The sequence below is a fragment of the Nonomuraea mesophila genome (assembly GCF_004352805.1).
Classification (GTDB): Bacteria; Actinomycetota; Actinomycetes; order Streptosporangiales; family Streptosporangiaceae; genus Nonomuraea; species Nonomuraea longispora.
This window is the reverse complement of sequence record NZ_SMLD01000045.1, coordinates 1-54,499: the sequence shown is the minus strand read 5'-3', so window position 1 is coordinate 54,499 and position 54,499 is coordinate 1. Positions and strand designations below refer to the sequence as shown.

51 protein-coding genes are annotated in these 54,499 nt (G+C 70.8%); 32 read left to right on the top strand and 19 right to left on the bottom strand.

Annotated features, from left to right (window positions below; translation table 11 throughout):
• Positions 1-166 precede the first annotated feature (166 nt).
• Entirely contained in the window at positions 167-1,537 is a 1,371-nt protein-coding gene (locus E1295_RS19055) for an MFS transporter (RefSeq protein ID WP_246080133.1), read from the bottom strand.
• Between the two features lie 232 nt (positions 1,538-1,769).
• On the opposite strand from E1295_RS19055, the gene E1295_RS19050 reads away from it, so the two are divergent.
• From E1295_RS19050 to E1295_RS19010, 9 genes are all read left to right on the top strand, one after another.
• Entirely contained in the window at positions 1,770-2,603 is an 834-nt protein-coding gene (locus E1295_RS19050; protein WP_246080132.1) for an ArsR/SmtB family transcription factor, read from the top strand.
• A gap of 191 nt (positions 2,604-2,794) precedes the next feature.
• Positions 2,795-2,992: a hypothetical protein gene (locus E1295_RS52470; RefSeq protein WP_166427299.1), complete on the top strand. Its 198-nt coding sequence runs from the start codon at positions 2,795-2,797 to the stop codon at positions 2,990-2,992.
• Between the two features lie 171 nt (positions 2,993-3,163).
• Positions 3,164-4,291, top strand: a complete 1,128-nt coding sequence (locus E1295_RS19040) for a sensor histidine kinase (protein ID WP_132631678.1) — start codon at positions 3,164-3,166, stop codon at positions 4,289-4,291.
• Positions 4,255-4,908: a response regulator transcription factor gene (locus tag E1295_RS19035; protein ID WP_132631669.1), complete on the top strand. Its 654-nt coding sequence runs from the start codon at positions 4,255-4,257 to the stop codon at positions 4,906-4,908. Before E1295_RS19040 ends, E1295_RS19035 begins: the two co-directional genes overlap by 37 nt.
• 231 nt (positions 4,909-5,139) lie before the next feature.
• Positions 5,140-6,099: a 30S ribosomal protein S2 gene (gene rpsB, locus E1295_RS19030; protein WP_132631668.1), complete on the top strand. Its 960-nt coding sequence runs from the start codon at positions 5,140-5,142 to the stop codon at positions 6,097-6,099.
• A 258-nt stretch (positions 6,100-6,357) separates the two neighbouring features.
• Positions 6,358-7,191: a translation elongation factor Ts gene (tsf, locus tag E1295_RS19025; protein ID WP_132631667.1), complete on the top strand. Its 834-nt coding sequence runs from the start codon at positions 6,358-6,360 to the stop codon at positions 7,189-7,191.
• A gap of 145 nt (positions 7,192-7,336) precedes the next feature.
• Positions 7,337-8,035 carry a UMP kinase gene (gene pyrH, locus E1295_RS19020; RefSeq protein WP_220448788.1) on the top strand — a complete coding sequence of 233 codons (699 nt, stop codon included), beginning with the start codon at positions 7,337-7,339 and terminating at the stop codon, positions 8,033-8,035.
• A 43-nt stretch (positions 8,036-8,078) separates the two neighbouring features.
• Positions 8,079-8,636: a ribosome recycling factor gene (gene frr / locus E1295_RS19015; RefSeq protein ID WP_132631665.1), complete on the top strand. Its 558-nt coding sequence runs from the start codon at positions 8,079-8,081 to the stop codon at positions 8,634-8,636.
• Positions 8,637-8,754: 118 nt separating this feature from the next.
• On the top strand, positions 8,755-9,594 hold the full coding sequence (locus E1295_RS19010; RefSeq protein ID WP_246080131.1) for a phosphatidate cytidylyltransferase: 840 nt from the start codon (positions 8,755-8,757) through the stop codon (positions 9,592-9,594).
• A 12-nt stretch (positions 9,595-9,606) separates the two neighbouring features.
• Here E1295_RS19010 and E1295_RS19005 read toward each other — a convergent pair whose 3' ends face one another.
• Positions 9,607-10,626, bottom strand: coding sequence for a suppressor of fused domain protein (locus tag E1295_RS19005; protein ID WP_132631664.1), 1,020 nt, complete (start codon positions 10,624-10,626; stop codon positions 9,607-9,609).
• 119 nt (positions 10,627-10,745) lie between these two features.
• Here E1295_RS19005 and rlmN point away from each other — a divergent pair, with 119 nt between their 5' ends.
• Positions 10,746-11,846, top strand: a complete 1,101-nt coding sequence (gene rlmN / locus E1295_RS19000) for a dual-specificity RNA methyltransferase RlmN (RefSeq protein ID WP_132631663.1) — start codon at positions 10,746-10,748, stop codon at positions 11,844-11,846.
• A 10-nt stretch (positions 11,847-11,856) separates the two neighbouring features.
• Here rlmN and E1295_RS18995 read toward each other — a convergent pair whose 3' ends face one another.
• Positions 11,857-12,528, bottom strand: coding sequence for a hypothetical protein (locus tag E1295_RS18995; protein WP_132631662.1), 672 nt, complete (start codon positions 12,526-12,528; stop codon positions 11,857-11,859).
• Positions 12,525-13,301: an ABC transporter ATP-binding protein gene (locus E1295_RS18990; protein ID WP_132631661.1), complete on the bottom strand. Its 777-nt coding sequence runs from the start codon at positions 13,299-13,301 to the stop codon at positions 12,525-12,527. Before E1295_RS18990 ends, E1295_RS18995 begins: the two co-directional genes overlap by 4 nt.
• A 113-nt stretch (positions 13,302-13,414) precedes the next feature.
• Between E1295_RS18990 and E1295_RS18985 the strand changes: the two genes are divergently transcribed.
• Positions 13,415-13,963: a DivIVA domain-containing protein gene (locus E1295_RS18985; RefSeq protein WP_132631660.1), complete on the top strand. Its 549-nt coding sequence runs from the start codon at positions 13,415-13,417 to the stop codon at positions 13,961-13,963.
• A 32-nt stretch (positions 13,964-13,995) separates the two neighbouring features.
• Entirely contained in the window at positions 13,996-14,478 is a 483-nt protein-coding gene (locus E1295_RS18980; protein ID WP_132631659.1) for a GNAT family N-acetyltransferase, read from the top strand.
• 18 nt (positions 14,479-14,496) lie between these two features.
• On the opposite strand, the gene E1295_RS18975 is transcribed toward E1295_RS18980, so the two are convergent.
• From E1295_RS18975 to iolC, 5 genes are all read right to left on the bottom strand, one after another.
• On the bottom strand, positions 14,497-15,537 hold the full coding sequence (locus tag E1295_RS18975; RefSeq protein WP_246080135.1) for an AI-2E family transporter: 1,041 nt from the start codon (positions 15,535-15,537) through the stop codon (positions 14,497-14,499).
• Positions 15,538-15,600: 63 nt separating this feature from the next.
• Positions 15,601-17,451: a 3D-(3,5/4)-trihydroxycyclohexane-1,2-dione acylhydrolase (decyclizing) gene (gene iolD / locus E1295_RS18970; RefSeq protein WP_132631658.1), complete on the bottom strand. Its 1,851-nt coding sequence runs from the start codon at positions 17,449-17,451 to the stop codon at positions 15,601-15,603.
• Positions 17,452-17,506: 55 nt separating this feature from the next.
• Entirely contained in the window at positions 17,507-18,385 is an 879-nt protein-coding gene (iolB, locus tag E1295_RS18965; RefSeq protein ID WP_132631657.1) for a 5-deoxy-glucuronate isomerase, read from the bottom strand.
• The gene (locus E1295_RS18960) at positions 18,382-19,287 is read right to left on the bottom strand and encodes a Cgl0159 family (beta/alpha)8-fold protein (protein WP_425465351.1); all 906 of its coding nucleotides are present in this window, start codon (positions 19,285-19,287) and stop codon (positions 18,382-18,384) included. Before E1295_RS18960 ends, iolB begins: the two co-directional genes overlap by 4 nt.
• On the bottom strand, positions 19,284-20,279 hold the full coding sequence (gene iolC / locus E1295_RS18955) for a 5-dehydro-2-deoxygluconokinase (protein WP_246080130.1): 996 nt from the start codon (positions 20,277-20,279) through the stop codon (positions 19,284-19,286). Before iolC ends, E1295_RS18960 begins: the two co-directional genes overlap by 4 nt.
• Positions 20,280-20,528: 249 nt before the next feature.
• On the opposite strand from iolC, the gene E1295_RS18950 reads away from it, so the two are divergent.
• The 10 genes from E1295_RS18950 (at position 20,529) to E1295_RS18905 (ending at position 31,919) form a co-directional block, all read left to right on the top strand.
• On the top strand, positions 20,529-21,920 hold the full coding sequence (locus E1295_RS18950; RefSeq protein WP_166427298.1) for an extracellular solute-binding protein: 1,392 nt from the start codon (positions 20,529-20,531) through the stop codon (positions 21,918-21,920).
• On the top strand, positions 21,895-22,827 hold the full coding sequence (locus E1295_RS18945; RefSeq protein ID WP_132631656.1) for a carbohydrate ABC transporter permease: 933 nt from the start codon (positions 21,895-21,897) through the stop codon (positions 22,825-22,827). Before E1295_RS18950 ends, E1295_RS18945 begins: the two co-directional genes overlap by 26 nt.
• Complete coding sequence (locus E1295_RS18940; protein WP_132631655.1) at positions 22,824-23,642, top strand: carbohydrate ABC transporter permease; 819 nt, start codon at positions 22,824-22,826, stop codon at positions 23,640-23,642. The genes E1295_RS18945 and E1295_RS18940 overlap by 4 nt, the downstream gene beginning before the upstream one ends.
• On the top strand, positions 23,642-24,706 hold the full coding sequence (locus E1295_RS18935) for an ABC transporter ATP-binding protein (RefSeq protein ID WP_132631654.1): 1,065 nt from the start codon (positions 23,642-23,644) through the stop codon (positions 24,704-24,706). Before E1295_RS18940 ends, E1295_RS18935 begins: the two co-directional genes overlap by 1 nt.
• Positions 24,703-25,887 (top strand): CehA/McbA family metallohydrolase, encoded by a 1,185-nt coding sequence (locus tag E1295_RS18930; protein WP_246080129.1) that lies wholly within the window; start codon positions 24,703-24,705, stop codon positions 25,885-25,887. Before E1295_RS18935 ends, E1295_RS18930 begins: the two co-directional genes overlap by 4 nt.
• Positions 25,888-25,906: 19 nt before the next feature.
• Positions 25,907-26,806 (top strand): TIM barrel protein, encoded by a 900-nt coding sequence (locus E1295_RS18925; RefSeq protein WP_132631653.1) that lies wholly within the window; start codon positions 25,907-25,909, stop codon positions 26,804-26,806.
• Positions 26,807-26,811: 5 nt separating this feature from the next.
• Positions 26,812-27,900, top strand: a complete 1,089-nt coding sequence (locus E1295_RS18920; RefSeq protein ID WP_132631652.1) for a Gfo/Idh/MocA family protein — start codon at positions 26,812-26,814, stop codon at positions 27,898-27,900.
• Positions 27,897-30,638: a glycoside hydrolase family 38 N-terminal domain-containing protein gene (locus tag E1295_RS18915; protein ID WP_132631651.1), complete on the top strand. Its 2,742-nt coding sequence runs from the start codon at positions 27,897-27,899 to the stop codon at positions 30,636-30,638. The genes E1295_RS18920 and E1295_RS18915 overlap by 4 nt, the downstream gene beginning before the upstream one ends.
• A 25-nt stretch (positions 30,639-30,663) precedes the next feature.
• Positions 30,664-31,572, top strand: coding sequence for an RpnC/YadD family protein (locus E1295_RS18910; RefSeq protein WP_132631650.1), 909 nt, complete (start codon positions 30,664-30,666; stop codon positions 31,570-31,572).
• A 107-nt stretch (positions 31,573-31,679) separates the two neighbouring features.
• Positions 31,680-31,919, top strand: a complete 240-nt coding sequence (locus E1295_RS18905) for a hypothetical protein (protein ID WP_132631649.1) — start codon at positions 31,680-31,682, stop codon at positions 31,917-31,919.
• Positions 31,920-31,947: 28 nt separating this feature from the next.
• Here the strand turns inward: E1295_RS18905 and E1295_RS18900 are convergent, their stop codons facing one another.
• Complete coding sequence (locus E1295_RS18900) at positions 31,948-32,439, bottom strand: Lrp/AsnC family transcriptional regulator (RefSeq protein ID WP_132631648.1); 492 nt, start codon at positions 32,437-32,439, stop codon at positions 31,948-31,950.
• Positions 32,440-32,713: 274 nt separating this feature from the next.
• Between E1295_RS18900 and E1295_RS18895 the strand changes: the two genes are divergently transcribed.
• The 8 genes from E1295_RS18895 (at position 32,714) to E1295_RS18860 (ending at position 41,457) form a co-directional block, all read left to right on the top strand.
• A complete protein-coding gene (locus E1295_RS18895; protein ID WP_132631647.1) occupies positions 32,714-34,147 on the top strand; it encodes a gamma-aminobutyraldehyde dehydrogenase in 1,434 nt (477 codons plus the stop codon).
• 21 nt (positions 34,148-34,168) lie between these two features.
• Complete coding sequence (locus tag E1295_RS18890) at positions 34,169-35,236, top strand: ABC transporter ATP-binding protein (protein ID WP_132631646.1); 1,068 nt, start codon at positions 34,169-34,171, stop codon at positions 35,234-35,236.
• A gap of 9 nt (positions 35,237-35,245) precedes the next feature.
• Positions 35,246-36,460: an ABC transporter substrate-binding protein gene (locus tag E1295_RS18885; RefSeq protein ID WP_181958010.1), complete on the top strand. Its 1,215-nt coding sequence runs from the start codon at positions 35,246-35,248 to the stop codon at positions 36,458-36,460.
• Between the two features lie 9 nt (positions 36,461-36,469).
• A complete protein-coding gene (locus tag E1295_RS18880; RefSeq protein ID WP_132631645.1) occupies positions 36,470-37,321 on the top strand; it encodes an ABC transporter permease in 852 nt (283 codons plus the stop codon).
• The gene (locus E1295_RS18875; RefSeq protein WP_132631644.1) at positions 37,318-38,103 is read left to right on the top strand and encodes an ABC transporter permease; all 786 of its coding nucleotides are present in this window, start codon (positions 37,318-37,320) and stop codon (positions 38,101-38,103) included. The genes E1295_RS18880 and E1295_RS18875 overlap by 4 nt, the downstream gene beginning before the upstream one ends.
• A 44-nt stretch (positions 38,104-38,147) precedes the next feature.
• A complete protein-coding gene (locus tag E1295_RS18870) occupies positions 38,148-39,542 on the top strand; it encodes an NAD(P)/FAD-dependent oxidoreductase (protein WP_132631643.1) in 1,395 nt (464 codons plus the stop codon).
• Between the two features lie 15 nt (positions 39,543-39,557).
• Complete coding sequence (locus tag E1295_RS18865; protein WP_132631642.1) at positions 39,558-40,430, top strand: alpha/beta hydrolase; 873 nt, start codon at positions 39,558-39,560, stop codon at positions 40,428-40,430.
• Between the two features lie 115 nt (positions 40,431-40,545).
• Positions 40,546-41,457 carry a serine hydrolase gene (locus tag E1295_RS18860; RefSeq protein WP_132631641.1) on the top strand — a complete coding sequence of 304 codons (912 nt, stop codon included), beginning with the start codon at positions 40,546-40,548 and terminating at the stop codon, positions 41,455-41,457.
• A 9-nt stretch (positions 41,458-41,466) separates the two neighbouring features.
• Here the strand turns inward: E1295_RS18860 and E1295_RS18855 are convergent, their stop codons facing one another.
• From E1295_RS18855 to E1295_RS18825, 7 genes are all read right to left on the bottom strand, one after another.
• Positions 41,467-42,975 (bottom strand): MFS transporter, encoded by a 1,509-nt coding sequence (locus E1295_RS18855; protein WP_132631640.1) that lies wholly within the window; start codon positions 42,973-42,975, stop codon positions 41,467-41,469.
• A 35-nt stretch (positions 42,976-43,010) separates the two neighbouring features.
• A complete protein-coding gene (locus E1295_RS18850; RefSeq protein WP_132631639.1) occupies positions 43,011-45,830 on the bottom strand; it encodes an AfsR/SARP family transcriptional regulator in 2,820 nt (939 codons plus the stop codon).
• A 7-nt stretch (positions 45,831-45,837) separates the two neighbouring features.
• Complete coding sequence (locus E1295_RS18845) at positions 45,838-46,620, bottom strand: cytochrome P450 (protein WP_181958009.1); 783 nt, start codon at positions 46,618-46,620, stop codon at positions 45,838-45,840.
• Positions 46,621-46,715: 95 nt separating this feature from the next.
• Positions 46,716-47,393 (bottom strand): DUF998 domain-containing protein, encoded by a 678-nt coding sequence (locus E1295_RS18840; protein ID WP_132631638.1) that lies wholly within the window; start codon positions 47,391-47,393, stop codon positions 46,716-46,718.
• Complete coding sequence (locus tag E1295_RS18835) at positions 47,390-48,604, bottom strand: glycosyltransferase (protein WP_132631637.1); 1,215 nt, start codon at positions 48,602-48,604, stop codon at positions 47,390-47,392. The genes E1295_RS18840 and E1295_RS18835 overlap by 4 nt, the downstream gene beginning before the upstream one ends.
• A gap of 57 nt (positions 48,605-48,661) precedes the next feature.
• A complete protein-coding gene (locus tag E1295_RS18830; protein ID WP_132631636.1) occupies positions 48,662-49,474 on the bottom strand; it encodes a DMT family transporter in 813 nt (270 codons plus the stop codon).
• A gap of 36 nt (positions 49,475-49,510) precedes the next feature.
• Positions 49,511-50,128: a DedA family protein gene (locus tag E1295_RS18825; RefSeq protein WP_132631635.1), complete on the bottom strand. Its 618-nt coding sequence runs from the start codon at positions 50,126-50,128 to the stop codon at positions 49,511-49,513.
• A 399-nt stretch (positions 50,129-50,527) separates the two neighbouring features.
• Between E1295_RS18825 and E1295_RS18820 the strand changes: the two genes are divergently transcribed.
• Entirely contained in the window at positions 50,528-51,727 is a 1,200-nt protein-coding gene (locus E1295_RS18820; RefSeq protein ID WP_246080134.1) for a sensor histidine kinase, read from the top strand.
• A gap of 4 nt (positions 51,728-51,731) precedes the next feature.
• Complete coding sequence (locus tag E1295_RS18815) at positions 51,732-52,709, top strand: hypothetical protein (protein ID WP_132631633.1); 978 nt, start codon at positions 51,732-51,734, stop codon at positions 52,707-52,709.
• Here E1295_RS18815 and E1295_RS18810 read toward each other — a convergent pair.
• Together E1295_RS18810 and leuE are read right to left on the bottom strand one after the other, a co-directional pair.
• Positions 52,617-53,258 carry a VC0807 family protein gene (locus tag E1295_RS18810; RefSeq protein ID WP_132631632.1) on the bottom strand — a complete coding sequence of 214 codons (642 nt, stop codon included), beginning with the start codon at positions 53,256-53,258 and terminating at the stop codon, positions 52,617-52,619. The genes E1295_RS18815 and E1295_RS18810 overlap by 93 nt on opposite strands.
• Positions 53,259-53,471: 213 nt before the next feature.
• The gene (leuE, locus tag E1295_RS18805; protein ID WP_132631631.1) at positions 53,472-54,128 is read right to left on the bottom strand and encodes a leucine efflux protein LeuE; all 657 of its coding nucleotides are present in this window, start codon (positions 54,126-54,128) and stop codon (positions 53,472-53,474) included.
• Between the last annotated feature and the right edge of the window lie 371 nt (positions 54,129-54,499).

The following is a 54,499-nucleotide window of genomic DNA, read 5'->3' as shown; positions in this document are numbered from 1 at the left end:
AGGCGGGATGGCGGGTGGGCGTTCATGGCGCGAGTTTTGGGGATGGCGCCGTGGCGATGGGGTGGTGAACGTCGTTCTGTGGACGGCGTCGGGTTGTCCACAGGGGCGGGGTTGGCTTCGGGCGATGTCACCGGGAAGTGGGAGTGTGGTCGCGGCGAGGACGGCGTCAGGACTGAGGTTTGGAGTTGGACAGGTCGTTCAGTGACGGGGTGAGGGCCGGGTCGGCGCCTGGATCTCCTGCGGCTCTGAACCTGGTATGGCGGGGGCGCAGTGGAGACGTCCAGATCCAGAGGGTGCTCAGGGCGATCCCCGCGGCGCAGACGAGGATGACAGCACGCAGCCCGATCATCTCCGCGAGCAGGCCGCCGACGAGACCCCCGAGTGCGAGCACGCCCTGCACCGCGAACGTCATGGTGGCGTTGACCCGGCCGCGCAGCTCGGCCGGGGTGTCGCGCAGGGTGATCGCGCCCATGCAGGTGGCGAAGGCCACCACGATGGCACCGGTGAGCGTGCCGGTCACGGCGAGGACCGACACTTTCCACCACAGCGGGCCGGAAAGCAGGCCCACCGCGAGGATCTCCGAAGGGAAGAAGAGGACGGCGGCGAGCAGGATGCGGTTCTCGCCGTAACGCCTGGACAGGCGAGCCGAGAGCCAGGCGCCGAGCAGCCCGCCCGCTCCGCTCAGCGCGATGAGGACACCGATCAGGCCCTTGGGGATGCCGAGGGTGTTCACCATGTACAACATGTAGACGGCCGTGAACGCCATGGCGAAGAAGTTGATCGTGACGCCCGCCCCGAGCAGCGCCCGCAGTACGGGATGGGTGACGCTGACCTTCAACCCTTCCATGACGTCGCGCCACATGCCCCGGGAGGCGGCCGGTTCGTTCCGCTCCGGGGTGCGGATGGAACGCAGCAGCAGGGCGGAGGCCAGGAACGACAGCGCCTCAGCCAGTACGGCCAGCGGCGCCGTGAGCAGCTGCACCAGGAGCCCCGCCAGCCCTGGCCCGCTCACGGAGGCCACCGAGTACGACGCCTGCAGCCCGGCCATCGCCTCGGTGCGCTGCTCGGGCGGTACGACGGCCGCTAGGTGAGGAAAGTTCGCGGCTCTGAACAACACTCCAGCCGTACCGATCATGAGAGCCACGAGGATCAGCCAGACAACGTTCAGCAGACCGAGCAGCCAGGCCACGGGCACGGTGACCGCCGCCGCGCAGGAGACGAGCTCACAGACGATCATCAAAGGGCGGTGCCGCGTGAGCCGGTCGGCGATCGCCCCCGACTGGAGGCCGAAGAGCAGGGCGGGTACGAAGGCGGCCGAGGTCAGCAGTCCCATCTGTGAGGGCGATGCGGCCAGCAGGGTCACCGCGGTCAGGGGGATGGCCAGCTTGGACACCTCGGACCCGGTGATCGAGATTGTTCTGGCGGTCCAGAGCAGGCGGTAGTCGCGTTGCCCGCGCAAAGGGACGTCGTCGCGAGGGGGAGGGGGCTCGGGTGACTGCCCGGAGAGTGCCTCGGGCAGGGCGGCCGGATTCGTCAAGGGCGAACCGCTGGGCTCGCCGATAGCAGGTGATCCACCGGGCTCACCCCTAGCTGGTGCCTCGCTGGGCTTACCCATGGCAGGTGATGCGCTGGGACCGCCCTTGGCAGGTGATCCGTCGGCCGCCCTTGTGGTGGGTGGTTCGGCGGTGTGATTCGTGGGTGGTGGATCAACGGCTCGGCGGGCGTCGGTGCGACGACTCCGCCAAGTATGAAAGCAATCCTTCATAGATGTGAAGGTAACCCTTCAGAGTTCTGAAGGCAACCTTTCATACATTCCGGCGTATCGTGAACGCATGATGCGGGAGACTGGCTGGGTCAGCGATCCGAAGGCGATGCGGGCGCTGGCCCATTCGGCGCGGCTGACGATCCTCGCGCACCTGGGAGACCAGGGCAGTGCCACCGCCACCGAGGTGGCCGAGAGCGCGGGCATCACGCCCAGCGCCGCCAGCTATCACCTGCGCATGCTCGCCAAATACGGCTTCGTCGAGGACGCGCCTCACCGGGGCGACGGCAGGGAGCGGTTGTGGAAGGTCGTGGACGCGCCGATCGGCGTGGGCATCAATCCCAGCGACCCGCCGGAGCTTCGTGAGGCGAAGAAGTCCCTGATCACGGCGCTCAACAACAAGGCCCAGGAAGAGGCGGAGCGCGCTTGGGCACACCTTGACGGCGACACCGACGAGTGGCGCTTCGCAAGTGGTTTCAGCCGCACCAGGATCAGGGTCGACGCCGAGGAACTCGCTCGGCTCAACCGGGAGATCATGAAGCTGATCGAGCCGTACCTCGCCCGCTTCCGCAGTCAGGACGAAGCCCCGAGCGGGGCCAGAATCGCCGAGGCGCAGGTCAGCCTGTTCCCGGTCGCGAAGCGCGTGGTCCCCGGCCTGCCGACCGAGGACCATGACGCAAGCGCCCCGGCTGATGACCGGGACGCGGGGCCATCGGCCGAGGACTTGAGCTCTCCGGCCGAGGACGGTGACGCAAGCCCTCCGGTCGAGGACCGCGGCGCGCGTTCTCCGGCCGAGGACCGGGACGCGGGGTCTTCGGCCGAGCGTCGCGACGGGTCCTGACCGCTCAGCCGGCAGCCGACGAGGGCGCGGCGCCGGCGAACGCCGCATGTCTACGATCGGGCAGGAGGCGACCCTCCGCGCACCGCGCCCGCGTCCAGCAGCGCGCCGACCTCGCGCATGGGGCGGCGGAAGGAGACGTACGGCCGTCCGCCCACGAGGCCGATCCCGCGTCGAGCGTCTCAAGGCTGAGGATGACCCTCATCGTGGTGGACTCGCCCGCGCCGTTCGGGGCGAGGAAGCCGATCGCCAGGCTGAGGATGACCCTCATCGTGGCGGACTCGCCCGCGCCGTTCGGGCCAAGAAGGCCGGCCACCAGGCCGGCCGGCTCGGTCACCAGGCCGGGCCGCACCTCGAAGGTCAGGTCGCCGACCGCGGGCGCGTCGCCGTAACCGCATCGCCAGGCCGGTCACGGTGATCATGGTCACCCGGACTCCGGGCACGGGGCCGCGTCCTCCATCGCCCTGCCTCCCCTCGGGCGGTGGGATTTCGCCACCCGTGATGGTGGTGCCACGTCTACCGCGCCGGTCGCGCGGAGGGGACAGACTGCTCGGGTGAGCTTGATGCGCCGCATGGGCGAGCCCGTGGCAGGGCTGCTGCTGAACGCCGCCGCCGGCGTGGCGGCATGGGTGCTGCTGGCACTGCTCGCCGGGTGCGCGGCGCTGGTCCCGGCCGGCGGGCTCGGCCTACGCCCGCTGGCCAGGGTGCGCTGGTGGACTCACCGGCTGGCGACGTTCCAGCTGGCCAGGGCGGCCCGCGTGCTCGGCCACGCGCCCGCGGAGCCGGAGTGCGATCACGGCCGCGAGACGGCCTGGCTGGCGGTGCAGGCCGTGACCGGTCCCGGCGGCGCGCTGCTCGTCGGCTGGGTGTTGTCGGCCGACGCCGTCCTGTGGAGGGTGCAGGTGGAGCGGTCGACCGGTCTGCTCGTGGTGGCGCTGTCGGTGGCGCTCACCGCCATCGTCGTCGTGGCGGCAGTCGTGGTCGTCCTGCTCGACAGGCTGCATGCGCGGCTGGCCGGGCTGATCCTGCGGCCGTACGACACCGACCGGGTCAGGCAGCTCACCGAGTCGAGGGCGGCGGCGGTGAGCACGCAGGCGGCCGAGCTGCGCAGGATCGAACGCGACCTGCACGACGGCGCGCAGGCCAGGCTGGTCTCGGTCCGCATGAACCTCGGCCTGGCCCGGCGCGCGAGCGACCCCGACCAGGTCCGCGCGTTGCTCGGCGAGGCGTGGGAGTCGGCAGGGCAGGCCCTGGCGGATCTGCGCGACCTGGTCAACGGCATCCACCCTCCTGTGCTGGCGGACCGGGGGCTGGCCGGCGCCGTCGAGGCCGCCGCGCTGCACGTCCCCCTCACGGTGGACGTCGACATCGACCTGCCTGCCCGGCCTGAGGCGCCCGTCGAGTCCGCGGTCTACTTCGCCGCCGCCGAGGCCCTGACGAACGCGGCCAAGCACAGCTGCGCCCAGCGCGCGTGGGTGCGGTTGCGCCACTCGGAAGGCGTACTTCGGCTGGTGGTGGGCGACGACGGGCGGGGCGGCGCCGACCCCCGGGGCACCGGCATCGACGGCATCAGGCGCCGGTTGTCGGTGTTCGACGGGACGCTCGACGTCCGCAGCCCGGCCGGCGGGCCGACCGAATTCATCGTGGAGATACCGTGCGCGTTGTCATCGCAGAAGATCTCGCCCTCCTGAGGGACGGGCTCGTCCGCCTGCTGTCGGCCTCCGGGTTCGAGGTGGTCGAGGCGGTCGGCAACGGGCCGATGCTGCTCGGCGCGCTGACCCGGCACCAGCCGGACGTCGCGGTGATCGACGTACGGCTGCCGCCGACCCTGACCGACGAGGGGCTGCGCGTCGCGCTGGAGGCCCGCAGGCGCCGGCCGGGGCTGCCGGTGCTGATCCTGTCGCAGTACGTCGAGCAGCTCTACGCCCGCGAGCTGCTGTCCGACCAGGCGGGTGCGGTCGGCTACCTGCTGAAGGACCGGATCGGCGACGTCGACCAGTTCGTCGAGGCGGTGCGCAGGGTGGCGGCCGGCGGCACCGCGATGGACTCCGAGGTGATCGGTCAGCTGCTCACCCGCAGGAAGCGCGACGAACCGTTGAGCCGCCTGACACCAAGGGAACGCGAGGTGCTCGCGCTCATGGCCGAGGGCCTGTCGAACGCCGCGATCGCCGCCCGCCTGCTCGTCACGGACAAGGCGATCGCCAAGCACACCAACAACATCTTCGCCAAGCTCGGCCTGCCGCCGAGCGACGACCACAACCGCCGGGTCATGGCGGTGCTGGCCTATCTGGAGGCGGAACCGGGCTGACCCGTGCCGTTTGACCACATGCGGTCAGCCTGAGGCGGCGTGGGAGGTAGACTTTCCGGTGGCCTGTGACACAGGCCGACTTCGCATGCCCCATAGCGGACCGCGCCATCGGTCCGGGCCAGGCGCCCGGCTGGAGCGGTTTCGGGGCATCAGGGCGGCAGACACGCGCTGCCGCGGCACAACCGAGAACCGCGTCCATCCACTGGGCGCCCAGACCTGGAGGACCAGCACATGGCCCCCGTCGTCACCATGCGACAGCTGCTCGAGAGCGGCGTTCACTTCGGTCACCAGACCCGGCGCTGGAACCCGAAGATGAAGCGCTTCATCTTCACCGAGCGCAACGGCATCTACATCATCGACCTGCAGAAGTCGCTGTCCTACATCGACCGCGCCTACGACTTCGTGAAGGAGACCGTCGCCCACGGCGGCACGATCCTGTTCATCGGCACGAAGAAGCAGGCTCAGGAGGCCATCTCCGAGCAGGCGGCCAGGGTCGGCATGCCCTACGTCAACCAGCGCTGGCTGGGCGGCATGCTCACCAACTTCTCGACCGTGCACAAGAGGCTGCAGCGCCTGAAGGAGCTCGAGGAGCTCGACTTCGACAACGTCGCCGCCTCGGGGCTCACCAAGAAGGAGCTCCTCATGCGCCGGCGCGAGAAGGACAAGCTGGAGCGCACACTCGGCGGCATCCGTGACATGGGCCGCGTGCCCAGCGCGGTGTGGGTCGTCGACACCAAGAAGGAGCACATCGCGATCAGCGAGGCCAAGAAGCTCGGCATCCCTGTGGTCGCGATCCTCGACACCAACTGCGACCCCGACGAGGTCGACTACCCGATCCCGGGCAACGACGATGCCATCCGCGCCGTCGGCCTGCTGACCCGGGTCGTCGCCGACGGTGTCGCCGCCGGTCTCATGGCCCGCTCCGGCGCCGCCCGTGGTGACGAGAAGCCGGCCGCCGCCGAGCCGCTGGCCGAGTGGGAGCGCGAGCTCATCGAGCAGGGCACCGGCGAGACCGCCGCCGCTCCCGCGGCCGCGCCCGCCGAGGCCGCTCCTGAGGCCGCCGCCGAGGCTGCTCCGGCCGAGGCCGCTCCTGAGGCCGCTCCTGAGGCTGCTCCGGTCGAGGCTGCTCCGGCCGAGGCTGCTGCGCCGGCCGAGCCCACCGCTGAGGACAAGCCCGAGCAGCAGTCCTGACGGCTGGTCGACGGACGCGCCCCCGGTCGACGGGGGCGCGTCCAGGCCCGGCGAAGCCGGGCCCGCACAGGTGATAGGCCGCGGCGAGGCTGGGCAGCATACCGGGCGAGGCAGCAGTAGGGGCCGGGCCCGGTGCGCGCCCCCGAGCAAGGCAGAGTTCCTGTACGGCACGGGCCCGCCCTGCCGACCCCGGGGTGGGCCGCCGATCACGGCGCCCACCCGATCCACGACGACGAACTTTCACAAGGAATAAGAGCAATGGCTTCCGTGAACATGGCCGACGTCAAGCGGCTTCGCGAGATCACCGCTGCCGGCATGATGGCCTGCAAGAAGGCGCTGGAGGAGTCCGAAGGCGACATCGACCGCGCCATCGAGCTGCTGCGCCTCAAGGGCGCCAAGGACGTGGGCAAGCGCGAGGCCCGCACCGCCTCCAACGGCCTCGTCGCGCTCAAGCAGGACGGCGACTCCTCCGCCGCGCTCCTCGAGCTCAACTGCGAGACCGACTTCGTGGCGAAGGGCGAGCGTTTCCAGGAGCTGGCCGCCCAGGTCGTGGAGCACATCCTCGCGACCAGGCCCGCCGACGTGCCGGCGCTGCTCGAGTCCTCCTTCGACGGCAAGACCGTCAAGGAGCACCTCGACATCGCCAACGCCGCGCTCGGCGAGAAGATCGAGGTCCGCAGGTTCTCGGTGCTGGAGGGCGGCTACGTCGGCGCCTACATGCACCGCACCGACCCGGCACTGCCGCCCGCGGTCGGCGTGCTGGTCCAGCTCGACAAGCCCAACGCCGAGGTCGCCAAGGACATCGCGCAGCACGCGGCGGCGATGGCCCCGCAATACCTCAAGCCGGCCGCCGTGCCCGCCGAGATCGTCGAGAAAGAGCGCAAGCTCTTCGAGGAGATGACCCGCGAGGAGGGCAAGCCCGAGGCCGCGGTCGGCAAGATCGTTGAGGGCCGCGTCAACGGCTGGTACAAAGACTTCACCCTCCTCCAGCAGACCTTCGTCAAGGACGGCAAGAAGAGCGTGGGCAAGTTCGCCGAGGAGAACGGCGTCGAGGTCCTCGGCTTTGTCCGTTTCAAGGTCGGTCAGGCTTAGGCTTAGGCAAGCCGCCAGCTCAACGAACCGCCGAACGAAGGAGGCCGCCGCCGTGCAGGACCACCGGGAGCCAGCCCACGAATCCACACGGACGGCGGCTTCCTCGTCTCCACACCCGTCAAGCCCGCTGCGGTGGAAACGGGTGATGCTGAAGCTGTCGGGCGAGGCGTTCGCCGGCAGCGAGCCGCTGGGCATCGACCCGGTCATCGTCGACCACCTGGCCGACTCGATCACCGAGGCGGTCCAGGAGGGCGTGCAGGTCGCGGTCGTGGTCGGCGGCGGCAACATGTTCCGCGGCGCCACCCTCTCGGAGGGCGGCATGGACCGGGCCAGGGCCGACTACATGGGCATGCTCGGCACGGTCATCAACTGCCTGGCGCTGCAGGACTTCCTCGAACGGCGGGGCGTGGAGACGCGCGTGCAGACGGCCATCACCATGCAGCAGGTGGCCGAGCCGTTCCTGCCGCGCCGCGCCATCAGGCACCTCGAGAAGGGGCGCGTGGTCATCTTCGGCGCCGGGCTCGGATCGCCCTTCTTCTCCACCGACACCGCGGCGTCCCAGCGAGCCCTCGAGATCGGCGCGGAGGCGCTGCTCAAGGGCACACAGGTGGACGGGATCTACGATTCCGACCCCCGCAAGAATCCGGACGCGGTCAGGTTCGACCACCTTGACTACGGAGAGGTGCTGCTCCGCGACCTCGCGGTCATGGACGCCACCGCGATCAGCCTGTGCAAGGACAACGATCTGCCCATCGTGGTCTTCGACCTCATGGGCGAGGGCAACATCCTGCGCGCCGTCCGCGGTGAGAAAATCGGCACGCTGGTCAGTCCCGCAGGCAAATGAGCGAGCGAGCCCGACACCGCCAGCTAGAAGACAGGGAGCCGCTGTGATCGACGAAACCCTCCTCGAAGCCGAGGACAAAATGGACAAGGCCGTGTCCGTCGCGAAGGAGGACTTCGCGAGCATCCGTACGGGCCGGGTCACCCCCGCGATGTTCAGCAAGATCAACGCCGAATATTACGGCACGCCGACGCCCATCCAGCAGCTGGCGTCGTTCCACGTGCCCGAGGCGCGCATGGTGCTCATCCAGCCTTATGACAAGAGCTCCATGTCGGCGATCGAGCGGGCCATCCGCGACTCCGACCTCGGCGTCAACCCGACCGACGACGGTCAGGTGATCCGCGTGACGTTCCCGGAGCTGTCCGAGGAGCGCCGCAAGGAATACATCAAGGTCGCCAGGAACAAGGGCGAGCAGGCCAAGGTGTCGGTGCGCAACATCCGCCGGTCCGCCAAGGAGATCCTCGACAAGATGATGAAGGACGGCGACGCCGGCGAGGACGAGGTCAGGCGGGCCGAGAAGGAGCTCGACGACCTCACCCAGAAGCACGTCGCGAAGATCGACGAGCTGCTCAAGGTCAAGGAAGCCGAACTGCTCGAAGTGTGAGCGGCGCGCCCGGCGGTGGGCCGCCTCCGGCGGGTTCCTGCCACCCGGGGCGAAGGCAGCGGGCATGCACTCTGCGGCCCTCGCCCAGGCGGCGGGGGCCGCGGCTATGGAGAACTCTGTGGACAGTAGTACGGCTGGCACCAGCTCGAGCGGCGGCAGCCGTACCGGCAGGAACCTGCCCGCCGCGATCGCGGTGGGCGTCGTGCTGGGCGCGCTGGTGCTCGGCACCCTCTACACGGTCAAGGAGCTGTTCCTGGTCGTGGTCGTCGGCGCCGTGGGCGTCGGCACGGTGGAGCTGACCAGGGCGTTCGCGACCCGTGACATCAAGGTGCCGGTGGCGCCCGTGCTCGCCGGGCTGGTGGCGATGCAGGTGGCGGCCTACTGGGGCGGTGCGGTCTGGTTACTGGCCGCGTTCGCCGGGTTCGCGCTCGTCCTGCTGATCTGGCGGATGTTCGGCGACGGCACCGACGGCTACGTACGCGACGCGTCCGCGTCGGTCTTCACGCTCTTCTACCCCTGCATGCTGGCCTCGTTCGTGCCGTTGCTGCTCAAGCCCGACGACGGCGACCACCGGGTGCTGATCTTCATCGCGGTGACCATCGCCAGCGACATCGGCGGCTACGTCGCCGGCGTGTTGTTCGGCCGCCACCAGATGACGGTGATCAGCCCGAAGAAGACCTGGGAGGGCCTGGCCGGGTCGGTCGTGGCGTGCGTGGCGGTCGGCGGCTGGCTGGTGACGTGGCTGCTCGGCGGCGAGCTGTGGCAGGGCGCGCTGATCGGCGGGCTCGCGGCGGCGCTGGCGACCGCGGGCGACCTGATCGAGTCGATGATCAAGCGTGATCTCGGCATCAAGGACCTGGGCACGATCCTGCCCGGCCACGGCGGCCTGATGGACCGGCTCGACTCGCTGGTGACGGTGCTCGTGCCGGCCTGGCTGCTGATGACGGTGTTCTTCTAGCTCCCGGTTCCGCTAACGGTGTGCTTCCAGCGCCTGCGCTGTGACGGGGGTCAGCCAGAGCCACCGTACGGCCTCGCCCCCGAACGCGAACCCCGACATGTCGGGCATGTGGGGCGGGCTGTTCGCCAGCAGCACCCCCGAATACTGCGGCCCGAGCGGGAACGTCGCCGGCTTGTGATACCACTTCGCGGTGTGCCCGTGGCCGAGCCACGTGACCGAGTGCCACGGATACTGCGACAACCACACCAGCAGCAGCGCCGCGTCCTTCGGGTCCTCGCGGGTGGCCACGGCCAGCTCGACCCTGGCGTACGCGCCGGGTTCGTCGATCCACTGCTCGACCGTGGGCATGCGCTGGCAGCTCATCCCGACCGTCGACAACACGGTGAAGTCGCGATCCTGGTGCGGCGGGCGTTCGGTGATGCCGACGGTCGGCAGCCGCTCGCCGCCGGCGTCCCAGTAACGGCCCGCCGGGCCGAGCGCGCGGTCCAGATGGCCCATCACGAACTGCTGGAACGACGGCCAGGCGCCCTCGCCGTGCCGCCAGCGCCAGTAGGACTCGGCGTTGGCGATGCGCGGGCTCAGCCCTTCGAGCGCCTCCGACAGCGCCCAGGCGAACGGCGACTCGCCCACCGCGTCACGCGCGTAGCCGGGCATGCTCCGGTTCATGTCGGCCCAGCCGGGGACGACCGCCAGCAGGTCGTCGTCCTCGTAGAGCGCCACGCCGTCGCCCTCCTCGAACCACAGCGTGCTGAGCTGCCCGAGCGGCCGGCGGCCCTCGGGGTGCAGCGTGCCGGCCCTCGGCATCAGGGGCGGCAGGCCGGCGTTGATCCTGGCCAGGTCGACCACGGGCGGGGCGGGGCGGTGGTTGGCCAGCCACACGGCGCCGTGCACCGTGCCGTCGGGCGAGCACAGGTAAGCTACCGAGGAGTCCTCATCACGCTCGACCACGAGCGTCCGGCTGCCGTACGGGTTGCCCGCGGCGAGGACGACCTCGGTGCCACCCTCGCCAGATGCCGACCGGAAAATCGCCATACGAGATGACTGTAGATCGGGCGGCAACCGCGACGCGAGCCCAACCAGCACCAGGAATGCCACCTCCGATCCGAACGTTCACTACCCAGGCCGACAACCCCTCAAGCAAAGGCGTCACCGTGTCCCAGCCTCCAGGCCAGCTCACCTTCGTCGCGCCCCGGCGGGCCAAGCCCGCACGGCACCTGGCCGACCTGTCGATGGCCGATCGCCGGGCCGCGGTCACCGAGCTGGGCGAGAAGGCGTTCCGCGCCGACCAGCTCTCGCGCCACTACTTCGAGCGCCTGACCACCGACGTCGGGTCGATGACCGATCTGCCCGCCGCCTCCCGCGAGAAGCTGTCCGCGCTGCTGCCCGAGCTGCTCACGCCGGTCAGGGAGCTGACCTCCGACGGCGGCACGACCCGCAAGACGTTGTGGCGGCTGTTCGACGGCGCGCTCGTCGAGTCGGTGCTGATGCGCTATCCCGACCGGGTGACGATGTGCGTGTCGTCGCAGGCCGGCTGCGGCATGAACTGCCCGTTCTGCGCCACCGGCCAGGCGGGCCTGACCCGCAACATGTCCACCGCCGAGATCGTCGAGCAGGTGGTCTCGGGCGCTCGCGCGCTGGCCGCCGGCGAGGTGCCGGGCGGTCCCGGCCGGGTGAGCAACGTCGTGTTCATGGGCATGGGCGAGCCGCTGGCCAACTACAAGCAGGTCATCGGTGCGGTGCGGCGGCTGGTGGAGCCGGCGCCGCACGGGCTCGGCATCTCCGCGCGCGGCGTCACCGTCTCCACGGTGGGGCTGGTGCCCGCCATCGGCAAGCTCGCCGACGAGGGGCTGCCGGTCACGCTGGCGCTGTCGCTGCACGCGCCCGACGACGAGTTGCGCGACACGCTCGTGCCGATCAACACGCGGTGGAAGGTGGCGGAGGTCCTCGACGCCGCGTGGGCGTACGCGGCCAGGACCAAGCGGCGGGTCTCCATCGAATACGCCCTGATCAAGGACATCAACGACCATGAGTGGCGGGCCGACCTGCTCGGCAAGCTGGTGAAGAACAAACTGGTGCACGTCAACCTCATCCCGCTCAACCCCACGCCGGGCTCCAAGTGGACGGCGTCACGGCCCGAGGACGAGCGGGCGTTCGTACGCCGGCTGCAGTTCCACGGCGTCCCCGTGACGGTCCGCGACACCCGCGGGCGCGAGATCGACGGCGCGTGCGGGCAGCTGGCCGCCGCCGAGTAGGGATCGGGCGCTAGTTCGTCCTGAGGCGGCGCAGGACATAGCCGGTCAGGCCGATCAGGCACCAGAGCAGGGAGAGGGCCGCCAGCTCGGGAAAACGGCCGAGCAGGTCGCCGGCGCTCGCGGCCCGCATCCAGGGGATCAGCGGCACGGTCAGCCAGTAGAGGGGTGAGGTGCTGAGCAGCAGCGTCGCCAGGAACCCGAGCAGCAGGGTCATGATGGAGACGGCGGGGGAGCGTAGGATCGCGCGGCTGGTGAGGGCGCCCAGCGCGGTTCCCGCCAGCGCGGCCAGGGCATACAGGGCGACCACGGCGAGCAGCACGCCGGCCGGCGGGGAGGCGCTCACGCCGAGCAGCAGGGCCCAGCCCAGGGCGATCGCGGCGAGCCCGGCGCACGCCGTGAACGCCGCGACCAGTCCCGCGGCCACCTCCCTGCCCCGGCCGCCCGCCTGGATCGCCGACATCTCGCGCTGCCGGTCCGGCTCGGTGTCGAGCAGGCTCCTGGCGGCCCAGGCCAGCACCGGGACGATCAGCACGGCGCCGTCCGTGAGCACGGACGTCTCCTCGCCCTTCGGGGCGCGGCTGCCGTAGAGGATCGCGAGCAGGGCCAGGGCGAGCAGGAGCGCCTGGTAGACGCGGTGGGAGCGGACGTAGGCGGCCATCCGGAAGCCGGCCAGGGGGATCAATTGCTCTCCTCGATCTCGCGGGCCCGGTAACCTTCGCCGCGCATCCTGGCCAGAAACCGCTGGACGTCGGCGGCGGGCAGCGTCACGGCCACGGTCGCGTGCCGGCGCTCGGGCGGCCCGCCCTCCACGGAGCGCCGTACGGTCTCGCCGGGAGACTCGTCCGCGGCGTGCGGGTCCGGGGCGTTCTCCTTCAGGTGGCCGCTGCTCAGCGTCCAGTGGCGGACACCGGGCAGGGAACGCAGGCCGCCCTGGTGGTCGCCGGCGATGACGATGCCGCCCCTGGCCGCCACCTCGCCCGCGATCGCTGGCAGCGCCTCGCGCGTGTCGGCGTCGAGCCCGGCGAACGGCTCGTCGAGGATCAGCAGCTGCGGCTCGGCCATCAGTGCCTGCGCCAGCCCCACCTTGTGCGCGCTGCCCTTCGACAGCTCACCCAGCGGGGAGTCGAGCAGGTGGCCCATGTCCAGGCGCTCCGCCCACGGCTCCCAGCGAGCGCCCCCGCGCACCCGGGACATGTGCCGCAGATAGCGCGTCACCGTGAACGGCTGGGCGGTGGGGAACCGGTCGGGAGCGAAGCCGACGATCGACGGGCGGCCGGTGATCGTGCCCGCGGACGGCCGGGCGAGGCCCGCGAGGAGGCGGAGCAGGGTCGACTTGCCGGCTCCGTTCACCCCGGTCAGCTCGATCACGTCGCCGGGGGTGAGCTCGGCGTCGGCGTCTGCGATGACCAGGGGATCGCGCCGCCGGTAGCGGAAGGACACATGGGAGAGACGCATGGTGCTGTAACGGTATAAGCGGCGCCGCATCGTCGTGATAAAGAACCGCATCGGCGAGCACGGTGGGAATGTCAAAATAGGGAGGTCGGGGTACTTCTCAAGAGGAGTGAAGCTTGAACCGCTTTCCGCGGGTCATGGGCATGCGTTCAGGCTATGACCCCGCCGAGGTCGACGCGCTGATCGAGCGGATCGAGTCGACGCTCGGCAGGGGCTCGCACGCCATGGAACCCGTCACCGCCGACGAGGTGCGCGGCGCGACGTTCCGTGCCAGACGCGGTGGCTACCTGGAGACCGCCGTCGACTTCGCGCTCGAGGCGTTCGTGGTGGCGCTGGAGACGCAGGCCAAGCGGCCCGTACGCCTGGCGATGGCCGAGCCCACCGGCGAGATGTTGCGGGAGGAGTGGTTCGAGACCCAGGCCGCCCGCGTCGAGCGAGTGGCCTTCCGCGCCGGGCGCATGAGCTCGGGCTACAACGAGGACGAGGTCGACGCCTTCCTCGACCGGATCGTGGCCACGCTGCGCGGCACGACCGACTACCCGCTCACGGCGAAGGAGGTGCGCGAGGCCACGTTCTCCACCGTGCTGTTCCGCTCCGGCTACCTGACCGCGGACGTCGACGCCTTCCTGGCCGACATCGCCGAGGTCCTCGACCAGCGCCATTAGGCGATCTCCAGCGGGCCCCCATAATGAGGGTCATGCCGGTATCAGTACGCCCCATCGCACCTGACGACACCCCGGTGGTGACCCGCGTGCTCAGCGGGAGCTGGGGAGGCACCACCGTGATCGCGCTGAACCGCGGCGAGCTGGTGGACGCGGCCGAGCTGCCCGGCTTCGTCGCCGAGAGCGGCGGCGAGGTGGCCGGCGTGCTCACCTATCTTGACCACGACGGGTCCGTGGAGATCGTCACGATCGACGCGGTGCTGCCCGGACAGGGCGTCGGCCGTGCCCTGCTCGACGCCGTACGCGCGCTCGCGTCCGCACGCGGGATGACGCGGCTCACGCTCACCACCACGAACGACAACACCCATGCCCTGCGCTTCTACCAGCGGTACGGCTTCGACCTCGTCGCCCTGCACCGCGACGCGGCGGACGAGGCGCGCAAGCTCAAGCCCGCGATCCCGGCCGAGTCCGACGGCATCGCGATCAGGCACTACCTGGAGCTCGAACTGGCCCTGTGATCCCTCTGCCGCGGCAGGTCAGCCGGTGGCGGGCGCGGCCGGGGCGGGAGGCGGTGTCCCGGGCGCGGGTCGTTCGTCGGGCCTTCTCCTGTTCTGCAGCAGCGCCACGATCACCGAGGTCGCCGGAGCGGCCAGGAACGCGCCGGTGATGCCGGCGATCACGCTGCCCACGGTGATGGCGACCAGGATGACCGCGCCGGGCAGGTCGAGGGCCTTGCCGTAGATCTGCGGCGCGAGCACGTGCCCCTCCAGCTGCTGCACGGCCACGGTCACCGCGACCACGATCAGCGCCACCAGCCAGCCCTTGGCCACGAGCGCCACCACCGCGGCCAGCAACCCCGCCGCGAACGCCCCCACCACCGGCAGGAACGCCCCCACGAACGTCAGCACCGCCAGCGGCAGGGCGAGCGGCACCCCGAGGATCCACAGCGCGAGCCCGATGAAGAACCCGTCGACCGCTCCCACGATCGCCACCCCGCGGATGTAGCGGCCGACCACGGAGAAGATCAGCTCGCCGGTCCCGGTCAGGCGGGCCCTGGCCGAGGCCGGGGCGAGGTCCACGAGCCAGCGGAAGAGCCGGTCGCCGCCGTGCACGAAGTAGACCGACAGGATGACGGCCAGCACGGCTCCGACGACGATCTCGCCGACCGTCCTGACCCCGGCCAGCGCCCCTGTGGTGATCTGCCTGCCCTGCCCCGACAGGTAGTCCCTGGCCTGGCCGAGGAGCTGCCGGTCGTCGAGCCCGACGGCGGCGACCAGGCGGTGCAGGTCACGCAGCACCTGGTCGACGCTGGTGCGCAGCTCCGTCACGCTGGCGACGGTGGGCGGCACCAGCAGCGCGATCAGGGCGCCCGCCAGCACCAGCCCGCCGACGAACGTGACGGCGGTGGCCGCCGCCCTGCTGAGCCCGCGTGACCTGAGCCAGCGGGCCGGGGGCAGCAGCAGCGCCGTCAGGAACACGCCGATGATGATCGAGATGGCCACCGTACGCACGTGGTGCAGGCAGAACAGGGCCACCGCGATGACCGCGAACCATCCGAGCAACCGCCACGGCCCCATGCCCAACCCCCGATCGCACCTGGTCAGAGGCGTTCCCCCAGGAGATCGCGGGCAACCCCCAGGTCAGGCGGGTGGGGCGAGGTGGGGGCGCTGGGAACGTTTGTTGGACTCGTACGCCTCCCGCGCGGCGTAGGTGGCGCTCGTCGTTCCCACCTGCGCCACGGGCACGTCCCACCAGGCCTCCGACGAGGGGACGTCGTCGGCCAGCCGGTCGGTGCGTACGTAGATCACCGTGGTCTCCGTCGCTGACCGGGCCGCGTCGAGCGCCTTGCGCAGGTCGGCGACCGACTCGGGGCGCAGCACGGAGGCGCCGAGGCTGGCCGCGTTGGCGGCCAGGTCGACGGGGAGCGGGCCGCCGTCGCGGCCGGAATAGGCGGTGCCGAGCCGTTCGGCGCCGACGCTCTCGGACAGGCGGCCGATGGAGGCGAAGCCGGAGTTGTCGACCAGCACGACGATCAGCTTGATGCCCTCGGCGACGGCGGTGATCAGCTCCTGCGCCATCATCAGGTAGGAGCCGTCGCCCACGAGCACGAACACCTCGCGCTCGGGCGCCGCCATCTTGACGCCGAGGCCGCCCGCGATCTCGTAGCCCATGCAGGAGTAGCCGTACTCGACGTGGTAGCTGCCGGGACCGCTGGGCCGCCAGAGCTTGTGCAGGTCGCCGGGCATCGACCCGGCCGCGCACACCACCACGCCGTCGTCGCCGGCTGCCGCGTTGACCGCGCCGATCACCGCCGACTGCGGCAGCGGCGAGCCCTCCAGGCCGTACGCCGCGTCGACGGCCGCGTCCCACGCCCGGGTGAGCTCGGCGGCCTGGGCGCGGTAGACGGTCGGCGTGTTCCAGCCCGCGCACGCCTGGCCCAGGTCGGCCAGCGCCTCGCGGGCGTCGGCGACCAGTTGCAGGCCGGACAGCTTGGCGGCGTCGAAGCCGGTGATGTTGACGTTCACGAACCGCGCGCCGGGGGCGAAGATCGTGCGCGAGGCGGTGGTGAAGTCGCTGTAGCGGGTGCCCACGCCGATGATCACATCGGCCTCGCGGGCCAGCGCGTTGGCGGCGGTGGTGCCCGTGGCGCCGATGGCGCCCATCGCGAGGGGATGGCCGTGGGGGAGGGCGCCCTTGCCCGCCTGGGTCTCGGCCACCGGGATGCCGTGCGCCTCGGCGAAGGCACGGAGTTCGTCGGTGGCCTGGCTGTAGATGGCTCCGCCGCCCGCGACGATCAGCGGGCGTTCGGCCGAGGTGATCAGCTCGGTGGCCCTGGCCAGGGCGGCGCGCTCGGGGCGGGTTCTGGGGATGTGCCACACGCGGCGGGCGAACAGCTCGTCGGGCCAGTCGAACGCCTCCGCCTGCACGTCCTGCGGCAGCGCCAGCGTCACCGCGCCGGTCTCGGCGGGGTCGGTGAGCACCCGCATGGCGGCCAGCAGCGCGGACGGGAGCTGCTCGGGGCGGTTGATCCGGTCCCAGAAACGGGAGACCGGCTTGAAGCAGTCGTTGACCGAGACGTCGTAGGAGCGGGTGTCCTCCAGCTCCTGCAACACCGGGCTGGCCACGCGGGTGGAGAAGATGTCGCCGGGCAGCAGCAGCACCGGCAGCCGGTTGATCGTCGCCGCGGCCGCACCGGTGACCATGTTGGTCGCGCCGGGGCCGATCGAGGTGGTGCAGGCCAGGGTCGCCAGCCGGTCGGCGGCGCGGGCGTAGGCGGCGGCGGTGTGCACCATCGCCTGCTCGTTGCGGGTTAGGTGGTAGGGCAGGTCGCCGGCCGCGGTGGCCAGCGCCTGGCCGAGGCCGGCGACGTTGCCGTGGCCGAAGATGCCGGCGCAGCCGCCGAAGAAGCGCCGCTCCTCGCCGTCGCGCTCGCTCCACTGCTGGGCCAGGAACCGCACCACGGCCTGTGCGACGGTCAGGCGGGTCGTCATGAGACCTCCTCCGTCAGCCGGCGCGCCGGGCTCGGGGACCTGTCGGCAAGCTCGCTCATGATTCACTCCCGAACGGCAGTCTCGGGTCGATGGGCTGGGACTCCCACGACGAGCGGATCCAGGCGTGGCCGGGGTCGTCGCAGAACGCCATCGAACGCTGTTCCGCCGGGCCCGCCAGGACGTTCAGATAGTAGAGGTCGTAGCCGGGCGCGGCCATGGACGGCCCGTGGTAGCCGTACGGCACCAGGACGACGTCGCCGGAGGAGACCTCGGCGAGGGTGTCGATCTGGCCGCGTTCGGAGGAGTAGACGCGCTGGTAGCCGGGGCCCCGGCCGGCGACCTCGAAGTAGTAGATCTCCTCCAGCACGGCCTCGCCCGGGTTGGGGGTGTCGTGCTTGTGCGGAGGGTAGGACGACCAGTTGCCGCCGGGGGTGAGCACTTCGACCGCCATGAGCTTGTCGCAGTCGAAGGCGTCGGGGGAGCAGAAGTTGTTCACCTGGCGGCTGGCCTGGCCCGCGCCCCTGATCTCGACGGCGACGTCGGCGGCGGGCACGTGGCGGGGCTCCAGCGCGCGGGTGGCGCGGGCCGAGGGCAGCGCGAAGCGCCCGTCGCCCCTGAGCGTCACGTGGGCGCCGATCGGGAGGTAGACGAAGTCGGACGGGCCGTCGAACACGGAGGAACGCCCGGCCAGCTCGTACGTCACCGCGCCGGGCCCTTGCGTGCCGGGCGGCGGGGTGGCGGATGGGGTGATGGCGACCGTGCACGAGCCGGACAGGGGGAGCACGAGCATCTCCTCCTCGCCGGTGTCGAAGGAGACCGTGGCGTCGGACAGGTTCGCCACGCGCAGGCCCGAATAGGTCCAGCCGGCCAGGGATGGGGTGATCTCCACGGCCCAGGGACCGTTGGAGGACTTGCCGTACGGAAGGTAGGTCATGCGCGAACCTCTCGGACCAGGGCGGCGGCGCCGTCCACGGCTGTTGCCACGTCGTCGTCCGGAGGGTAGAGCAGAGCGCGCCCGACGACGAGCCCCCGCACGCCCGGCAGCCCGAGCGCGCGGTCCCAGTCGGCGTAGGCGGCGTCGATGTCCGGAGGGTCGCCGCCGAGCAGCAGGGCGGGCAGCGTGGTGGCCGCCATCACCCGCTCCATCTCCGCCACGGCGGGGATCTTGAGCCAGGTGTAGGCCGAGGTGACGCCGAGCGCCTGGGCGACGCTGATCGCGCGGATCACCGCGTCGGGCGACAGGTCGTTGCGTACGGCGCCCGTCTCCGAGCGCAGCGACCAGAACGGCTCCACCATGGCGACCAGGCGCCTGCGGGCCAGGTCGGTGACGGCGCGGGCGCAGGACTCCAGCGTCGCCACGGTCGCGTGGTCGCCGGGGTCGATGCGGCAGAGCATCTTGCCGCCGTCGAGGCGCATGGTGTCGATGGACGCCGCGTCGAAGCCGGTGAAACGGTCGTCCAGCTCGAACACCGAGCCCTGCAGGCCGCCCCTGTTCATGGAGCCGAAGGCCAGCTTGCCCTCCAGCGCCCCCAGCAGGAGCAGGTCCTCCAGCACGTCGGGGGCGGCCAGGATGCCGTCCACGCCCGGCCTGGCGAGCGCGGTCTGGAGCCGGGCGAGCAGGTCCGCGCGGCTGGCCATGGCCAGCGGGCGGTCGCGTACGGCCAGCGCTCCCCTGGCGGGATGGTCGGCGGCGATGATGAGCAGCCGCTCGCCCTCGCCGGGCATGCCGCGTCGCTGCCGCCGGGCCGCCGCCTCGGCGATCTCTTCGGGCTTGGTGGCGCGGATGTGGGTGAGCCGCGCGTATCCGGCGGCCCTGGGCAGCGTGATGTCGCTCAAGAGCGATCCCCGTTCTCGGTGCCGTTCAGCAGGTCCTCCACGTCGGTCGTGGCCGGCATGGCGTCGGCGCAGGCCAGGCGGGCGGCGACGAAGGCGCCCGCGGCGTTGGCGAAGCGGATCGTGCGCTCCAGCGGCCAGCCGCGCAGCAACCCCAGGCAGACGCCGCCTCCGAACGCGTCGCCGGCGCCGATGCCGTTGACCACCTTGACCTCCACGGGCTCCACCAGGGTGCTCTCCTCGGCGGTGCGGGCGAAGACCCCTTCCGGGCCCATCTTCACGATGGCGACCTTCACCCCGGCGTCCAGCAGCGCCTGCGCCGCGGCCTCCGGATCGCGTACGCCGACCGCGGTCTCCACCTCGTCGAGGTTGCCGACGGCGACGTTGACGTGCGGCAGCGCCCGGCGCGCCGCCTCGCGGGCGGCCTCGCGCGACTCCCACAGGCTGGGCCGGTAGTCGAGGTCGAACACCGTCCATCCCGTGGTGCGCGCCGACAGTGCGGCGGTGTGGGCGGCGGCGCTCGGCTCCTTGCTCAGGCCGGTCAGCGAGAACCAGAACAGGCTCGTGGCCGCGATGGCGTCGAGGTCGAGGTGATCGGGAGAGATGCGCAGGTCAGGTGGATGCTCGCCGCGGTAGAAGTAGATGGGGAAGTGGTCGGGAGGAAAGATCTCGCAGAACGTGACGGGCGTGGGCGGGCCCTCGATGGTGCTCACGTAGGCGTCGTCGACGCCGAAGCCGCGGATCGCCTGCCGGACGAAGTCCCCGAAGGGGTCGGCTCCCACGGCGGTGATCACGGCGGGGCGCAGCCCGTGGCGCGCGGCGGCCACGGCGACGTTCGTGGGGCTGCCGCCGAGGAACTTGCCGAAGGTCTCGACCTCGGCCAGGCCGACGCCGGTCTGCAGCGGGTAGACGTCGACACCGCATCGGCCGATCGTGATCAGGTCGTGCACGGCGGGCCCGGGCGGGGGGCCTGCCGCGGGGAGCGGGGTTTGCACCTGACGCACCTCCAGAGTTCAGCTTCTCGACACTATGGCATATTGTCATGACATTCGGATGTCCGCTATGTTGCCTTGTGTGCCCACCTCGAAACGAGCGCGCCACACCTCGCAGTGTCGGACGGCTGACCCCTCCCCTTCGGGCAAAGACACAGCGTACGGGCGATTTGGGCTGGCCTTTACGTCATATGCATGTCATGACATATTGGCCCATGACTTCCTCCCCTAAGGACATGTCGGAGGGTTTGCATGGCAGTGCGGAAACGGTCGCTGGGAGTGGTCGCGGTCCTCACCGCGGCCGGGCTGGGGCTCGCCGCGTGCGGCGGCTCATCCGGCGGTGGCGAGGGTGAGGCCATCGAGCTGACCATCACCCAGAACGCCATCAAGGGCGGCAAGAACGCCGCCGGGGCGACCTTCATCGAGGACTGGGTGATTCCCCAGTTCGAGGCCGCCCAGAAGGCGAAGGGGAAGGACGTCACGGTCAAGTTCGTCCCCAGCGGAGTCGACGACGAACAGTACAAGACCAAGCTCTCCCTCGACCTCAAGTCAGGCAAGGGCGCGGACGTCATGGACATCGACGGGATCTGGGCCGGCGAGTTCGCCGAGGCGGGCTACATCAAACCCCTGTCGGAGCTGGTCGGGCCGGAGGCCGACAACTGGGACGGCTGGTCGCAGATCCCCGAGGCCGTCCAGGGCATGGCCGAGTTCAACGACAAGAAGTACGCCCTGCCGGTCGGCACCGACGGCCGGGTGCTCTACTTCAACAAGACGCTCTTCCAGCAGGCCGGGCTCCCCGCCGACTGGCAGCCGAAGAGCTGGCAGGAGATCCTCGACGCGGGCACGAAGCTGAAGTCCGCGGGCGTGCCCGTGCCGATCCAGATCAACGCCGGCACCGCCATGGGCGAGGCCACCTCGATGCAGGGCGTGCTGCCGCTGCTCGCCGGCGCGGGCGGCGAGGTGCAGCAGGACGGCAAGTGGACCGGCGCCTCCCAGGCGATGAAGGACGCGCTCGGCCTCTACCAGAAAATCTACGGTGGCGGCCTCGGCGACCCCAAGCTCCAGCAGGAGGCCAAGGGCCGCGACAAGTCGTTCCAGCAGTTCGCCGAGGGCAAGGTCGGCATCCTCATGGAGGGCGACTACTTCTGGCGCGGCGTCGTCAACCCCAAGGACGGCGTGGCGAAGATGGACGACCGCGACCAGGTCGTCGGCTACGCCATGATCCCCGCGATGGAGCCCGGCAAGGGCCTGCGCGGCCAGGACTTCGTCAGCATGTCGGGCGGCGCGCTGCGCACGGTCAACCCCAACAGCGAGCACCCGAAGGAGGCCTTCGAGCTGCTCGCCTTCACACTCTCGCCCGAGGCGCTGAAGGAGGAGACCAAGGACGGCAACGTCCGCGTCACCCCGCGCACCGACGTCAACAAGGAGATCCTCGCCGGTGAGCCACTGCTCACCTTCATCTCCGAGAAGGTGCTGCCGGTGACGGCCTACCGGCCGCCCGTCGCCGTCTACCCGCAGGTGTCGGCGGCGCTGCAGGAGGCCACCGCGGCCGTGGTCGGCGGCACCGCGCCCGATCAGGCGGCGGCCGACTACCAGAAGAAACTCGAAGGAATCGTCGGTGGCGCAGGCAACATCGCCTCCTGAGGTCGTCAAGGAAGACGAGCGGACCCGCCGCGGCTACAGCTCCGACGCGGCGGGCCTGGGCAACCTGCGGGCAGGGGCGTTCGTCGCCCCCGCCCTGCTGCTCATTGCCGCCTTCCTCGTGTTCCCCGCGCTCTGGGTGCTCTACCTGGGGCTCACCAACTACCGCCTGACCGGCGCCGCCGCGGCCGAACCGCAGTTCGTCGGGCTGGCCAACCTCCTTGACGCGGTCTCCAACCCCACGTTCTGGAACTCGACCTGGCTGACCCTGCAGTTCGTGCTCGGCTCCGCCGTCATCGGCCAGGTCGTGCTCGGCTTCTCGATCGCCTGGATGCTGCGCGACCGTACGGGACCGCTCAAGCGGCTGGTCGAGGGCCTGGTCATCCTGGCCTGGATCCTGCCGAGCGCCGTCGTGTCGTTCCTGTGGGTGGCGCTGCTCGACCGCGACGGCGGCACGCTCAACGCGCTGCTCGGCATCCCCGGCTTCCCGTGGCTGCTCGACCACCCGATGTTGTCGATCATCGTCTTCAACACCTGGCGCGGCACCGCGTTCTCGATGATGTTGTACGGCGCCGCGCTCGGCAACGTGCCGCCCTCCCACCTGGAGAGCGCCCGCCTGGCCGGAGCCTCCGGCTGGCAGCAGCTCATGGACGTCGTCTTCCCGCACATCCGGGGCCACATCCTGACGAACCTGCTGCTCATCAGCCTGTGGACGTTCAACGACTTCTCTCCGTTCCTCATCACCGCCGGCGGCCCCGACGGCCGGTCCGAGGTGCTGGCCGTGCACGTGTACAAGGTCGCGCTGCAGAGCGGCGAACTGGGTTACGGCGCCGCCGTGTCCACGATCATCCTGCTGATCAACCTGGTCGTCGCGGTGTTCTACCTGCGGCTGCTCCGGAGCAAGAAATGACGCGCTTCGTCCTCGGCCGGATCGGCTTCTGCACGCTCATCGCGGTGCTGCTGGCCTTCTTCACCATCCCGCTGTTGTGGCTGGTGACCGCGCCGTTCACCTCCGACCCGTCGTACGAGGTCAAGGTGCCCGACTTCACCTGGGACAACTTCCAGGCGGTCGTCGAGCACCCGTACGCGCTGCCGTCGCTCTACAACTCCCTCATCCTGTCCGTCGGCACCGCCGTGCTGGTCGTGCTGCTGGCCGCACTGGCCGCGTACGCGCTGAGCCGGGTGCGCCTGCCCGGCAGGGACGCCCTGCTCTACGCGCTGCTGCTGCTGTCGTCGATCATCACGGGCACGGCGGCCATGGTGCCGCTGTTCCAGCTCGCGGTCGAGCTGAACCTGATCGACTCCCAGCTCGGGCTGATCCTCATCCTGACCGGCGGCCTGCTGCCCGCGGCGATCTTCATGCTGAAGGACTTCATGGACTCCACGCCGAAGTCCTACGAGGAGTCGGCGCGGGTCTTCGGGGCCTCGCCGCTGCAGATCGTCCGGCACGTGGTCGTCCCTGTGGTGCGTCCCGGGCTGGCGACGATCGGGGTGTGGTCGCTGGCCAACGTGTGGGGCAACTTCCTGATGCCGTACCTGCTGCTGAGCGACGTCGAGAAGCAGCCGGCGGCGGTGATCACGTACACGCTCTACACCGAGGGCGGCCAGGCCAACCTCAGCATGTTGTCCACGTTCGGCCTGCTCTACTCGATTCCCGTGGTGCTCATGTACCTGTTCGTCAGCAAGAAGTACGGCTTCCGCTTCCACGGAGGGATCAAGCGTTAATGGCCGCCATCGAACTACGCGGGCTGACCAAGGTCTATCCCGGCGGGGTGAAAGCGCTCGACTCGCTCGACCTCGACATCCCCGACGGTGAGTTCTTCGCCCTGCTCGGCCCCTCCGGCTGCGGCAAGACCACCCTGCTGCGCACGATCGCCGGCCTGGAGACCGCCACCGGCGGCGCCGTGGTCATCGGCGACCGCGACGTGACCGGGGTGCAGCCGGGCGGACGCGACGTCGCCATGGTGTTCCAGGACTACGCGCTGTTCCCGCACATGGACGTCACGGACAACATCGCCTACCCGCTGCGGATCAAGAAGGTCGCCAAGGGCGCGCGCCGCGAGAAGGCGGAGGAGGTCGGCGCGCGGCTCGGCCTCGAACACCTCATGGACCGCAGGCCCGGCCAGCTCTCCGGCGGCCAGCAGCAACGGGTCGCCCTGGCCAGGGTGATGGCCACGCAGGCGCAGGCGTTCCTGTTCGACGAGCCGCTGTCCAACCTGGACGCCCGCCTGCGGCTCGAAGCCCGTACGTTCCTCAAGAAGCTCCAGCGCGAACTGGGCGTCACCACCGTCTTCGTCACCCATGACCAGGCCGAGGCGCTGGCCATGGCCGACCGGATGGCCGTCATGGAGGCGGGGCACATCCGGCAGATCGGCACCCCGGCCGAGGTGTTCCAGCGGCCCGCCAACACGTTCGTGGCCGGGTTCATCGGCTCGACCCCGATGAACTTGCTGGACGGCGCCGTACGAGGTGACACGCTGGAGGTCGCCGGCTGCAAGGTGGCGGTCCCGGCCGCCGCCGAGGGACGGCTGACCGGCGGGGAGAAGATCGTTTACGGCGTGCGGCCCGAGTACATGGCCTACTCGGCCGGGCCCGCGGAGGGCGCGCTGAGCGGGAAGGTGGCCATCGTGGAGAACCTGGGCGCGTCCCACCTGGTGACGCTCGACGTCAACGACGTGCTGGTGCAGGCCGTCGTGCCTGAGGGAAGCGAACCCGCCGTCGGCGACGACGGCCACGCGCTGCCGCGCCGCGACCGGGCCCTCGTCTACCGGGACGGTGAGCTGGTGTGATCATCGAAGGCCGCTGGAGCCTGGACGACAGGCTGGAGCAGATCCTGCGCGAGGTGCCCTTCGAGATGCGCGCGGGCACGGCCGCCGTGACCGTGCGGCTGACCTACGACACCTCCCAGGGCGTCATCGACCTCGGATGCGCCTCGCCCACCGGGTTCCGCGGCTGGTCGGGCGGCGCGCGCGACACGTACACGATCAGCGGGGACTGGGCGACCCCCGGTTACCTGCCGGGCGAGCCCGAGGCGGGCACATGGCACGTGTGGCTGCGGCTGCACCGGATCCCGCCGCAGGGCCTCGACTACACGCTGGAGATCACCACCGCGACCGTGGCGCCGCCGGAGCCGGAGGTGGCGGAGCCGCCGCACGGTGAGCGGCCGGCGCGGCGCGACCTCCCCGCCGTCGGCGGCCTGCGGTGGTTCGCGGGCGACTTCCACGCCCACACCCTGCACAGCGACGGCAGCCTCAGCATCCCCGAGCTCGCCGAACTCGCCCACGGCAGGGGCCTCGACTTCCTGGCCGTCACCGACCACAACACCGTCAGCCACCACCCCTGGCTGGCCAAGATCGACCGGGAGATCACGCTCATCCCCGGCCAGGAGGTCACCACCGACCGGGGCCACGCGAACGTGTTCGGCGACGTCGGCTGGGTGGACTTCCGTCAGCCCGCCGACTCCTGGGCCGAGCACGCCGAGCGCGCGGGCGGGCTGATGTCCGTCAACCATCCGCTCGGCGGCGACTGCGCCTGGCTGCTGCCGATCGAACGCCGCCCGGCGATCGCCGAGGTGTGGCACTCCGGCTGGTGGGACCGCCGCTGGGGCGCGCCCCTCGCCTGGGCCGACGCCTGGCGGGCCGACCTGACCGTGATCGGCGGCAGCGACTTCCACCGCCCCGGCTCCGACGGCCTGCCCGGCGCGCCGACGACGTGGGTGCTGGCCGAGGACACGAGCACGGTGCTCGACGGCGTACGCGCAGGGCGCGCCGCCGTCTCCGCGGGCCCCGACGCGCCGCTGCTGCTCAGGCTGGGCGACGAAGTGCTCGCGCTGGACGCCGACGGCCTCGTGCTCGTGGCCCCCGGCGGCCGGCGCCGGGTCGTGCGCGGCGACCGTACGCTCCTGCCCGCGATCGAGGGGCGCCACCGGCTGGAAACGTACGAGAACGAAGTGATCGCCCTGTGCGAGTGAACGTGAACGGAGTGAGGTCATGAGCACGCGAGTGCGGAAGGTCGCCAACGCGCCGGTGAGCTTCGGTGTGTTCGAGCTGAGCGACGCGCCGCCGCCGCTGAGCGCCGACCGGATGGTCGGCGCGCTGTCCGACACCGGCTACGAGGGCATCGACCTCGGCCCGGTCGGTTATCTGGGCACCGGAGCCGACCTGGTCGAACGGCTCGACGGCATGCTCCTCGCCGGCGGCTGGGCCGACCTGCGCTACAACGACGCCGAGGCGTTCCGCCAGGGGCTGACCGCGCTGGACGCGGCGCTCGACGTGTTCGCCGCCGCGCCGCCCGCGCCCGAGCATCTGGCGCCGCGGCCCACGCTGGGCTGCTCCGGCTCGCCCGAGAGGTTCGCCCGCCCGGGTGGGAGCGTTCCAGGGCTGCCGTCCTCCGAATGGCCCGCGTACGCCGGCCGCGTGCAGGAGGCGGTCGGCCGCTGCCGCGAGCGCGGCTTCGAGCCCGCCTTCCACCCTCACCTCGGCACGTACGTCGAGACCCCCGACGACGTCGAGCGGCTGCTGGAGCTGACCGACGTGGAACTCTGCCTCGACACCGGACACCTGCTGCTCGGCGGGGGAGACCCGGTGACGAAGCTGCGCGAGTGGGCCGGCCGGGTCGGCCACGTGCACATCAAGGACGGCGACACCAAGATCCTGGCCCAGGCCCTGGACGACGGCGTGGACCTGCGCGAGCTCATGGGCCGCGGCGGGTTCGCCTCCCTGGGCGAGGGCGAGCTGGACCTGGCCGGCGTGGTCGCGGCGCTCGACGAGATCGACTACGAGGGCTGGGTCATCGTCGAGCAGGACACGCTGCCGGGCCGCCGCACGGTCGCCCAGAACATCGCCGACCAGGCCGCCAACCGCGAGCGACTGAGGGAACTGGGACTTTGACACAGGTGAGAATCGCCCTGGTGGGCTGCGGAGCCGTCACCCAGGCGGTCTACGTGCCGCTGTTGACGAGGCGGCGTGACCTGTTCGAGGTGAGCGCCGTCTGCGACCTGTCGCGGACGCTGGCCGACGCGGTGGGCGACCGGCTGGGAGCCGCCAGGCGGTACACCGCGCTGGAGGAGATGCTGGCCGACGGCGGCTTCGACGCCGTCGTCATGCTGGCGTCCGGCTCGCACGGCGAGGCCGTACGGCAGGCGATGACCGCCGGGTACGCCGTCCTGTGCGAGAAGCCGCTCGCCCTGACCAGGGCCGAGGTGGCGGCGTTGCCCGAGGGGCGGCTGATGGTCGGCTACATGAAGCAGTACGACCCCGCGGTGCGCAGGGCCGAGAAGCTGCTGGCCGAGGTGGGCGGGCCCGAGGCGATCAGATCGGTCGAGGTGGTCGTGCTGCATCCGAGCGGGGAGTCGCAGCTCGCCTTCGCCAACCTGACGCAGGCGCGTGACGTGGACCCGGGGCTGCTGGCCTCGCTGCGGGCGGCCGAGAGTGAGCTGGTCTCGCGGGCGCTGGGGGAGTCGGCGCCGGAGTCGGTACGGAACCTGTATGGGGTGTCGCTCGGCTCGATCTGCCACGATTTGTCGCTCCTCAGGCGCTTTACCGGGTCACCGACCGAAATTTCGTACGTTGACACCTGGGGGCCCGCGCCCGGGTCCATCGAGATCTCCGGGCCCCTGCCCGTCCGCGGCCGGTTCGGCATCCGCTGGCACTACCTGGAGGACTACCCCGCCTACCGCGAGACCGTGGCCGTCCACCACGACCACGGTTCGCTCGAACTCGTGTTCCCCGCCCCCTACCTGATGAACGCCCCCACCACGCTCACCGTCGTCTCCGGAGGCGAGGGCGGCGAGAGCCGCACCCATTGGCGTGATGTGACCGAGGCGTTCGAAGTACAACTGGCCGCCTTCCATGCTTACGTGAACGATGGCGAGCCGCCGCTCACCGACGCGGGCGGCGGGCTCGAGGACATCGTGACGGCTCAGCGGATCGCCGCCCGCTACGCCGTACAGCAGGGACTGCCCGTGGGAGGGGAAGCAGCGTGAGCACGGAGATCGTGGTCGTACCGCACACACACTGGGACCGCGAGTGGTACGAACCGTTCCAGCGTTTCCGGCTGCGCCTGGTGGCGCTGCTCGACGAGGTGCTCGACACGATGGAGCGCGAGCCCGCCTACCACTTCACCCTCGACGGGCAACTCGCCTGCGTGGACGACTACCTGGAGGTGCGCCCGGAGAACCGCGACCGGGTGGCCGCGCTGGTCGAGTCGGGGCGCCTGGCGGTGGGGCCGTGGCAGATCCTGCTCGACGAGTTCCTGTGCTCGGGCGAGAACATCGTCCGCAACCTCGAACTGGGCATGGCCAGGGCCGACAAGCTCGGCGGGGCCATGCCGGTCGGCTACCTGCCCGACATGTTCGGGCACGCGGCGCAGATGCCGCAGATCCTTCGCCGGGCCGGGCTGCTGCACGCCTGTGTCTACCGAGGGGTGCCCTCCTCGGTGACCACCGACGCCTTCGCCTGGATCGCACCTGACGGCACGGCGGTGCGCGCGCAATACCTTCCCGCCGGCGGCTACGGCAACGGGGCCCACCTGTTCCACGATCCGGCGGGGCTGAAGGAGCGGGCGGAGGCGTTCAGCAAGACGATGCGCGAGTGGCACGGGCCCGAGGGCTCGCTGCTGGCGATGTACGGCACGGACCACTCCGCGCCCGTACGAGGATTGCCGGAGATGGTGGCGGCGATCGGCGCCCGCATGGACACCTTGTCCGGATATATCGGGGCTTATTCGGGTGGGGTGGACGGCCTGCCCCAGGTCCGCGGCGAACTGCGCTCGCACGCCCGCGCCAACATCCTCCCCGGCGTCATCTCCGTCCGCGCCCACGTCAAGCAGGCCATGGGCCGCGCCGAGCGGATGGTCGAGCGCTACGCCGAACCGCTTGCCACGCTCTGGGGCGAGGAGTGGCCGGGACGTTTCCTCGACATGGCCTGGTGGCGGCTGGTCGACGCCAGCGGCCACGACTCGGTGACCGGATGCGGCGTCGACGACACCGCCCAGCAGGTCGCCGCGCGCATCGCCGAGGCCGAACACCTCGGCCAGGCCGTACGCGACATGGTGACCGCCCGGCTGACCCCCACGGTGCCGTCCGCCGGCGTGCTCGTCGTCAACCCGACCCCCGCCCCCAGGCGCGGCGTGGTCGTCGTGGACGTGCCCGGACACGACCCCCTGGTGGACGCCTCCGGCACGCCCGTGCCCATCCAGCCGCTCGAGTACGCGGCCACGCTGCTGCTGGACGACGAGATGGACCCGGTCACCGCGCTGAGCCTCGTGCACGGCACCGAGCTGTACGGCCAGCAGATCACGTCCTGGTCGGTCGAGGGCGACACCCTGACGTTCACCGTGGCCCACGAGATGCAGACCGCCTTCGACGTCGACGACCTGCGCGGCGAACTGGACGGCGTGACCCGCGTACGCATCTTCGCCGAACCCCGGCGCACGGTCGCCGCCCTCGTCGAGGTCCCGCCGCTGGGCCACGCGAGCGTCCGGCCCGTGCCGCACGAGCAGGCGTTCGGCACGCCCGCCGCCCAGACTGCCAAGCCCTCGGACCACGACCCGTCCTGCTGGCTCAGGTCCGACTCGGCCGTCCTGCCCGTGCGCGGCGACGAAGAGGTGCTGGACAACGGGCTGCTGCGCGTCACGATCGCCGACGACGGCACGCTCACCCTGGTCGGCCAGGACGGCACCACCGTCAGGGGCGCCGGCCGCATCATCGACGGCGGCGACGTCGGCGACACCTACAACTACGCGCCCCCGCCCGCCGACCTGATCGTGGACGAGCCCGTGTCGGTCGAGACCGAGCTCCTCACCTCGGGGCCCCTGGTGGCCACGGTGGACGTGCGCCGCACGTACCGGTGGCCGGTCGCCGGCAGCGGCATCGACGGGGCACCGGAACTCCCCGCCATCGCCAGGACGAGCGAGGCCGAGGAGACCGTCGTCACCACCCGGGTCGAACTGCGGGCGGGCGAGCCCTTCGTCCGGCTCGACGTCGAGTTCGACAACCGCTGCTCCGACCACCGGGTGCGCCTGCACGTGCCGCTGCCGGAGCGGGCCACGGAGTCGTACGCGGAGGGGCAGTTCGCGGTGACCACCCGAGGGCTGACCTCCGAGGGCGGCTGCGGCGAGACCCCGCTGCCCACCTTCCCCGCCTCCTCCTGGGTGGCCGCGGGCGGCGTGGCGGCGCTGCTGGAACACGTGACGGAATATGAGGTCGTGGACGGCTCCGAGCTGGCCCTCACCCTGCTGCGCTCGGTCGGTTACCTGTCACGCAACCGCAACCCCCTCCGCCCCGAACCGGCCGGGCCCCAGCTCCCGACCCCTGCGGCGCAGTCGCGCGGGGTGCGCAAGGTGAGCCTGGCGCTGATGCCGTACCAGGGGTCGTGGGAGGAGGTCGTGCCCCAGGCGGAGGTCTTCCGCCACGACCTGCTGGCGGTGCCCGGTCAGGGCCCGCGGGACCTCCCCCTGCCCGCACCGGCGGCGGGCCTGACGGTGACGGGCAAGGGCGTGACGATGACCTCCCTGCGCGACCGGGACGGCCGGCACGAACTGCGGGTGGTCGCCCTCACGCCCGGGGACACGGAGGCCGTGATCACCGGCGACTTCACCGAGGCCACGCACGCCGACCTGCGCGGCCGCCCCGGCGACCCCCTCCCGGTCATGGACGGCACCCTCCGCCTGCCACTGAAGCCCTGGGAGATCACCACGATCCATCTCGTCAACTCTCGGTAATCTTTAGAACACATATAGTAATGTCGTGCCCGTGATCACTCCCCAACACGAAGGGCTGACCAAGCTCGTCACCCTCGATCTCGGGCACACCGCGCAGGGGTTGCGCGCGCTGTTCGATCTACGAATACCCGAGACGGGCGAGGCCAGGCTGGCCTCGCCCGACCTGTCCGAAGCCGTTCCTGCGGTCTGCCGGGCTGACGGCGCCCTCCTCTACGGCGAGGATGGCGACAAACTCGGCGTCATCATCGAGACGCAGCGTGGCCAGGACGACGACAAGCACTATTCGTGGCTGGAATACATCGCCAACTTCCGGGCGCGCGAGAAGTGCCAGGTCGTCCTGACCGTCATCTGCCCCGATCGCCAGATCGCACGCTGGGCGGCCAAGCCCATAGAGACCGGCCACCCGGGACTCGTGCTCAATCCACTGGTGATCGGGCCCGACAACACCCCGCTCATCACCGACGTGGCCGAGGCGCTGGGCAACATCGGTCTGGCCGTCATCTCCGCCGTCACCAAGTCCCAGGACCCGTTGATCAAAGAAGTCCTGAGCACGTTGGACGCGGCCCTCAGCAAAATCGATCAGAAGCTGGCCGGGCGATACGGTCAGTACATCTACGTCTCTCTGACTGGCGTCGCCCAGAAGGAATGGGGGAACCTTATGGCTATGCTGACACATCCGTACCAGGGGGAGTTCGCCGAGAGCCTCCTCGCCGAGGGCAAGGCCGAGGGCAGGGCCGAGGGCAGGGCCGAGGGCAAGGCCGAAGGCCAGGCCATAGGCGAGGCGAAGATGCTGCAGATGCTGCTCAAGGCGCGGGGGATCGAGGTGTCTGAGGAGGTGCGGGAGCGGATCGCGTCGTGCATGGATACGGCGGTGCTGGAGGAGTGGTTCCAGCGGGCGCTCACGGCCGACTGTGCGGAGCAGGTCTTTGGGTGATGTGATCCCGTGGAAGGCGCCCGCCGGTTGGTGGGCGCCTCGGAACATTCGAGAGTCCGGTCAGCTGTCGGTGAGGCCGGTCAGGTGTGGACCGGGTGGAGGTCGCCATGGGTGCGGGATCTTCTGCGTACGAAGGGGATTTCGCCGAGAGCCTCCTCGCCGAGGGCAGGGCCGAGGGCAAGGCCATAGGTGAGGCGAAGATGCTGCAGATGCTGCTCAAGGCGCGGGGGATCGAGGTGTCTGAGGAGGTGCGGGAGCGGATCACGTCGTGCATGGATACGGCGGTGCTGGAGGAGTGGTTCCAGCGGGCGCTCACGGCCGACTGTGCGGAGCAGGTCTTCGAGTGAGCTCCGCGGGGGCCCGCCGCCGGGTCGGTCAGCGGGTGCCCCAGGAGTAGGTCTGCTTGCGGAGTTTCAGGTAGACGAACGACTCGGTGGCGCGTACGGCGGGGATGGCGCGGATCTTGCTGAGGATCTCCAGCAGGTGCCCGTCCCCCTCGCACACCACCTCCACGATCACGTCGAACGAACCGGCCGTGAGCACCACGTAGTCGATCTCCTCGATCGCCGCCAGTTCGTCGGCCACCGACTCGAGGTCGCCCTCGCAGGTGACGCCGATCATGGCCTGGCGCGGGAAGCCCAGGGTGAGGGGGTCGGTGACGGCGACGATCTGCATGACGCCGGCGTCCTGCAGCCGCTGGACGCGCTGGCGCACCGCGGCTTCGGAGAGCCCGACCGCCTTCCCGATCGCCGCGTACGGCATGCGCCCGTCGGCCTGCAGCTGCTCGATGATCTGCTTGGACAGGTCGTCGAGCACCACGGGCCCCGAGCGGGAGGCGGAACGGCGTACGCGCGGCGGCGTGGACATCGGCTGTGGTTCCTCCTAGCGAGCGGTCCGGCATGGCGGGGGTGTTCCCGCTGAGATGCCGTCCTGGTGCGACATGTTGTCAGTTCCCGGTCGACTGTCAAGCGATTTCGTAGCAATTTGATATATTCACCACGAAATCCCTTGTTTCGCTGCGACCGCTCTGTAAGAGTCGCGGGCATCTCAGCCACCTCACGAGGAGGTCATTCATGACCGAGCCTGCCGAGGTCATCCATAGCCACAGCACCTGGGTCTGGCGGCCGACGAAGGAGGGCGCATGACGACCCGTCTGCAGAACTATGTCAACGGCGAGTTCGTGGACGCCAAGAGCGGCCGGTTCTCCGACATCATCGACCCGTGCACGGGCGAGGCCTACGTCCAGGCCCCGGTCTCCGGGCAGGACGACGTCGACGCGGCCTTCGCCGCCGCGGCCGCGGCGTTCGAGTCATGGGGGAAGACCACCCCGGGCGATCGGTCCAACCTGCTGCTGAAGGTCGCCGACGCGATCGAGGTGCGGGCCGGCGAGATCAACGAGGCCGAATGCCGCGACACCGGCAAGCCGCGCGCCCGCATGGCCGAGGACGAGACCCCGGTCGCGGCCGACCACTTCCGGTTCTTCGCGGGCGCGGCCCGCACGCTGGAGGGCCCGACGGCGGGTGAGTTCCTCGCCGAGCACACCAGCGTCATCAGGCACGAGCCGATCGGCGTGATCGGCCAGGTCACGCCGTGGAACTACCCGGTGATGATGGCGGTCTGGAAGATCGCTCCCGCGCTCGCGGCCGGCAACACGATCGTGCTCAAGCCGTCCGACACCACGCCGGTCGCCACGCTCAAGCTCGCCGAGATCCTCGGCTCGGTGCTGCCCGCCGGCGTCTTCAACGTCGTCACCGGTGACCGCGAGACGGGCGCCCTCGTGGTGGGCCATCCGACCGCCTCGATGGTCGCCATCACCGGTTCGGTCGGCGCGGGCATGTCGGTGGCGAGGAGCGCCGCCGACGACCTCAAGCGGGTCCACCTGGAGCTCGGCGGCAAGGCGCCGGTCGTGGTCTTCGAGGACGTGAAGGACCTGAGCAAGGCCGCCGCCGGCATCGCCGAGGCCGGCCTGTACAACGCCGGCCAGGACTGCACCGCCGCCTGCCGGGTGCTGGTGCAGGAGAGCGTGCACGACGAGTTCGTGGCCGCGCTGGCCGAAGCCGCCAGCGCCACCGTGACCGGCGACCTCGACACCGAGGACGCGCTGTACGGGCCGCTCAACAACGAGAACCAGCTGGCCAGGGTGCAGGGCTTCATCGACCGGCTGCCCGGGCACGCCACGGTCCTCACCGGCGGCAAGCGGGTCGGCGACAAGGGTTACTTCTTCGCCCCCACGGTCGTCGACGGGCTCAGGCAGGACGACGAGATCGTGCAGAACGAGGTCTTCGGCCCCGTGATCACCGTGCAGACGTTCACCGACGAGGCCGACGCGCTGGCCAAGGCCAACGACGTGAGATACGGCCTGAGCGGCTCGGTGTGGACCTCCGACCACGGCCGGGCCATGCGGATGTCCAACGGGCTGGACTTCGGCACCGTCTGGGTGAACACGCACATCCCGTTCATCTCGGAGATGCCGCACGGCGGCTTCAAGCATTCCGGCTACGGCAAGGATCTGTCGGTGTTCGGGCTGCACGACTACACCAGGGTGAAGCACGTCATGCACTACATCGGCGAATAGCGGCAGGGGCGAAACCTGGACATGACCGGGCTATCGGCAATCGAGCTGGAGGACGTCGTCAAGGAGTACTTCTCGCATGGTGAGGTCGTCCAGGCGGTCAAAGGCGTGACGCTGGACATCGCCGAGGGGGAGTTCTTCTCCCTCCTCGGCCCGTCCGGTTGCGGCAAGACCACGACCATGAGGATGGTCGCCGGCTTCGAGGCGCCCACGAAGGGCCTGGTGAAGCTGCACGGCCAGGACGTCACGGACGTCCCGCCGAACAAGCGTGACGTCAACATGGTCTTCCAGTCCTACGCGCTCTTCCCCCACATGAGCGTCTGGGACAACGTGGCGTTCGGCCTGAAACAGCGCAGGACGCCGCAGGAGGAGCTCAGGCGGCGGGTCGGCGAGATGCTGGAGATCGTCGATCTGGCCGGCAGGGAGAAACGCCGGCCGCGCGAGATGTCCGGCGGCCAGCAGCAGCGCGTGGCGCTGGCCAGGGCCCTGGTCAACCGGCCGCGGGCGCTGCTGCTCGACGAACCGCTCGGCGCGCTCGACCTGAAGTTACGCCAGGCCATGCAGATCGAGCTCAAGCGCATCCAGCGCGAGGTCGGCATCACCTTCGTGTACGTGACCCACGACCAGAACGAAGCGCTCACCATGAGCGACCGGATCGCTGTCATGAACGACGGCCTGGTCGAGCAGCTCGCCAGGCCGCGCGACATCTACGAACGGCCCGCGAGCGCGTTCGTCGCGGGGTTCATCGGCACCTCCAACCTGCTCGCGGGCACCGCGACCGGCGGCGAGCTGAAGGTCGGCGGCGGCCGGGTGCTGGTGCCCGGGCACGACGGTGAGGTGACGGTGACCGTACGCCCCGAGAAGATCACCATCGGGGTGGACGAGCTGGGGCCGGAGCTGAGCGGCGTACGCGGGACCGTCGCCGAGGTCGTCTACCTGGGCACCTACACCAGCTATTCCGTGAGCCTCGCGGACGGGGTGGACATCACCGTTTTCCGGCAGAACGCGCATGACTCGCTGGCCGCGGCGGAGCGGGGAGACTCCGTCTGGCTGTCGTGGCAGGCGCAGCACTCGTACGTGATTGGAAGTTGACAGCGCCTCATGAACCCCCCACACAGCCTCATGGGCCGATCCCGCACCCGACGTGACGTCTTCCGGCTCGCCGGTTACTCGGCCGCCGGGCTCGCCCTGGCCGGCTGCGGCGTGCAGGGGCAGAAGGCCGCACCGCCCAAGGCGGACGCCGTCAAGGACTTCTGGTCGGCGCAGACCAAGAACGGCAAGGTCGTCTTCGCCAACTGGCCCGAGTACATGCCGGGGGACAAGGGCCCGCTCGAGCGCTTCAAGAAGGACACCGGCATCGCGTACGAGTACAAGGAGGTCATCCAGGAGAACGCGGACTTCTTCGGCAAGGCCGACCCCGTGCTGCGCGCCGGGCAGTCGCTGGGTTACGACATCGTCGTCATGACCAACGGCGTACAGCTCCAGCACATGCTCCAGCTCGGTTACGCGGTGCCGCTCGACCACACGCGGCTGCCGAACTTCCAGGCCAACGCGGGCCAGAAGTTCAAGGAGCGCTCCTATGACCCGGGCAACAAGTACACGATCCCGTACGCGTCGGGCGTGACCGGGATCGCGTACAACACCGACCACGTCAAAGAGAAGATCACGAGCATCGAGGCGTTGTTCGATCCCCGCTACAAGGGGCGGATCGGGATGATGAACGACGCCCAGGAGATCGGCAACTTCGGCATGTTCGCGGTGGGCGTTGACCCGGAGAAGTCGACGGAGGCGGACTGGAAGAAGGCCGGGGAGAAGCTCAAGGCGCAGCGCGATGCCGGACTTGTGCGGAAGTATTATGATCAAGGGTATATCGATGCCGTGGCGAAGGGCGACGTCTGGGTGACCATGGCCTGGTCGGGCGACGTCTTCCAGCGCCAGCTCGCCGGCGAGCCCGTCGCGTTCGTGGTGCCCGAGGAGGGCGGCACGATCTGGACCGACAACATGCTCATCCCCAAGGGCGCGGCCAACCCCCTCGACGCGCTCATGCTGATGGACTACCTCTACCAGCCCGCCGTGGCCGCCGAGCTCGACGAGTTCATCCAGTTCGTCACGCCCGTCCCCGCGGTCCAGGACCTGTTCAGGGAGCAGGCCAAGACGGCCGGGGCCAAGGAGAAGAAGGCGCTCGACGCCATGATCGACAGCCCGCTCATGTTCCCGAGCGAGGCCGACTACGCCAAGCTGCGCACGTACACCACCCTGACCAACGAGCAGGAGCAGGTGTTCAACCCGATCTTCCAGTCGATCACCCAGGCGTAGGCGCGGACGATGCGGCGGCTCACCCCCTACCTCCTCGCGCTGCCCGGTTGGATGTGGCTGGCGATCTTCCTGGTCGTGCCCATGGTCGCGATGGCCTCGGTCTCCCTGCAGACCGGCAACGCCTACGACGGCTACGCCATGACGTTCAGCATCTCCAACTACGGGGACGCGCTCGGCAGGTACAGCACCCAGCTGATCCGCTCGCTCGTGTACGGCGCGCTCGCGACCGCGGCCATGTTGCTGATCGGCTATCCCGTGGCCTACTGGATCGCCTTCAGGGGCGGCAGCCGCAAGTCGATGTACCTGTTCCTGCTGCTGCTGCCGTTCTTCGTCTCGTTCGTGCTGCGGACGATCTCGTGGAACTTCCTGCTGGCCGACAACGGCATCCTGTTCGGCACGCTGAAGGACTGGGGGCTGCTGCCCGACGGCTTCCACGTGCTCGCCACGACGCTCGCCGTGGTGGGCGGGCTGACGTACAACTTCCTGCCGTTCATGATCCTGCCCATCTACGTGGCGCTGGAGCGGGTGGACCCGCGGGTGGTGGAGGCCGCCCAGGACCTTTACGCCACGCGCGCGGGAGCCTTCCGCCGGGTGGTGCTGCCGCTGTCGTTGCCCGGGGTCTTCGCCGGGGTGCTCATGACCTTCGTGCCCGCCACGGCCGACCCCATCAACGCGCAGATCCTGGGCGGCACGGGCAACACCATGATCGGCAACAACATCCAGACCGAATACCTGGTCAACCTCGACTACCCGACCGCCTCGGCGCTGTCGTTCACGCTGATGGCGGTCCTGCTGGTGGGGATCTTCGCCTACGCCAGGGCGCTCGGGACGGAGAACGTGCTCGAGGCGGCGGCCCGATGAGGCGCGGCGGGCTCGGCGACCGGCTGCTGCACGCCTACACGTGGCTGGTCATCGTGTGGCTGTCGGCGCCGATCGCCGTGATGATCCTGTTCGGGTTCAACGACAAGCAGAGCAAGTCCAACACCACCTGGCAGGGCTTCACCCTCAGGTGGTACGCCGAGCTGTTCGAGATCTCCGACCTGACCGTGGCGCTGCGCAACTCCCTGGTCATCGCCCTGGTCAGCACCGTCATCACCGTCGTGCTCGGCACCATGCTCGGGCTCGCGCTCGGCCGCCACCGCTTCCGCGGCAAGGGCGTCACGAACTTCCTGGTCTTCGCCGCCATCTCCACGCCCGAACTGGTCATGGGGGCGTCGCTGCTGTCGTTGTTCGTCTCGGGCAACGTGCCGCGCGACGCGAACACGATCATCATCGCGCACGTGCTGTTCTCGTTGTCCTTCGTGGTGGTGACCGTGCGGGCGCGGATCGTCACGCTCGACCCGTCGCTGGAGGAGGCGGCCAGGGATCTGGGCGCCACGGCCTGGGGCACGTTCCGGCAGGTGACGCTGCCGTCGATCATGCCCGCGGTGATGGCGGGCGCGATGTTGTCGTTCGCGTTGTCGATCGACGACTACGTGGTGACCAGCTTCGTCAACGGCTCGACCGTCACCTTCCCGCTGTGGATCGTCGGTGCGGTGAAGACCGGCATCCCGCCGCAGGTCAATGTCATGGGTACGCTCATCTTCGGCGTCGGGGTGCTGATCGCCGTCGCCAACGCGGTCGTCGCCAGGCGGCGGGCCTGACCGCGGGGCCGGGGTCCGCGAGAGGATCGTAGGGATGTGGGAGTGTGGATCCGCTGAAGGCGCTGGCTGACGCGGAGCGCAGGCCGTACTGGCTGGACAGTCCGTTCAGGCCCGATCCGGCCCCGCGACTGGCCGGCGACACCACCGCCGACCTGGTCGTCGTCGGCGGAGGTTTCTCCGGTCTGTGGACGGCCCTGATGGCCAAGGAACGCGACCCGTCGATCGACGTCGTCCTGCTCGAAGGGCGCAGGATCGGCTGGGCGGCCACCGGCCGCAACGGCGGCTTCTGCATGGCGACGCTCACCCACGGCCTGGCCAACGGCCTGGAACGGTGGCCGGAGGAGCTCGACCGGCTGGAGCGCATGGGCGTGGCCAACCTCGACGAGATCGAGCGCACGCTGTGGCGCTACCGCATCGACTGCTCGTTCGAGCGTACGGGCGAGCTGCACGTGGCCACCGAGCCGTGGCAGCTCGACGGGCTCAGCGAGCACCAGGAGCTGATCGACGAGCTGGGCCTCGACTACGTGCCGCTCGACCGGGATCAGGTGCGGGCCCAGGTCGACTCGCCGACCTACCTGGGAGGGTTGTGGGAGCGCAGCGGCTGCGCCATGGTCGACCCCGCCCGGCTGGCGTGGGGGCTGCGGGACGCCTGCCTGCGGCTCGGCGTGCGCGTGCACGAGCGCAGCCCGGTGCGCTCGCTGCGCGACGACGGCACGACGATCACCCTGCGGACGCCGTACGGCACGGCCGCCGCGCGCCAGGTGGCCCTGGGCACCGGCGTGTTCCCGCCCCTGCTGCGGCGGCTGCGGCACTTCGTGGTCCCGGTCTACGACTACGTGCTGATGACCGAGCCGCTGACCCCCGCCCAGCTGGCCGCGGTGGGCTGGAGCAACCGGCAGGGCGTCGGCGACTCGGGCAACCAGTTCCACTACTACCGGCTGACCGACGACAACCGCGTCCTGTGGGGCGGCTACGACGCCGTCTACTACAACGGAGGCCTGGTCAGGCAGGAGTACGACCAGCGCGACGCGACGTTCGTCAAGCTCGCCGAGCACTTCTACGCCACGTTCCCGCAGCTCGCGAACGTGCGCTTCAGCCACCGGTGGGGCGGCGTGATCGACACCTGCAGCCGGTTCAGCGCCTTCTACGGGCGGGCGCACGGCGGCCGGCTGGTCTACGCGGCCGGCTTCACCGGCATGGGGGTCGGGGCCACCAGGTTCGGCGCGAACGTCATGCTGGACCTGCTGTCGGGCGAGCGCACCGAGCGCACGGAGCTGCGGATGGTGAAGGAGAAGCCGATCCCGTTCCCGCCCGAGCCGGTGCGGTCGGGGGTGATCCAGGTCACCCGGTGGTCGATCGCCCGTGCCGACCGCAGCCAGGGCAGGCGCAACCTGTGGTTGCGCGCTCTCGACCGGATGGGGCTGGGGTTCGACTCCTAGCGCAGACTTGGGCGTATGAGAGCAGAATTCGCCGCCGACGGCCTCCCCCTGATCGGTGACCTGCGGGTGCCGGACGGCGCGGGGCCGCGTCCGGGGCTGGTGTTCACGGGTCCGTTCACCGGGGTGCGCGACCAGGTCACCGGTCTGTACGCGGCCCGGCTGGCGGAACGGGGCTACGTCACCCTGTCCTTCGACCATCGCAACTGGGGCGAGTCGGGCGGGCAGCCGCGCGGGCACGAGGATCCGCAGGGCAAGCTGCACGATTTGCGGGCGGCGGTGTCGTGGTTGCGGTCGCGGCCGGAGGTGGACGCGGAGCGGATCGGGGTGGTGGGGATCTGCCTGGGCGGCGGATATGCCCTGAAATTTGCTGCTTTTGACCCCCGAGTACGGGTTTTTGTGGGCATCGCCGGGGCGTACGCCAACCCCTACGCGACGCGGACGGACCTGGACTACCAGGCCGCGCTGGAGTCGTCCACGGAGGTGCTGGAACGGCAGGACCAGGGCGGGCCCGTCGCGTACATGCCCGCCGTCGCCGAGGACGGCGAGGCCGCGATGCCGGGCGACGAACCGTACGCCTACTACGGCTCCGGGCGCGGCGCCTCGCCCCACTGGGTGAACGAGGTGACCCGGGCGAGCGTGCGCGAGCTGATCACGATGGACCACATGATGGGGGCCGACTTCCTGTCCCCGAAACCGGCGCTGATCGTGCACGGGATCGTCGACCGGATCTGCTCGCCGGAGGGGGCCGAGGAGGCGTACAAGCGGCTCGACGAGCCGAAGGAGCTCGTCTGGGTGGACGCCAAACGGCACATCGACCTCTATGACGAGGAGCCGTACGTCACCCGGGCCGTGGACGCGACGGCCGCCTTCCTGGAGGCGCGTCTGTGACCGTTCGGCAAGGATGAGCTGAAGGTCTGTCCAGGAAAATACCGATGGTGATGGATCGGGCCGCCAGGCCGGGCATGACCCTCGTAACCCCCGCAAACTCGACGAGGGGTTGCGCATGCGTACAAAGTGGGCGGCCTGGGTGGGGCTGGCGCTCGTGGCCGGGTGCGGCGCCGAGCGCACGCCGACCGCGCCCGTCGCGGTGCGGGCACCGGTCAAGGTGGCGCGATGCGTCATGAAATTTCCGGACCAACGGGCCGCACGCGCGGCCCGCCGGCGCCTCGAACACGACCTCGCCCGCTACCTGCGCACCCGCCCGGGCCGCATCGTCTACGGCGCGCACGACCGCGTCAGCGGCGCCACCCTCGGTCAGGGGGAGCACCGGCACGACCTCATCACCGCCAGCGGCGCCAAGGTGGACATCCTCGCCGCGCTGCTCCAGCGCCGCCACACCGCCGGCCTCAGCGCGTCGGACCGCGACCTCGCCGAACGCATGATCACCGAGAGCGACAACAAGGCCGCCGACGCCCTCTGGTCGCGGGTGGGCGGGGGCGGCGCCATGAGCGAGTTCTACCGGCGGCTGGGCATGCGGGAGACCACACCGGGGCCGGGCATCTACTGGGGCGGCACCACCACCAGCCCCGCCGACCGCCTCCGCCTGCTGGGCGTCCTGGTCGACGGAGACAAGGGCTTGCGCGCCTCCGACCGCCGCCTGCTGCTGGGCCTGATGGGCCGGGTGCACAAGGAGCAGGCGTGGGGCGTCAGCGCGGCGGCCCGCCCCGGCGACAGGGTGGCGCTGAAGAACGGCTGGACCCCGCGCCCCTTCATCCACAACACGTGGGCCGTCACCAGCTACGGCCGCATCAAGGGCCCAGGCCGCGACCTGCTCCTGTCGGTCCAGACCGACCAGCAGCCCGGCCACGGCGCCGGCATCCAGACCATCGAACGGGTGGCCCGCACGATCGGCGCCCGCCTCGGCGGCCTGGCGCCGAGCTACACCCGCCCCTGCCCGACCAACCCCATCCCCTGACCACCGGGACTACGCTCGCGTGGTGAGAAGCTCCTCCGGGATCTCCTTCGGCACCCCGCGCAGCCCCACCAGCGCCAGCACCGCGACCACGGCCAGCAGCGCCGCCGTGGCCAGCGAGGTCACGTGCACACCCGCCACGAACGCCTCCTGCGCGGCCCGTACGAGCTGACCCGCCTGGCCGGAGGGCAGGCCGGCGGCCGTTTCCAGCGCTCCGGCGATCGACTCGCCGGCGGCCGCGTCGTCCACCCCGGCGGGCAGGACGAGGTTCGCCCGGTACGCGCCGGTCAGGACCGTGCCGAGGATCGCGATGCCGAGCGCCCCTCCCAGCTCGAACGCCGTCTCCGACACCGCCGACGCCGACCCCGCCCGTTCCTTCGGCGCGGTGGCCAGCACGTTGTCGTTGTTCACCGTGAACGCGAACCCGACGCCCATGCCGCCGATCACCATGACGGGCAGCAGGCTGAGGTAGTTCAGCTCGGTGCCGAGGGTGGAGTAGTAGAGAAACGATCCCGCGTTCATGGCCAGGCCGAGCGCGACCACGCCGTTGCGGCCGAGGAAGTTGATCAGCTTGGCGGCCAGCACCCCGCCGACGGCGCCCGCCAGCCCGCCGGGCAACTGGGCCAGCCCCGCCTGCAGCGGCGACCAGCCGAGCACGAGCTGCAGGTACCACGCGAACATCAGCATCATCGCCGACATCGCGAAGATCGCCAGCAGGTTCGTGGTGATGGACGCGGTGAACGCCCTCCTGCGGAAGAGCCGCACGTCGATCAGCGGTTCGGCCAGCCGCGTCTGCCGCCACACGAACAACGCCAGCAGCACGATCCCGGCCACGCCCGCGGCCTGCACGTCGGCGTGGCCAAGGCCCTTGTCCGCGGCCTCCTTGACGGCGTAGATGACCGTCACGATGCCGCTGAAGGACAGCACGACGCTGAGCAGGTCGAGCCGGCCCGCGTCCGGGTTGCGCGACTCGGGCAGCACGAGTGCGCCGCCCACCAGCACCAGCAGCATGATCGGTACGTTGATCAGGAACACCGAGCCCCACCAGAAGTGGTCGAGCAGCACCCCGCCGACGACCGGGCCGATCGCGAAGCCCGCCGCGCTCATCCCGCTCCAGACGCCGATGGCCGCGGTCCGCTCGCCGGGCTCGGTGAACACGTTGCGGATGATCGACAGCGTGGACGGCATGATCGTGGCCCCGGCGATGCCCAGCAGCGCCCTGGCCGCGATCAGCAGCTCGGGGCTGGGTGCGTACGCGGTGATCACGGAGGCCGCGCCGAACGCCGCCGCGCCGATCAGCAGCAGGCGTTTGCGGCCGATGCGGTCACCGAGGTTGCCCATGGTGACGAGCAGTCCGGCCAGCGCGAAGCCGTACATGTCGCCGATCCAGAGCAGCTGTGTGGACGTGGCGCCCAGGTCGGCGACCAGGCGGGGGAGCGCCAGATGCAGGACGGTCAGGTCGAGGGAAAGCAGGAGCGTGGCCAGGCAGGCGATCGCCAATGCGGCCCATTTGTTCTTCATGCCGCCCACGGTCGCGGGAACGGCTGACGATGCGCCTACCGTTGGCTGACCGGCCGGCCGATCTCGGTCAGTCCGGAGGCGATGCGGATGCGGGTGTCCTCGGCGCTGTACCAGTCGTCAGGGCATTCGTCCCGCGCCTGGATGAGCAGCGCGTGCGCCTCGTCGGTGTCGCCCCGGCGCAGCGCCACCTCGCCGAGGCCGAGGTGCGCCCACGCGAGGATCTCCATGGAGCCGTTCCTGCTCGACAGGTCGGCCGCGAGCGTGTAGTCGGCGTGCGCCGCGTCCATGGCGTCCATGCGCGTCAGCGCGTCGCCGCGGCGGCACAGGCACTCGGCGATCTCGGTCGTGGCACCCAGCTCGCGCGCCAACGTCAGCGCCTCGTCGGCCAGCGCGTACGCGGTGTCGTAGGCGCCCCGCGAGTGGTGGAACTCGCAGAGCCCGGACAACACGAGCGTCATGCCCCAGCGCTCGCCGATGGCCTTGAACGCGGCCAGGCTCTGCTCGAAGTGGGCCAGTGCCTCCTCGGGCCGGCCGAGGGTCTCCAGCATGAACGCGGCACCGGTGGAGGACAGCGCCTGCTGCCAGGGCTTGAGCTCGCTCACGACCCGCGTGAGCTCGTCGAAGGCGACCTGGATCTCGCCGGGCGGCCCGGTGAACGCGGACAGCAGCATCATCATGAACTCGACCCGCACCGGTACGTGATCCCAGGTCACCAGCCAGCGCACCTCGGCCAGCCGCTGACGCAGCCCCTCGTCCATACCTCCTGCCCAAGCCGTGACGAGCACGCACATGACGTATTCCTCGTCGAGGTCGGCCGGACGCCGCGACCCGAGCGCCGCCAGCAGACCGGCGGCCAGGTCGGCGCTGGTGGCGCGGTGACCGCGCATCCACCAGTAGCAGGCGCTGTGGGCCAGCAGCCGCAGCGCCGTCTCCAGCCGGCCGGACTCGGTGGCCCAGCGCACGGCCGCGTTGACGTCGTCGCTCTCCTCGTCGAGCCGGGCCAGCCACTCCAGCTGCTCGCCCGTACGCAGCCACGAGTCGGCCTCCACGACCAGGTCGAGGTAGTAGCCGGCGTGCGCGTCGCGGACCGCCTCGACCTCGCCCGCCTCGGCCAGCCTCTCGGCACAGAACGCCCTGATCGTCTCCAGCATGCGGTAGCGCCCGTCCACCACCTCCACCAGGGACTTCTCCGCCAGCGAGAACAGCACCTCCTCCGGCAGCCCGCACACCTTCTCGGCGGCGCCGGGCCGCGCGCCGCCGACGAACACGGTCAGCCTCCTCGCCAGCCGCTGCTCGTCCTCGTCGAGCAGGTCCCAGCTCCACGCGACGACCGCACGCAACGTCTGGTGCCGGGGCAGCGCCGTACGGCTGCCGCGGGCCAGCAGCCGGAACCGGTCGTCGAGCCGGGCCGCGACGTCGGCCAGCGGAAGCGTACGCAGCCGCGCCGCGGCCAGCTCGATGGCCAGCGGCAACCCGTCGAGCGCCCGGCAGATGCCCGCCACCTGGGCGGCGTTGCCCGCGTCGACGGCGAAGCCGGGCACCACGGCGGCGGCACGGTCGGCGAACAGCCGGACGGAGGGATAGCCGAGGGGGTCGCGGACCTCCGGCGGCGGCAACGGCAGCGGCGCCACCGGCAGGATCGACTCGCCGGTGATGCCGAGCGCCTCCCGCCCGGTGGCCAGCACCCGCAGCCAGGGGCAGGCGGCCAGCAACTGGTCCGTCAGCTCGGCGGTGGCCGCGATGACGTGCTCGCAGTTGTCGAGGACCAGCAGCAGCCTGCGGCCGGCCAGCGCGGTGACAAGCCGGGTGACCGGATCCAGGGCGGGCCGGTCGTGCGTCACGGCGTCGCGGATGCCGAGCGCGGTCAGCACGGCCGCCGGCACGTCGGCCTCGTCGGAGACCTGCGCGAGCGGCACGACGCACACGTCGCCCGTCTCCCGGCCGGCAGTCTCGGTCGCGAGCCGCGTCTTGCCCGCGCCGCCGGGCCCGATCAGCGTGACGAGCCGGTGCTCGCCCAGCCTCGCCGCCACCTGACGGAGTTCGTCGGCGCGGCCGACGAAGCTGGTGAGCTGGGCGCGCAGCCCGCGCCGGAAGCTCTGCCCGGCCGCGGGGGCGGCCGAGGCCCCGAGCGCCGGGTCGGCCCTGAGCACGGCCAGGTGCGCGGCGGCCAGCTCGGCCCCCGGCTCGACGCCCAGTTCCTCGTCCAGCAGCTTCCTGGCCTCGTCGTAGACGGCCAGCGCCTCCGCCTGGCGGCCGCTGCCGTAGAGCGCGCGCATGAGCTGGGCCCGCAGCCGCTCGCGCAGCGGATGGGCGGCGGCGAGCTGGGTCAGCTCGGCGACCAGCTCACGGTGCCTGCCCAGGTCGAGGTCGGCCTGCACCCGGTCTTCGGTCGCCGACAGGCGCAGTTCCTCCAGCGCCGTCGCCGCGGCCTCGGCGTGCGGGACGTCGGCCAGCGGCGTGCCCCGCCACAGGTCGAGCGCCTCACGCAGCAGCGCGGCCGCCTGCCCGGGATCGCCGTCCGCCAGGGCCCGCCTGCCCGCCTGGGCCAGCTGCTCGAACCTGCGCGCGTCGACGTCCTGCGGGTCGGCCACCAGCCGGTATCCCGCCGGATGGAACTCCACCAGCTCCCGGCCGAGCGCCCTGCGCAGCCGGGACACCTGGGACTGCAGCGCGTTGGACTCGCCCTCGGGGGGCCGGGGGCCGTACATGCCGGCCACGAGTTGCTCCGGGCCGACGACGCGGCCGGCGTGCAGGGCGAGGAGCGTCAGCAGGGCGCGTACGCGGGGACCGCCGAGCGCGACCGGCTCACCGTCCTCGTCCAGCACGGTGGTGGGGCCGAGGATCTGGAAGCGCATACCCCGATTATCGCGGGCGCGGCGGCGTCCGGTGCGGGGCGAGCACGGCGTCGAGCACACCGGCGGCGAGCGCGAGCGCGTGGCCGGGCGCGGGGCAGGGCCGGATGCCGGAGCCGAAGGTCAGGTGCGGACCGCACCCGCGGGCGAGGTCGAACCGCTCGGGGTCGGCGAACACGCCGGGATCGCGGTTGGCGGCCACCAGATCGATCGTCACCGTCTCACCGGTCCGCGTGTCGAGCCTGCGGGTGGCCCTGAGCGGCGGGTCGTGCCTGAGCGTCTCGTACAGCAGCGCCTCGGGGTCGTCGCCGGGTCCCCCGTGCCGCAGCGCGGCCTCGATCAGTCCTTCCGTGGCGGCGTACCCCTGCAGGAGCAGCGTGATCACGGGCACGCCTGCCAGCGTGAGCAGCCGCGCGACGGCGGCGTCGGCCTCGGGAGTCTCCTCGCCCGAGAGGTAACCGGACGCGGCGGCGGGCACGGCGTCGGCCAGGAGGGCGCTGTCCTCGACGCCGAGCGCGGACGCGAGCACGGCCGTCGGCACGCCATGCCAGTCGCCGTCCCGCTCCACGGTCATGGCCGTGGCCGCCCGCCTCAGCTCGGCCGGCTCCAGCCCGGCCAGCAACTCGGTGAGGACCCGGCGTCGCCCGGCGTGGGTCTCGCCGGTGCTGAACCGTGACACCTGGGCCCGCAGCCAGGCGAGCGTCCCCTCCGCGCCGTCCTGGCGTACGGGAGGCGGCACGTACGCGGGGTCGGCGAGCACGGCACGGGCCTCGGTATGACGGATGATGAGCATGAGGTCACGCTAGAGCGCCATCATTTCGCCGCCGGTCGAAACATGCCGTCCGCCGCCGCCCAGCCGTCCGCCGGCCGCCCAAGCCATGCGTGCCGTCAGGCGGCGAGCCGTTCCTGGCGCTCCGGTGGCTCCTTCTCGGCCCTGCCCGCGGGTGCGGCGGCGGGTGCGGCGGCGCGCTTCCGGGTGAAGGCCAGCGCCATGACCACGAGGAGCACCATCTCGGCCACCACCAGCCCCCGCTCCAGCAGCCCGTAGTAGGCACCGCCGTTGATCAGCGGCGAGGTGACGGAGGCCGGATGCGCCGCCAGGTAGAACGCCAGCGACAGCGCGGACGTCACGCTCATGGCCTTGACGGCGTTCCACCCGAGCGCGGCCGCGCGCCCCCTGGCCAGGCTCCAGCCGGCGACCGGCAGCGAGGTGAAGACCACGGCCGCCGCCCAGCGGTGGATCTCGCCGGAGAGCGTGCCGATCTGCGACGTTCCCGCGTCGGTGGGGAAGACCGCGCTCATCATCAGCCCCGCCGACCCGGCCACCAGGAGGACCCGGGTGGCCGCGGTACGCGCCGGGTCCGCGGCCGCCAGCCCGTACGCGAGACTCAGGCACGCCCCCGCGAGCGCCAGCATCCCGATCAGCACCGGCGCGAGCCCGCCGGAGACCAGCGCGTAGTCGCTGAGCAGCGGCTGTTCCGGCAGGGCCAGCTCGGCGTAGGCGAGAGCGCAGAAGGACACCACCGTGCCGATGACCGTGCCCCACACGGTCTGCGTCCGGGTCATCGCGCCACCTCGTCATAAATCGCCTCGAACCGGGCCAACGACGTCTGGTGGTCGTGGGTGAGCGCCAGCTCGCGGCTGGCCTTGCCCAGCATGGCGCGCAGGCCGTCGTCGGTGAGGATCTCCGTCAGGCGCCGGGCCAGCGTGGCCACGTCGCCCGGCTGGAACAGATAGCCGTTGCCGTCCACCAGGTGCGGCAGCGCCATCGCGTCGGCGGCCACCACGGGCAGCCCGGTCGCCATGGCCTCCAGCGTGGCGATGCTCTGCAGCTCGGCGACGCCCGGCATGGCGAACACGTCGGCGGACGCGTACGCCTGCGGCATGATCTCGTCGGGCACGAAGCCGAGGAAGAAGACCCGCTCGCCCACGCCGATGCGCTTGGCCAGCCGCTCCAGCTCCATCCGCTGGGTGCCCCGGCCGACCAGCACCGCCTGCACGTCGGTGTCGTTCAGCACGATCGGCAGCGCGCGTACGAGCTCGTCGATGCGCTTCTCCTCGTCCAGGCGGCCGACGAACATCACGGTGGGCCGGTCGGGCAGGTCGAACATCTTGCGGGCCCACGCCTTGGGTTCGGCGTGCGGGTGGAACCTGGTCAGGTCGATCCCGCAGGAGACCGGCTCGGCCTCGCGGTCGAAGCCCTGCTCGGACAGGAGCTCGGCGGCCAGCGGGGTGGGCGTGGTCACGTGGTCGGCGCGGTTGAAGATCCGGCTGAAGTCGCGCCAGGCCAGCCGGCCCGCCTTGGCCCGCAGCCGCTCGGGGATGTGACCGAACTGGAAGAGGTTGTCCGGCATGAAGTGGTTGGTGGCGACCACCGGCACGCCCGCGCGGCGGGCGGCGGCGATGGCGGCCCGGCCCACCACGAAGTGCCCCTGCGTGTGCAGCACGTCGGGGGAGATGGAGGCGATCAGGCGGTCGAGCCTGGTCGGTACGGTGACCCGCATCGTGGGGTGGACCAGCAGCGGCGCGGAGCGCAGCCGGTGTACCACCACGCCGTCCTCCACGTCGGCGGTGGGCGGGCCCACCTCGGACTGGCAGACGACGTGCACCTCGTTGCCGCGCGCGGCCAGGCCGGTGGCCAGGCGGTGGGTGAAGTAGGCGGCGCCGTTGACGTCGGGTGGGTAGGTGTCGCTCGAGATCAGGATCCGGCGTGGCCGTTCGGCGGCGGGGACGATGGCCGGACGTTCGGTGACGGTGTCGTGAAGGGGCATGGCCATGACGGTGACTCCAGATAGGTAGGGCCAGGGGAGGGCCGGTGAAACGGACGGAAGAGGTCAGGCAAGGTCGCGGTGCGCCTCCAGCGGGCTGGTCCGTGCCAGGGCGACGGTGCCGGCGGCGGTGATCGCGGCGGCCGCGACCGGGAGGACCCCGGTCGGCAGTGGTTCGCCGAGCAGCAGCGCGCCGAAGGCCACCGCGGTCAGCGGGTCGGCGATCTGCAGCGAGGCGAACGAGACGCCGAAGTGCCCGACGGCGTAGGCGCGCTGCAACATCATCAGCGCCAGCAGGGCGGGGACCGGCAGCGCCAGCAGGTACCACCAGTTCCACGTGCCGTCCACCAGCACCCGCATGAGCGTGGCGGTGGCGCCGTACAGCACGCCGGAGCTGGTCGCGAGCAGCGCGGCCCGGCCCGCGGGCGAGGCCACCCTCGAACCGGCCCACAGCAGCACCGCGGCGAGGCCGGACACGCCGAGGAGTATGAGCACTCCGTTCGGGCTGAGGTGGGTGGGGCCGTGCGACTCGGGGACGAGCAGCACCAGGCCGATCAGCCCGGCGGCCACCACGCCGGCCGCCGACAGTTCCTTGCGCGACGGCTTGCGGCCGTGCAGCGTGGCGGCGATGGGCAGGGCGAACAGCAGGCTGGCCACGCCCATCGGCTGGACGATGGTCAGGGGGCCGAGCCCCAGCGCGACGATGTGCAGGCCACCACCCGCCAGAATGGAGACGCCTCCGGCCAGCCAGCGCGGCCTGCGCAGCAGCGCCAGCAGCCCGGGCTTGGCGGTGCCGGCCGCCTCGAACTGCTGGAGGGCGGCTCCGAGCGCGAAGAACAGCGAACCGACCAGAGCTGTCACCGCGGCCAGGACAGTCATGCGCACTCCTTTCGAACGGATGGTCGCCGGACAGGGTCAAACAGGCATGTCCGTGGGGAGACGGTCAGGGGAAGGCTGGATGGCGCGGCGTTTCCTGATCCACCGCACGCCCTCGACGATCGCCGTGACGGACACCGCGATGCCCAGCCCGAGCAGCAGGCCCTTGATGGGGTCGTTCTCGAAGGCCATCCCGCCGAAGAAGCCGATCAGCCCCGAGTACACCCCCCAGGAGCTCGCCGCGATCGCGTCGAAGAACGTGAACGAGCGCAGCGGATGCCGGACCGCGCCCATGGTCAGCGTGGTCGCGGTGCGCCCGCCGGGGATGTACCTGGCCACGATGAGCACGAGCCCGCCCCGCTCCTCCAGGGCGCCGCGCGCCCAGACGAACGCCTTCTTGTTCCGCAGCCTCCCGCCCGACGTCTTGCCGATCAGGTAGGAGACGTGGTCCCCCGCGAACGCGCCCAGTGCCGCGACGACGATCACCAGCGCCAGGTTCGTCTCGCCGGACGCGGCGAACACACCAGCGGTGATCACGGCGGTCTCGGCGGGCACGATGGGGAAGAACCCGTCGAGGAGCGCCAGGCCGAACAGCACGGCGTACAACCACGGGGACGCCATGGCCTGTTGCACCAGGTCGAGAATGGCGTGGGACATAGAGGGGCTCCGATCGTCAGGGCACTTACCTAGCGTGTCGGCGCTGGACCCCTGAGGACATCGGGGATGCCCCGGGTCGAACGCGGACCCATCCCCGATACGGGTCAGGGCCTGTACCCCAATGAAGCTAGGAACTTCGCTGGTCACGGCACATCGGACGATCGGCGCCTACCGTCCCCTACTTTCGTCAGGGTCGGGGCGCGACCTCCGGGTGACACCATCGATCAAACCGGGATCCGGCCGCTCGGGCACCAGTGCAGATAGGCGCTTTCACAGTGGGGTTAGCTCTACCTCGGCGGTGCCTTGCACCCCACCCCCGACTTTCGTCAGGTGTCCCGCCTGCCGTTCGGGGAGGGCGGCGGCCCGTACGCGGCGGATAACGTCGGTGCCGTGACGTTCATGCGCCTCGTCCGCCGAGAGACCCGCCGCCGGCTGGTCTACGACCTGCTGCTCTGGGCCTTTCTCAGCATCTTCGTGGCCGCGATGGGTCCCGACCCGTTCCGGGACCCCGCCAGATTCGCGATGATCACCGTGCCCAGGCTGGCCCTGGCCGCCGCGGCCGTGCTGGTCGGCCGGCGCCGGCCGCTGGCCGCCCTGGTGCTGCTGCTGCCGCTCGGGCCGTGGCAGTTCACCGAAGGGTTCGCGACCGTGGACCTGAGCTGGCTGCTGCCCCGGCGCGGCGTGAAGATCCTCCCGCTGCTGCCCACGTCGCCCTTCATCATGTGGTACGCCTACCTGACCGGGCGGCGCCTGAGCGTGATGTGGCCGGCCGCGGCGGCGTTCTGCGTGGTCACGGTCGTGGGCGTGGGCGTGGTCCTGGTCAGGGGCGGTGACCTGGCCCTGTGGGTCTCCATGACGAGCGCGCTCGCCGGCACCTACCTGGTGCCCTACCTGCTCGGGCTGCTCAGGAGGGGGCTGCTCCAGCAGCGGCGGGCGGCCAGGCTGTCGGCCGAGGCTCAGGCCAGGCTGCGCGAGCGGGCCAGGATCGCCCGCGACATGCACGACTCGCTCGGCCACGACCTGGCGCTGATCGCGGTCAGGGCGGCCGGGCTCGAGCTGGCACCCGGGCTGGGCCCCGCCGAGGTCAGGGCCGCGGGCGAGCTGCGGCTCGCGGCCGCCGACGCCACCGAGCGGCTGCGCCAGATCATCGGGCTGCTGCGCGAGGAGGCCGACGCGCCGCCCCTGACGCCCGTGGACGAGGACGTGGCCGAGCTGGTACGGCGGGCCAGGGACTCCGGCATGAGGATCGACCTCGACCTGTACCCCGGTCAGGCGTCCGCCCTGGCCCGCGCGGTGGTCCAGGAAGGCCTCACCAACGCCGCCAAGCACGCCCCGGGCGCGGCCGTCGAGGTCGAGGTCTCGCCGGGGCGCGTCACCGTGCGCAACGGGCCGCCGCGTTCACGGCCCACCGCGCGGCCCGGCGGTCTCGGGCTGGAGGGGCTGCGCGAGCGCGTACGGCTGGCCGGCGGCACCCTCACCGCGGGCCTCGTCGGCGAGGGCGGGGGAGGCGGCTTCGAGCTGGCCGTGACCCTCCCCCGCGAGGGTGAGGAGGATCCCCGCCGCTCGGGAGGGAACGGACGGCCGAAGGCACGACGCTGAGGGCATGACCGAACACAGACCGGCGATAGGCCGGGTGACCGCGGCGATCGCCACGGTCGCCACCATGCTCCCCTACCTCACACTGAAGATCCTCTGGCTGACAGGAAGCTCCCTCGGAGTCACCGACCCCGGCCTCATGAACGACCCGGCGATGGCCGGCCTCAACGTCATGACCTTCGGCATGGACGCCGTCGGACTGCTGCTGGTGGTGGCGTTCACCACGCGCTGGGGCCTGCGGCTGCCGGCCTGGCTCGTGCTGCTGCCGATGTGGGTGGGCACGGGCCTGCTGTCGGTGGTGGTCGTCACGGCGCCGATCATGGTGACGGCCGGCGGGATCGCGGTGTTCAGCGGCGGCCCCATTGAACCGTGGGTCTACGTGATGGTCTACGGCGGTTTCGTCGGGCAGGGCATCGGCCTGATGACGACCTTCGTCCTCTACGCCCGCGACCGCTGGCCCGGGGTGCTCGGGCCCGGTCACGCCGCCGCCGGTCCTGCCAGGCAGTTCCAGACGGCCGTGGCATGGGGATCGCTGCTGGTCGTCACCCTGGTCGCAGGGGTGCGGCTGTCGTGGACGTTCGGAGCGCCCGTCGGGGGCGTCGTCATGGACGGGTTCAAGGCGCTGCTCGCCCTCGCCGGGGCCGTCGCGTTCGTCGCCGTCGTACGGGAACGCGGGAAAGGCCCGTTCTGGCGGCTGGCCGTACCGGTCTGGCTGGGCTCCGGGTCGTTGTTCGGCTGGGGCCTCTACGCGATGATCGTCAGGTCCGTCGGTGGCCCGCTCAGCGTCGGGGGCGCGGTGGCGACGGACCTGGTCGAGCTGTTCGGCATGCTGACCGGGCTGGTGATGGGGATGAGCGGGGCGTACGTGCTGGCCGAGCGGGCAGGGACCCGCTCAGGCGTGCACGACGTGCAGCCGCTTGAGCAGCCGCTTGAAGGCGACGATCGAGATGGTGATCGCCAGGCCGCTTATCACGGCCACCGCTGAGGTCCGCAGCACCATGTACGAGCCCAGCGACCCCGCCAGATACTCGTAGACCGCCAGGAAGATGCTCAACGTCGAGTTCATCAGCAGCACGAATGCCCACAGCAGCGTGATCCTGGCGAAGAACCTGCGCACCCGCTCGTGCTTGAGCACCGCCGACGGCAGATGGATGTAGTCGAGCGTGAGCTTCTGCACGAGCGGCCTGTTCAGGCGCACGGACGCGAGGAAGACCATGCTCATGCAGATGGTGCCCATCTCCGGCTGGATGAAGAACCACATCCAGGTGCCGGTCCAGAAGGCGACGATCGCGCGAATGGTGATCGCGAAAGCCGCCAGGCACATGGTGGCGGGCACCTTGATCCGCCTGACCAGCCGCCAGGCCACCCCCAGATAGACCCAGGCCACGGTCATGACGAGCGCCCACTGGAAGCCGAGGACGACCATGGCCAGGTAGAACACCACCAGCGGCGCCACGACGCTCTCGAGCAACTGGGGCGCGGCCTGCCGGGCGAGCACCGTGAGGCGCGGAAGGGTGACCTGAGGGTGATTCAAGGCTGCTCCGCAGATAGGCCGACGATCAGCGACTACCCGGGCCTCACAGGACAAGGCTCTCCAGATGGACCGCTCGTTGTAGCCCGAGCGTCATCAGCGCCGTCCAGGAAGCACGCCGGTGGCTTACCGTACCTGAGGCCGGAAGGTGCGACCGCCTCCTTCGGCACGTTCCCGGGCTGCCATACGGATTCAGCCTGGCATTGAACCGGGCGCTCAGCCGAGTGAGGCGGTGGCCAGCTTCGCCCCGAACCCGACGAAGACGACGCCGACCCCCGACGTCAGCCCCGCGCCGAGCTTCCTGTGCCGGCGGAACTGGCCGGCCAGGAACGTGCCGCCGAAGATCAGGGCCGTCAGGTAGAGCACGCTGAACACCTGGATGATCGCGCCCAGGATGACGAACGACAGCGCGGGCGCCGGATAGGCGGGGTCCACGAACTGGATGAAGAACGAGACGAAGAACAGGATCGCCTTCGGGTTGAGCAGGCTGATCCCGAGCGCCTTGCGGAACGGGCGCGGGCGGCGTTCCCGCTCCTCCGGGGGCCGTGCGGCGGCGGCCACGGGCCCGGACCGCCAGGCCCGCACCGCGCCGCGGATCATCTGGAACCCGATCCAGGCCAGGTAGCCGGCGCCGGCGTACTTGACGACGGTGAAGAGCAGCGGGGTGGAGCGGAGGAGGGACGCGGCGCCGGCGGCCGCCAGGACCATCAGCACGGTGTCGCCGACGAACACGCCCGCGGCGGCCCGGTATCCCTCACGGACGCCGTGCCGGGCGGCGTGGCTGAGCACGTACAGCGAGTTGGGGCCGGGCAGCAGGATGATCAGGAAGGCGCCGATGACGTAGGCCCAGAAATCGGTGATGCCGAAGAACATGCGGCCTGCCCCTCCGCGAACGCTTACTGACGACATATCACGATATCGCCTGGTCATCCTCGTGCGCCGGATCCAGCCATTCGGTCAACGATCCGTGCCGCCCCTCGCGGTCCGGCAGCTCCGGTTGTTTGGGTCTTGTAAGGATCGGGTGTCAAGGTTACGATCACCGCGAATACTTAGGAAAGTTTCCTAAAAGATGGTCACCACCGGCTCGCGCTGACACCCCCCGCCCGTGCCACCTCCCCACGGGCCGTGCCGTACGGCTTGCGCTCTCACCCCCCGGCGCAAGGCGTACGGCACGCACACCCCCCAAGGATGAACCGTGAGATTTCGGCCGATCCTCCTGGCGCTCGCGACCCTCGCACTCAGCC

Coding starts and splice junctions, on each gene's coding strand:
- E1295_RS52470 (WP_166427299.1), top strand. CDS start 2,795: ATGACCCTCATCGTGGTGGACTCGCCCGCGCCGTTCGGGGCGAGGAAG.
- E1295_RS19040 (WP_132631678.1), top strand. CDS start 3,164: ATGCGCCGCATGGGCGAGCCCGTGGCAGGGCTGCTGCTGAACGCCGCC.
- rpsB (WP_132631668.1), top strand. CDS start 5,140: ATGGCCCCCGTCGTCACCATGCGACAGCTGCTCGAGAGCGGCGTTCAC.
- tsf (WP_132631667.1), top strand. CDS start 6,358: ATGGCTTCCGTGAACATGGCCGACGTCAAGCGGCTTCGCGAGATCACC.
- pyrH (WP_220448788.1), top strand. CDS start 7,337: ATGCTGAAGCTGTCGGGCGAGGCGTTCGCCGGCAGCGAGCCGCTGGGC.
- E1295_RS19005 (WP_132631664.1), bottom strand. CDS start 10,626: ATGGCGATTTTCCGGTCGGCATCTGGCGAGGGTGGCACCGAGGTCGTC.
- E1295_RS18990 (WP_132631661.1), bottom strand. CDS start 13,301: ATGCGTCTCTCCCATGTGTCCTTCCGCTACCGGCGGCGCGATCCCCTG.
- E1295_RS18980 (WP_132631659.1), top strand. CDS start 13,996: ATGCCGGTATCAGTACGCCCCATCGCACCTGACGACACCCCGGTGGTG.
- E1295_RS18975 (WP_246080135.1), bottom strand. CDS start 15,537: ATGGGGCCGTGGCGGTTGCTCGGATGGTTCGCGGTCATCGCGGTGGCC.
- iolD (WP_132631658.1), bottom strand. CDS start 17,451: ATGACGACCCGCCTGACCGTCGCACAGGCCGTGGTGCGGTTCCTGGCC.
- iolB (WP_132631657.1), bottom strand. CDS start 18,385: ATGACCTACCTTCCGTACGGCAAGTCCTCCAACGGTCCCTGGGCCGTG.
- E1295_RS18950 (WP_166427298.1), top strand. CDS start 20,529: ATGGCAGTGCGGAAACGGTCGCTGGGAGTGGTCGCGGTCCTCACCGCG.
- E1295_RS18940 (WP_132631655.1), top strand. CDS start 22,824: ATGACGCGCTTCGTCCTCGGCCGGATCGGCTTCTGCACGCTCATCGCG.
- E1295_RS18935 (WP_132631654.1), top strand. CDS start 23,642: ATGGCCGCCATCGAACTACGCGGGCTGACCAAGGTCTATCCCGGCGGG.
- E1295_RS18925 (WP_132631653.1), top strand. CDS start 25,907: ATGAGCACGCGAGTGCGGAAGGTCGCCAACGCGCCGGTGAGCTTCGGT.
- E1295_RS18905 (WP_132631649.1), top strand. CDS start 31,680: ATGGGTGCGGGATCTTCTGCGTACGAAGGGGATTTCGCCGAGAGCCTC.
- E1295_RS18900 (WP_132631648.1), bottom strand. CDS start 32,439: ATGTCCACGCCGCCGCGCGTACGCCGTTCCGCCTCCCGCTCGGGGCCC.
- E1295_RS18895 (WP_132631647.1), top strand. CDS start 32,714: ATGACGACCCGTCTGCAGAACTATGTCAACGGCGAGTTCGTGGACGCC.
- E1295_RS18890 (WP_132631646.1), top strand. CDS start 34,169: ATGACCGGGCTATCGGCAATCGAGCTGGAGGACGTCGTCAAGGAGTAC.
- E1295_RS18885 (WP_181958010.1), top strand. CDS start 35,246: ATGAACCCCCCACACAGCCTCATGGGCCGATCCCGCACCCGACGTGAC.
- E1295_RS18880 (WP_132631645.1), top strand. CDS start 36,470: ATGCGGCGGCTCACCCCCTACCTCCTCGCGCTGCCCGGTTGGATGTGG.
- E1295_RS18875 (WP_132631644.1), top strand. CDS start 37,318: ATGAGGCGCGGCGGGCTCGGCGACCGGCTGCTGCACGCCTACACGTGG.
- E1295_RS18865 (WP_132631642.1), top strand. CDS start 39,558: ATGAGAGCAGAATTCGCCGCCGACGGCCTCCCCCTGATCGGTGACCTG.
- E1295_RS18860 (WP_132631641.1), top strand. CDS start 40,546: ATGCGTACAAAGTGGGCGGCCTGGGTGGGGCTGGCGCTCGTGGCCGGG.
- E1295_RS18855 (WP_132631640.1), bottom strand. CDS start 42,975: ATGAAGAACAAATGGGCCGCATTGGCGATCGCCTGCCTGGCCACGCTC.
- E1295_RS18850 (WP_132631639.1), bottom strand. CDS start 45,830: ATGCGCTTCCAGATCCTCGGCCCCACCACCGTGCTGGACGAGGACGGT.
- E1295_RS18845 (WP_181958009.1), bottom strand. CDS start 46,620: ATGCTCATCATCCGTCATACCGAGGCCCGTGCCGTGCTCGCCGACCCC.
- E1295_RS18840 (WP_132631638.1), bottom strand. CDS start 47,393: ATGACCCGGACGCAGACCGTGTGGGGCACGGTCATCGGCACGGTGGTG.
- E1295_RS18835 (WP_132631637.1), bottom strand. CDS start 48,604: ATGGCCATGCCCCTTCACGACACCGTCACCGAACGTCCGGCCATCGTC.
- E1295_RS18830 (WP_132631636.1), bottom strand. CDS start 49,474: ATGACTGTCCTGGCCGCGGTGACAGCTCTGGTCGGTTCGCTGTTCTTC.
- E1295_RS18825 (WP_132631635.1), bottom strand. CDS start 50,128: ATGTCCCACGCCATTCTCGACCTGGTGCAACAGGCCATGGCGTCCCCG.
- E1295_RS18820 (WP_246080134.1), top strand. CDS start 50,528: ATGCGCCTCGTCCGCCGAGAGACCCGCCGCCGGCTGGTCTACGACCTG.
- E1295_RS18815 (WP_132631633.1), top strand. CDS start 51,732: ATGACCGAACACAGACCGGCGATAGGCCGGGTGACCGCGGCGATCGCC.
- leuE (WP_132631631.1), bottom strand. CDS start 54,128: ATGTTCTTCGGCATCACCGATTTCTGGGCCTACGTCATCGGCGCCTTC.